This is a genomic window from Arthrobacter sp. NPDC080073, from assembly GCF_040686575.1.
Classification (GTDB): domain Bacteria; phylum Actinomycetota; class Actinomycetes; order Actinomycetales; family Micrococcaceae; genus Arthrobacter.
Genome location: NZ_JBFBKR010000007.1, coordinates 27,740 through 85,410, shown reverse-complemented (window position 1 = coordinate 85,410; position 57,671 = coordinate 27,740). Strand labels below are relative to the sequence as shown.

General features: G+C 62.4%; 49 protein-coding genes, 7 tRNA genes, 1 pseudogene and 1 riboswitch. Of the genes and pseudogenes, 21 read left to right on the top strand and 36 right to left on the bottom strand.

Annotation, left to right across the window (positions count from 1 at the left end):
• Positions 1-86: 86 nt before the first annotated feature.
• On the top strand, positions 87-1,490 hold the full coding sequence (locus AB0O52_RS10460) for an MFS transporter (RefSeq protein WP_364537186.1): 1,404 nt from the start codon (positions 87-89) through the stop codon (positions 1,488-1,490).
• A gap of 707 nt (positions 1,491-2,197) precedes the next feature.
• Positions 2,198-3,133 (top strand): LysR substrate-binding domain-containing protein, encoded by a 936-nt coding sequence (locus tag AB0O52_RS10455; RefSeq protein WP_364537183.1) that lies wholly within the window; start codon positions 2,198-2,200, stop codon positions 3,131-3,133.
• Here the strand turns inward: AB0O52_RS10455 and AB0O52_RS10450 are convergent, their stop codons facing one another.
• The 5 genes from AB0O52_RS10450 to AB0O52_RS10430 form a co-directional block, all read right to left on the bottom strand.
• Positions 3,134-3,262, bottom strand: coding sequence for a hypothetical protein (locus AB0O52_RS10450; protein WP_364537180.1), 129 nt, complete (start codon positions 3,260-3,262; stop codon positions 3,134-3,136).
• A 48-nt stretch (positions 3,263-3,310) separates the two neighbouring features.
• The gene (locus AB0O52_RS10445; protein ID WP_364537177.1) at positions 3,311-3,622 is read right to left on the bottom strand and encodes a CoA transferase; all 312 of its coding nucleotides are present in this window, start codon (positions 3,620-3,622) and stop codon (positions 3,311-3,313) included.
• 57 nt (positions 3,623-3,679) lie between these two features.
• The gene (locus AB0O52_RS10440) at positions 3,680-4,477 is read right to left on the bottom strand and encodes an SDR family oxidoreductase (RefSeq protein WP_364537174.1); all 798 of its coding nucleotides are present in this window, start codon (positions 4,475-4,477) and stop codon (positions 3,680-3,682) included.
• A gap of 151 nt (positions 4,478-4,628) precedes the next feature.
• Entirely contained in the window at positions 4,629-5,054 is a 426-nt protein-coding gene (locus AB0O52_RS10435) for a VOC family protein (RefSeq protein ID WP_364537171.1), read from the bottom strand.
• A 175-nt stretch (positions 5,055-5,229) separates the two neighbouring features.
• Positions 5,230-5,934, bottom strand: a complete 705-nt coding sequence (locus AB0O52_RS10430) for a transporter substrate-binding domain-containing protein (protein WP_364537168.1) — start codon at positions 5,932-5,934, stop codon at positions 5,230-5,232.
• A gap of 761 nt (positions 5,935-6,695) precedes the next feature.
• On the opposite strand from AB0O52_RS10430, the gene AB0O52_RS10425 reads away from it, so the two are divergent.
• The 3 genes from AB0O52_RS10425 to AB0O52_RS10415 all read left to right on the top strand — a co-directional run bounded on the left by AB0O52_RS10425 (position 6,696) and on the right by AB0O52_RS10415 (position 9,536).
• The gene (locus AB0O52_RS10425) at positions 6,696-7,625 is read left to right on the top strand and encodes a CoA ester lyase (protein WP_364537165.1); all 930 of its coding nucleotides are present in this window, start codon (positions 6,696-6,698) and stop codon (positions 7,623-7,625) included.
• Positions 7,626-7,647: 22 nt separating this feature from the next.
• Positions 7,648-8,829: a CoA transferase gene (locus AB0O52_RS10420; protein WP_364537162.1), complete on the top strand. Its 1,182-nt coding sequence runs from the start codon at positions 7,648-7,650 to the stop codon at positions 8,827-8,829.
• Between the two features lie 500 nt (positions 8,830-9,329).
• Positions 9,330-9,536 (top strand): hypothetical protein, encoded by a 207-nt coding sequence (locus tag AB0O52_RS10415; RefSeq protein WP_364537159.1) that lies wholly within the window; start codon positions 9,330-9,332, stop codon positions 9,534-9,536.
• 318 nt (positions 9,537-9,854) lie between these two features.
• On the opposite strand, the gene AB0O52_RS10410 is transcribed toward AB0O52_RS10415, so the two are convergent.
• The 3 genes and pseudogenes from AB0O52_RS10410 to AB0O52_RS10400 form a co-directional block, all read right to left on the bottom strand.
• Positions 9,855-10,619, bottom strand: coding sequence for a GntR family transcriptional regulator (locus AB0O52_RS10410; RefSeq protein WP_364537156.1), 765 nt, complete (start codon positions 10,617-10,619; stop codon positions 9,855-9,857).
• 266 nt (positions 10,620-10,885) lie between these two features.
• Positions 10,886-11,242: pseudogene (locus AB0O52_RS10405) on the bottom strand (aspartate 1-decarboxylase).
• A 536-nt stretch (positions 11,243-11,778) separates the two neighbouring features.
• Positions 11,779-12,954, bottom strand: a complete 1,176-nt coding sequence (locus tag AB0O52_RS10400) for an acyl-CoA dehydrogenase family protein (protein ID WP_364537153.1) — start codon at positions 12,952-12,954, stop codon at positions 11,779-11,781.
• Between the two features lie 221 nt (positions 12,955-13,175).
• On the opposite strand from AB0O52_RS10400, the gene AB0O52_RS10395 reads away from it, so the two are divergent.
• Positions 13,176-13,742 carry a MaoC family dehydratase gene (locus AB0O52_RS10395; RefSeq protein ID WP_364537150.1) on the top strand — a complete coding sequence of 189 codons (567 nt, stop codon included), beginning with the start codon at positions 13,176-13,178 and terminating at the stop codon, positions 13,740-13,742.
• Positions 13,739-14,617, top strand: a complete 879-nt coding sequence (locus tag AB0O52_RS10390) for a CoA ester lyase (protein ID WP_364537147.1) — start codon at positions 13,739-13,741, stop codon at positions 14,615-14,617. Before AB0O52_RS10395 ends, AB0O52_RS10390 begins: the two co-directional genes overlap by 4 nt.
• A gap of 308 nt (positions 14,618-14,925) precedes the next feature.
• Here the strand turns inward: AB0O52_RS10390 and AB0O52_RS10385 are convergent, their stop codons facing one another.
• The gene (locus AB0O52_RS10385) at positions 14,926-16,335 is read right to left on the bottom strand and encodes an aldehyde dehydrogenase family protein (RefSeq protein WP_364537144.1); all 1,410 of its coding nucleotides are present in this window, start codon (positions 16,333-16,335) and stop codon (positions 14,926-14,928) included.
• 602 nt (positions 16,336-16,937) lie between these two features.
• Here AB0O52_RS10385 and AB0O52_RS10380 point away from each other — a divergent pair.
• The 5 genes from AB0O52_RS10380 (at position 16,938) to AB0O52_RS10360 (ending at position 24,865) form a co-directional block, all read left to right on the top strand.
• A complete protein-coding gene (locus AB0O52_RS10380; protein ID WP_364537141.1) occupies positions 16,938-17,708 on the top strand; it encodes an SDR family oxidoreductase in 771 nt (256 codons plus the stop codon).
• Positions 17,709-17,762: 54 nt separating this feature from the next.
• Entirely contained in the window at positions 17,763-19,103 is a 1,341-nt protein-coding gene (locus AB0O52_RS10375) for an MFS transporter (protein ID WP_364537138.1), read from the top strand.
• Between the two features lie 456 nt (positions 19,104-19,559).
• Positions 19,560-22,802 carry a 2-oxoglutarate dehydrogenase E1 component gene (locus AB0O52_RS10370; protein WP_364537135.1) on the top strand — a complete coding sequence of 1,081 codons (3,243 nt, stop codon included), beginning with the start codon at positions 19,560-19,562 and terminating at the stop codon, positions 22,800-22,802.
• 304 nt (positions 22,803-23,106) lie between these two features.
• Positions 23,107-23,490: a nuclear transport factor 2 family protein gene (locus AB0O52_RS10365; protein WP_364537132.1), complete on the top strand. Its 384-nt coding sequence runs from the start codon at positions 23,107-23,109 to the stop codon at positions 23,488-23,490.
• A gap of 673 nt (positions 23,491-24,163) precedes the next feature.
• Complete coding sequence (locus tag AB0O52_RS10360) at positions 24,164-24,865, top strand: dienelactone hydrolase family protein (protein WP_364537129.1); 702 nt, start codon at positions 24,164-24,166, stop codon at positions 24,863-24,865.
• 1,470 nt (positions 24,866-26,335) lie between these two features.
• On the opposite strand, the gene AB0O52_RS10355 is transcribed toward AB0O52_RS10360, so the two are convergent.
• Positions 26,336-26,417: transfer RNA gene (locus tag AB0O52_RS10355), tRNA-Leu, on the bottom strand.
• Between the two features lie 196 nt (positions 26,418-26,613).
• Between AB0O52_RS10355 and AB0O52_RS10350 the strand changes: the two genes are divergently transcribed.
• Positions 26,614-27,219, top strand: coding sequence for a response regulator (locus AB0O52_RS10350; protein WP_028266834.1), 606 nt, complete (start codon positions 26,614-26,616; stop codon positions 27,217-27,219).
• Between the two features lie 160 nt (positions 27,220-27,379).
• Here the strand turns inward: AB0O52_RS10350 and pyk are convergent, their stop codons facing one another.
• The 11 genes from pyk to hisI all read right to left on the bottom strand — a co-directional run bounded on the left by pyk (position 27,380) and on the right by hisI (position 42,650).
• Complete coding sequence (gene pyk / locus AB0O52_RS10345) at positions 27,380-28,879, bottom strand: pyruvate kinase (RefSeq protein WP_364537125.1); 1,500 nt, start codon at positions 28,877-28,879, stop codon at positions 27,380-27,382.
• Positions 28,880-28,936: 57 nt separating this feature from the next.
• Positions 28,937-30,394: a glutamate synthase subunit beta gene (locus tag AB0O52_RS10340; RefSeq protein WP_364537122.1), complete on the bottom strand. Its 1,458-nt coding sequence runs from the start codon at positions 30,392-30,394 to the stop codon at positions 28,937-28,939.
• Positions 30,387-35,000, bottom strand: a complete 4,614-nt coding sequence (gltB, locus tag AB0O52_RS10335; RefSeq protein ID WP_364537119.1) for a glutamate synthase large subunit — start codon at positions 34,998-35,000, stop codon at positions 30,387-30,389. Before gltB ends, AB0O52_RS10340 begins: the two co-directional genes overlap by 8 nt.
• Before the next feature lie 261 nt (positions 35,001-35,261).
• Positions 35,262-36,479: a prolipoprotein diacylglyceryl transferase gene (gene lgt, locus AB0O52_RS10330; protein WP_364537116.1), complete on the bottom strand. Its 1,218-nt coding sequence runs from the start codon at positions 36,477-36,479 to the stop codon at positions 35,262-35,264.
• A 19-nt stretch (positions 36,480-36,498) separates the two neighbouring features.
• Positions 36,499-37,311, bottom strand: coding sequence for a tryptophan synthase subunit alpha (trpA, locus tag AB0O52_RS10325; RefSeq protein ID WP_364537113.1), 813 nt, complete (start codon positions 37,309-37,311; stop codon positions 36,499-36,501).
• Entirely contained in the window at positions 37,311-38,693 is a 1,383-nt protein-coding gene (gene trpB, locus AB0O52_RS10320; protein WP_364537110.1) for a tryptophan synthase subunit beta, read from the bottom strand. Before trpB ends, trpA begins: the two co-directional genes overlap by 1 nt.
• 107 nt (positions 38,694-38,800) lie before the next feature.
• The gene (gene trpC, locus AB0O52_RS10315) at positions 38,801-39,619 is read right to left on the bottom strand and encodes an indole-3-glycerol phosphate synthase TrpC (RefSeq protein ID WP_364537107.1); all 819 of its coding nucleotides are present in this window, start codon (positions 39,617-39,619) and stop codon (positions 38,801-38,803) included.
• 2 nt (positions 39,620-39,621) lie between these two features.
• The gene (locus AB0O52_RS10310; RefSeq protein WP_236817197.1) at positions 39,622-39,894 is read right to left on the bottom strand and encodes an HGxxPAAW family protein; all 273 of its coding nucleotides are present in this window, start codon (positions 39,892-39,894) and stop codon (positions 39,622-39,624) included.
• Positions 39,895-39,982: 88 nt separating this feature from the next.
• Positions 39,983-40,588 (bottom strand): Trp biosynthesis-associated membrane protein, encoded by a 606-nt coding sequence (locus AB0O52_RS10305; protein ID WP_364537103.1) that lies wholly within the window; start codon positions 40,586-40,588, stop codon positions 39,983-39,985.
• Complete coding sequence (locus AB0O52_RS10300; protein WP_364537100.1) at positions 40,585-42,165, bottom strand: anthranilate synthase component I; 1,581 nt, start codon at positions 42,163-42,165, stop codon at positions 40,585-40,587. Before AB0O52_RS10300 ends, AB0O52_RS10305 begins: the two co-directional genes overlap by 4 nt.
• A 56-nt stretch (positions 42,166-42,221) precedes the next feature.
• Positions 42,222-42,650, bottom strand: a complete 429-nt coding sequence (hisI, locus tag AB0O52_RS10295) for a phosphoribosyl-AMP cyclohydrolase (RefSeq protein ID WP_364537097.1) — start codon at positions 42,648-42,650, stop codon at positions 42,222-42,224.
• Positions 42,651-42,739: 89 nt separating this feature from the next.
• Between hisI and AB0O52_RS10290 the strand changes: the two genes are divergently transcribed.
• A complete protein-coding gene (locus AB0O52_RS10290) occupies positions 42,740-43,384 on the top strand; it encodes a TIGR03085 family metal-binding protein (protein WP_364537094.1) in 645 nt (214 codons plus the stop codon).
• A 17-nt stretch (positions 43,385-43,401) separates the two neighbouring features.
• Here AB0O52_RS10290 and hisF read toward each other — a convergent pair whose 3' ends face one another.
• The 14 genes from hisF to AB0O52_RS10220 form a co-directional block, all read right to left on the bottom strand.
• Positions 43,402-44,178, bottom strand: a complete 777-nt coding sequence (gene hisF, locus AB0O52_RS10285) for an imidazole glycerol phosphate synthase subunit HisF (protein WP_364537091.1) — start codon at positions 44,176-44,178, stop codon at positions 43,402-43,404.
• 33 nt (positions 44,179-44,211) lie between these two features.
• Positions 44,212-45,072: an ATP phosphoribosyltransferase gene (hisG, locus tag AB0O52_RS10280; protein WP_364537088.1), complete on the bottom strand. Its 861-nt coding sequence runs from the start codon at positions 45,070-45,072 to the stop codon at positions 44,212-44,214.
• 165 nt (positions 45,073-45,237) lie between these two features.
• The gene (locus AB0O52_RS10275) at positions 45,238-45,501 is read right to left on the bottom strand and encodes a phosphoribosyl-ATP diphosphatase (protein ID WP_078105460.1); all 264 of its coding nucleotides are present in this window, start codon (positions 45,499-45,501) and stop codon (positions 45,238-45,240) included.
• Positions 45,502-45,617: 116 nt separating this feature from the next.
• The gene (gene ribH, locus AB0O52_RS10270; protein WP_364537083.1) at positions 45,618-46,103 is read right to left on the bottom strand and encodes a 6,7-dimethyl-8-ribityllumazine synthase; all 486 of its coding nucleotides are present in this window, start codon (positions 46,101-46,103) and stop codon (positions 45,618-45,620) included.
• 37 nt (positions 46,104-46,140) lie between these two features.
• The gene (gene ribA, locus AB0O52_RS10265; RefSeq protein WP_364537080.1) at positions 46,141-46,842 is read right to left on the bottom strand and encodes a GTP cyclohydrolase II; all 702 of its coding nucleotides are present in this window, start codon (positions 46,840-46,842) and stop codon (positions 46,141-46,143) included.
• Positions 46,839-47,534: a 3,4-dihydroxy-2-butanone-4-phosphate synthase gene (gene ribB, locus AB0O52_RS10260; protein WP_364537077.1), complete on the bottom strand. Its 696-nt coding sequence runs from the start codon at positions 47,532-47,534 to the stop codon at positions 46,839-46,841. Before ribB ends, ribA begins: the two co-directional genes overlap by 4 nt.
• Positions 47,531-48,169 carry a riboflavin synthase gene (locus tag AB0O52_RS10255; RefSeq protein WP_364537074.1) on the bottom strand — a complete coding sequence of 213 codons (639 nt, stop codon included), beginning with the start codon at positions 48,167-48,169 and terminating at the stop codon, positions 47,531-47,533. Before AB0O52_RS10255 ends, ribB begins: the two co-directional genes overlap by 4 nt.
• Positions 48,169-49,320: a bifunctional diaminohydroxyphosphoribosylaminopyrimidine deaminase/5-amino-6-(5-phosphoribosylamino)uracil reductase RibD gene (gene ribD / locus AB0O52_RS10250; protein ID WP_364537071.1), complete on the bottom strand. Its 1,152-nt coding sequence runs from the start codon at positions 49,318-49,320 to the stop codon at positions 48,169-48,171. The genes AB0O52_RS10255 and ribD overlap by 1 nt, the downstream gene beginning before the upstream one ends.
• Positions 49,317-50,015, bottom strand: a complete 699-nt coding sequence (gene pnuC / locus AB0O52_RS10245; RefSeq protein WP_364537068.1) for a nicotinamide riboside transporter PnuC — start codon at positions 50,013-50,015, stop codon at positions 49,317-49,319. The genes ribD and pnuC overlap by 4 nt, the downstream gene beginning before the upstream one ends.
• A gap of 84 nt (positions 50,016-50,099) precedes the next feature.
• A riboswitch (FMN riboswitch) is annotated at positions 50,100-50,254 on the bottom strand.
• Positions 50,255-50,333: 79 nt separating this feature from the next.
• Entirely contained in the window at positions 50,334-50,996 is a 663-nt protein-coding gene (gene rpe / locus AB0O52_RS10240; RefSeq protein ID WP_364537441.1) for a ribulose-phosphate 3-epimerase, read from the bottom strand.
• Between the two features lie 90 nt (positions 50,997-51,086).
• Entirely contained in the window at positions 51,087-52,652 is a 1,566-nt protein-coding gene (locus AB0O52_RS10235; protein ID WP_364537065.1) for a transcription antitermination factor NusB, read from the bottom strand.
• Positions 52,649-53,569 carry a methionyl-tRNA formyltransferase gene (fmt, locus tag AB0O52_RS10230; protein WP_364537062.1) on the bottom strand — a complete coding sequence of 307 codons (921 nt, stop codon included), beginning with the start codon at positions 53,567-53,569 and terminating at the stop codon, positions 52,649-52,651. Before fmt ends, AB0O52_RS10235 begins: the two co-directional genes overlap by 4 nt.
• The gene (gene def / locus AB0O52_RS10225; RefSeq protein ID WP_364537059.1) at positions 53,566-54,132 is read right to left on the bottom strand and encodes a peptide deformylase; all 567 of its coding nucleotides are present in this window, start codon (positions 54,130-54,132) and stop codon (positions 53,566-53,568) included. Before def ends, fmt begins: the two co-directional genes overlap by 4 nt.
• 50 nt (positions 54,133-54,182) lie before the next feature.
• Positions 54,183-55,064 carry a cytochrome gene (locus tag AB0O52_RS10220; RefSeq protein ID WP_364537056.1) on the bottom strand — a complete coding sequence of 294 codons (882 nt, stop codon included), beginning with the start codon at positions 55,062-55,064 and terminating at the stop codon, positions 54,183-54,185.
• A 91-nt stretch (positions 55,065-55,155) separates the two neighbouring features.
• On the opposite strand from AB0O52_RS10220, the gene AB0O52_RS10215 reads away from it, so the two are divergent.
• Positions 55,156-55,386 (top strand): DUF2283 domain-containing protein, encoded by a 231-nt coding sequence (locus tag AB0O52_RS10215; RefSeq protein WP_364537053.1) that lies wholly within the window; start codon positions 55,156-55,158, stop codon positions 55,384-55,386.
• Positions 55,387-55,505: 119 nt separating this feature from the next.
• Positions 55,506-56,654, top strand: coding sequence for a GGDEF domain-containing protein (locus AB0O52_RS10210; protein ID WP_364537050.1), 1,149 nt, complete (start codon positions 55,506-55,508; stop codon positions 56,652-56,654).
• A gap of 93 nt (positions 56,655-56,747) precedes the next feature.
• Here AB0O52_RS10210 and AB0O52_RS10205 read toward each other — a convergent pair.
• A tRNA-Val gene (locus tag AB0O52_RS10205) sits at positions 56,748-56,822 on the bottom strand.
• Between the two features lie 260 nt (positions 56,823-57,082).
• Here AB0O52_RS10205 and AB0O52_RS10200 point away from each other — a divergent pair.
• From AB0O52_RS10200 to AB0O52_RS10180, 5 genes are all read left to right on the top strand, one after another.
• Positions 57,083-57,155: transfer RNA gene (locus AB0O52_RS10200), tRNA-Gly, on the top strand.
• Between the two features lie 55 nt (positions 57,156-57,210).
• Positions 57,211-57,281, top strand: a tRNA-Cys gene (locus AB0O52_RS10195).
• 41 nt (positions 57,282-57,322) lie between these two features.
• Positions 57,323-57,397: transfer RNA gene (locus tag AB0O52_RS10190), tRNA-Val, on the top strand.
• A 56-nt stretch (positions 57,398-57,453) separates the two neighbouring features.
• Positions 57,454-57,526: transfer RNA gene (locus AB0O52_RS10185), tRNA-Gly, on the top strand.
• Between the two features lie 48 nt (positions 57,527-57,574).
• A tRNA-Val gene (locus AB0O52_RS10180) sits at positions 57,575-57,649 on the top strand.
• The last annotated feature ends 22 nt before the right edge of the window (positions 57,650-57,671 follow it).

Genomic DNA, 57,671 nt, shown 5'->3' with positions numbered 1-57,671 from the left:
AAGGCTCGGCCGACGAACGGCTGACGAACGGAAGGCACTCCAAACCGTCATATGCATCCTCGGGAAGCTTGGATTTGGGGCGTCCGTTGACTAAACGACGCTCGGATCTGATGCCCACCTTGGTCTACGCGGCGCTCTCTACGGCAATCGTGAGCTCGCTGGGCATGTTGTTGGTGCCCTCCATTTCCCGCGAGATGGATGTATCGGTCAGCACGGCGCAATGGATGCTCACCGTCAACCTTCTGGTCGGCGCTGTCGCGACCCCCATCATGGGGAGGTTGAGCGACGGACCGCACAAGAAGCGGCTTCTAATGTCAGCTCTGTCCATCATCCTCATAGGATCAATCATCGCCGCGGTGTCCCCCAACTTCACAGTGTTCTTGGTCGGACGAGCGCTTCAGGGCCTGACCTACGGGGTCGTTCCGGTGACAATCGCCCTTGCGCGCCGTTACGTCCGCTCGGACAAGGTGCAGTTCTCTATCTCCAGCCTTTCGGTGACCGTCTCAACCGGGATCGGGATCGGTTATCCCCTGACGGGAATCATCGCAGGACTGTTCGATTTCCGGTTCGCCTTCTGGTTCGCCGCGTTGTTTGTTGTCACTGCCATCGCCGTCGTCTTTCGCGTCGTCCCGGCAGGTCCTGACAAACGGGCCCCACGGGTGCCTTTCGACTACACCGGTGCGGTCCTACTCGGCCTCGGTCTCGGCGCCCTGCTCCTGGGCATTGGGGAAGGGCCGAACTGGGGATGGGGCTCCCTATGGACCAACGGTGCCTTCATGTTCGCCGCAGCCGTCCTGACGGCCTGGGTCCGGACCGAACTGCGGACGCCGCATCCGCTGGTTAATCTTCAGGTCCTCCGGAACGGTCAAGTTCTGTTGGCCAACGGTACGGCCGTTGGGCTCGGCGCCGCCATGTACATTGGTCTCTCGATTTCCAGCCTCGTCGCCCAGGCCCCGACTTCTACCGGCTACGGCATCGCGATGCCGATATTCTGGGCCGGCTTCGTTATGTTCCCGTTGTCGGTGGGTAGCTTCGGCGCGAACCGTCTCGTGCGCCGCTTGGCGCGCCGGATCCGCCTGGCGACCCTGCTGCCGATCGGCGCGGGCATGATCACGGCGGCCGGCATCCTGCTCTGGTTTGCCCACGCCGAACTCTGGGAGATCCTGATCGGGATGCTGGTGTTCGGTCTGGGAACGGGGTCCAGCTACGCCGCCATGCCGGCGCTGATCGCCCGCAGTGTGGCAGCTAACGAATTGGGCAGTTCCGTTAGCTTCAACCAGGTACTTCGCACCGTGGGGAGCTCCTTCGGCACTGCAGCCTCAGGCGCTGTGCTCGCCGCGAACATGGCACCGGATCTTCACCCGACCGGTGCCGGGATTAATGCAACATTCGCGATCGGCGCAATCCTTTGCCTCACCGTGTTCATCTCTCTACTCACCCACCTCCTCATGACGCACATACGCCGGCAGTCTCAGGCCTTGCCACATTAGGGGCGGCCACACACAGCGGCCACGGTTGCTCGATCTGCACGCGGCACGAGAATCCATCGGCCAGGACAATACTGTTGTCCCCGTTGCCAATGCCGTACTCTTCCACGCCTCCGCTGCGTCTCCGCACGTTTATGGTCACGAGCTCGTCGTGGACGGCGGGTTGACGCTGTCTTAGGACGCAGCGGAACTCAACCTGTTCAAGCCTCAATCAGGACCTAACATTCCTCCCTTTCTCGCTTCCGATGACGGGTCTTCCAAAGCACACTTACACAGAGTCGCGGGTGGGCTTCGGGATTAGCGAGGAATGATCTCGCCTCGTAAGGAAATGGGGCGTGGTAGCCAAAGCTAAAGGCAGTCCCGGCCAACAGCAGGTAAGGGGGCTGGCATTGTGTTGCACGCTAGCACGGTCCGGCCAGAGGACCACGAAACTTCGTTCGTGAAATCGAATGCGTGACTCACGCGATCCATTTCCGACGAATGGTCTCCTCGCCTCCGCGCTGCGGAATCGGAACAACACGACATTCCGAATGCCCAAGACCGTCATCGCACGCACATCCTGAGCACCGTGCTAGCGTTGGGATGCGCACCTTCTAGGCAGTGAACCTGGTGAACGTGAATAAACCACGACTTCGCAGTTCGTCATCTGGAGAGTGCGGCTCCCTGGATCCATAGGTTCCGGTGATTCCAACCTAAGCCAAGGAGTTCCTATGGAGATGAAGCAGCTCATTGCCATGGTAACCGTGGCCGAAGTCGAGAGCGTCACGCGGGCTGCTCAGCTGTTGCACCTCGTGCAGCCAGCGGTGACGAGGCAGATCAAGACGCTTGAGGACGAGTTGGGCGTCATACTCTTCGACCGGACACGTCATGGCATGGTTCTGACCTCAGCTGGTGAAGTCTTCCTCTCTCATGCCCGGCGTGCCCTGCAAGAGTTGGAGCGTGCCCGATCTGAACTGACACCCATGCCGGGGGAGGTTACAGGCCGAGTTTCGGTAGGAGTGCTCGAGAGCCTGTTGGATCTGATCGTCCCGGCGCTTGTCGATTCGGTAGCAGAGAAATTCCCGGGAGTGGAGCTCCACCTGTTGTCAGGAGTCTCCCGCCATCTCAAAGAATGGTTGGACGATGGTATCGTCGACGTCGCCCTGCTCTACAACGTGGCAGATACAACCGCGATGCGAGTGAAGCCGCTGCTTAATGAGCTCCTATGGGCGGTGGCACCGCCCCAATCGGGCTTACTACCAGCAGAACAGGGCACCTGGCAGCGAGTACTCCGTGAACCACTCATCCTGCCAACCGTCGGACACACTTTACGCACGCTCATCGACAAGGCGCGGGCGGACATCCCTCTCGAGCCGAAAATCATTCTTGAGACCAATTCGTTGAACATTCAAAAGCAGATGGTGATGGCCGGTCGAGGCTGGACTATTCTGCCTGCTGCCGGAGTGGCCCGCGACATACAGCAAGGCAAGCTCACTGGCGCCCCTCTTTCAGAACCGAGCGTGTCACGCTCAGTGGTGATAAGTCTCCCTCGGACGGCTCGCGTACCTCGTGCCGTCGAAGTCGTTGCCGTTGAGCTACTGCAAGTATCCCGGCGACTCGTCTTGTCAGGCGAGTGGCCCTCCGCCACGCTCGTGGACTCCCCGTAACTAGAAGTAGGGCTGTGAGACCCGTTCAGCGGGCGCCTCCAGCATCGATACCTTGATGAAGTCGGCGAGGATCTGGAAAAGGATGTCGTCATCCTCGACGAGGCGGCGCAGGACCCTTAATACCGCCATCTGACTTGAGATCCAGCACGATGGATTCCTTGCTGCGGTTCAGCCATACTAAATAACTGGCAATACCATTGACCTTGTCGCATAGCCCCGAGCGAAGTCACCGGTGTCACGCTCGACCTTGATCACCCGGGCTCCCAGGTCGGCCAGCTGCCGAGTCGCAAACGGGGCAGCAACCGCCTGCTCAACGACTGTGAGTCCTTTCAGCGCCCGGGACGCCGCGTCTGCACCTGTCTGAGGACGAGGCCGCGAGGCTCCCGGCGGTGGTTCGGTCTTGCGGGTCCGCCGGCTTTGCCGCGGACCCGCAAGATAACCGGCATACGGCGGGCGCGTTGGGTCACCCGATCGAAAAGCGCGAGGCATCAAGCGACGGCGACGGCACTCCCTCTTGATAAACTCCAGGTCCCCAGGCGCCCTTTGTCAGTAGTGGATCACTCCGCGCTGGCCGCCGCCCACCGCTACCGATTCGCCCGTGACAGCAACGCTGCGTGGAGAGCAGAGGAAGGTGATGACGTCTGCCACCTCGGCTGATGTGACCATCCGGCCGATAGATGTCGCGTTATCAAGACGTTCCTTCACCACATCCACGTCCTCCCCAGTCGCCTCGGCCATACGCTGGAGCAGATCTTCAGTGCGCTCCGTCACTGTCATGCCTGGGTGAACTGCAGTCACGTTGATACCAGACTCACCCAGCTCATCTGCCAGATTCTTGGTCATGGCTGCAACAGAGACATTGCGGATCGAATTGAAAGGAGATCCCGTCGACCGCGCACCCAAACCGGCAACATTGACGATTCTCCCCCACCGGGATGCCGCCATATGGGGCACCACCGCTTGAGCGCAACGAAGATACCCGAGCACTTTGGTGTCTATCTCACGGAGCAAGTCTGCGCCATGCAGGTCCTTGATAGCGCTCGGCTTGGTTGCATCGGCGGCCTGTGCGGCCGCGTTCACGAGAATGTCAACGCTCCCAAACTCTTTCACCGTCCTGGCAACAAGGTCGCTGATGGCTGCCTCGTTAGTCGTATCTGCGCACACAGCCAAGGCGTGGCCGCCGTCTAAGCGAATCTGAGCGCATGCACGCTCCAACTCATCACCGCCGCGCGCCACCATGGCGACTTTAGCGCCCTCACGAGCCAGGGCAGAAGCTACCGACAGCCCGATCCCCTTGCTCGCACCTGTGACGATGGCGATTTTTCCGGCCAGTAACAAATCCATAAGTCTATCTCTCCACACGTAGTGAGTTATTGCATGGCAGGACCAACACCGAGTCTCAGAGAGTTCGGTAGTAGGGAGAAGATCAGCAGCATGTCCGGTGAGATGATGGCGATCCGAAATATTGATCCGTATCTGGCCTACTCGGCCATGGTCAGAATGCCTGGTTGATTTCGATGAGATTCATTGAGGGGTCGTACGTGTAGATCTGATGATAGTCCTGAACAGCCCAGCGCCCGGCTTCGACAAAGAAAACGCCTGCAGCAGAAAGCCGGGACTTCACTTCCTCTATATCGTCCACTGCGATCGCGATATGCCCATTGAGACGAGGATTGATGCCGAGTTCCATCACGCTCTTCGCATACTCGGGGGTGGAATCCGAGATGTGAATGCTCGACGGTTCCCCCGTCGCTGACATTTCAGCAGTCTGTGGGCCCACGAAACGAGTTCCGCCCCGCTGATTGTAGTCCTTGGCGAATTTTGGCTGAAAATCAACCAGATCGAACATGTCGTGATAAAAGGCGATGGTCTCCTCGAATTTGGGAGCGGAAATGTTGACATGATGAATCCGAGACCGCATTGGATGCAGCTCCCCTTTCGTTCTGAGCCCTAGCAAAAGGACCCTCTAAGTCCTTGGAATAGCGGACATTAGTGATCATAGCCCGTGATGGAAAGCCTGGGCCATTCATACTTTCTGATGGCACCATTACCCGTCGACATACTACGACGCCCGGTTCTTCATTAGAGGAAAGGGGTTACCTACCTGCATTTATTCGTTCCAGCTCCCTGCGGATCGGCAAAGTCGACCTAATATGCTCAAGCCAGTCCGCCAGTACCCCGATGACCTCATCCGCCGTGCCCTTCGGCAGCCCGACTGACTGTTGGATGCGCATGAATGGCGGCTCAAGAATGCGATTACCAGAGGATGAAGCGTAGGCTGTCAGAGGCTGGCGAACGCCGGCAACAACCTCCAGCTGCTGCTGTACATACGCGTCAGTTTCGGCCTCAGCACGCACTATTTGCGCTTCCTTTATCGTTCGTGTCAGGTACAGGTCGTACGCGGAACCACGCCGGACCGCGATCCTCACTCCGGCTCTGTCGACTTTTGTCGCATCCTGGAACGGAGCGAGCGGTCCCGTGGCGTACACGCCTTCGAGAACAACGTAAGGCGGAGTGAAAGCAATATGTTCGCGCCGCTTGGGCTCATCGGCGAGGAAGCACACGTCTGCCCTCCGCTCAGCCATCGCTCTGTACGCGTCACGAGCTGCTTCGACGCACAGAAACTCGACTTGGAGATCCATCCATCTCGCCATTTCGCGGGCGAGCACCACTGTGATGCCCCTCGGCAGTACTGCGTCACCTTGGGCCAGAACCGGGTTTCCGAGGTTGATAACGGCGCGGAGCACCCCAGTTGGCGCCAGAGCCTTAATAGACTCTGGATTAGGAATGTTGAAAGCCAAGGATTTTTCCTTTCGTTGACGGATGGAGGCACGCTGGGCACCGTCCGGCAGGAGCTTTCCCTGAGGCCAACGCTCAGCGGAGAAGCCCGGCTTAGGACTCGTTGTGGTCATCGAGCGTAGGCGCCCCACGTGAACGGAGGCGGAGTGTTCCGACGTTTGGGGCCGCCTTCGGACTTTATCCGACAACAGTCCGAGGTGACCGTCCGCACCGTGCCCTCATTTTGGCGACGCTCCACGAAATCACCGGTGTCCGAACGGTAACACAGGCTAAGGGCGCTGCTCGAGTCCCGAGGTCCCAGAATTCGTGAAGCTCCCAGATGGTGATGCGAGGGCAGCGTCGAGGTTCCCTTGTTCGTATCTCGCGGGCGACCTTCCCGGGCGGCCTGATAACCGCCCGCCCGTCGCCAGTGCGATACCGGAGTGTTTTCGACAACGCCACCTACTCGACTGTCTACACCGAGGTGGGCAAGCGAATTTACTTGAAACCCACCCGTTTCCGCCCGCACCCTGGCCCCAACCCACGCACACATGCCCGCACGCCGGAACGCCACGCAAAGGGGACGACCACGCCACCCCGCGCGGCCCCCGAGATGCAAGAAGATGATACTCATATCAAAAATGGGCATTTGCCGTCCGGTCGCATCACGGCGCAGGATGGATTCAACACGACCCGTGAGTCGATCACCGGAGTGAAAGTCGTGAGTCAGCTATTCGATGGGCGCTGGATGGCCAGCCCCCATCTCGATTTGCACGGGAGCCCAATGACGATCTCAACCGCGGCTGGTAAAAACCGTAGGCCTCAGCTTTTCAGGTCACTGCTGTTTATCCCAGCGACAAAGCCTCGGTGGATCAGCAGCGGCGTCAGCGCTGGCGCAGACGCCCTCATCCTCGACCTCGAAGATGCTGTTGCTGAAACAGATAAGCCAGCTGCGAGGGAGGCCTTGAAGGCAATCAAGGCGGAAGATCACGGACCAGTGCACCTGCTTGCGCGAATGAATGAGGTACAGTCCGGCCATCTCCTCGACGACATCGAAGCCATTGTTGCGTCCCGCTGCCATGGTGTGGTGGTTCCGAAGGTGGAGAGCGTAGACGACCTGAAAATACTGATAAACACCGTAAAACTGTTCGAACGGAACTCGCACCGAGCCCAGCCACTTGATATACACGTCATGCTGGAGAGTGCTGCCGGCATCCGGAAGGCCTTCGAACTCGGCAGCTGCGATGAGCGTGTCAAGAGCCTCATGACCGGCACAATTCCAGACGGCGACGTTGCACGATCGGTCGGCTACACGCCAACGAGGTCGGGGCTCGAGACCCTGTACCTTCTTTCATTTGTTCAGCTGGAAGCCCGAGCGGCCGGTTGCGCCACCTATGCCATGGTCTCTGCGTCAGTAGGACATGGTGAAGATGAGATGCAAGAGAAGCTCCAGCAAGCCAGAAGTATCGGGTACACCGGAGCAACTTTGATTCATCCGTCGCATGTACTGGCTGCAAACACTACTTTCGGCCCCAGCGACGAAGAGATAAAGAGGGCCGAACGAGTCCTCAGAGCTCTCGAACAGGCGCACTCAGAGGGCCGAGGCGCGATTGCACTCGACGGCCAAATGATCGATACCGCGCACGGCGTTTCAGCTCGAGCAACACTCGAAGTTGCCTCTGAGTATCGGCTAACGGTCACCCCTTTCAGCTAAGAAATTACGAGAAGAGAAGCAAATGGCAATGGCATTAGAAGGAATCCGCGTACTTGAATTCGGACACGTTATTGCAGGCCCCTTTGCAGCAAGCCTCCTGGGCGATCACGGTGCAGAGGTCATAAAGGTTGAGCGCCCAAACCAAGGCGACAGCCTCCGCAAGATGGGACCGCAAAATGCACGTGGACTCTGGTTCGAGGTGAGCGCACGAAACAAGAAGAGCGTGGAAGTCGACCTCGGCAGCCCCGAAGGAGCAGCCTTTGCTCGCGAGCTGGTCGAAAGCGCGGACGTGGTGATCGAAAACTTTCGTCCGGGAGTCATGGAACAGTGGGGACTCGGCTGGGACGACATCCACAGCATCAATTCCAGAGCGGTGATGCTCCGGATCTCGGGATTCGGCCAGAGCGGTCCATACAGTGAGCGTCCAGGATTCGGCAAAATCAGTGAAGCCTTCAGCGGGGCCACGAACCTGACCGGCTACACCGATGCCCCGCCCGTACACCCGGGTTACTCCCATGGAGATTTGGTTACGGGGGTCTTCGGTGCCTTTGGCGTGATGCTTGCCCTGCACGAGCGAAACACATCCGGACTGGGACAAATGATCGACCTGCCTCTTTACGAGGGCCTGTTCAGGATGATCGATTGGCAGGTGCCCTTCCTTGAGGTTCTTGGGATAGATTCCACCCGCGCCGGGGCGTCCTTTCCGTTTGCCGGCGGCTTCATTACGGAGATTTTGCCTACCATCGACGGTAAATTCGTGGTGGTTTCCGCGGCCACTGGAAAGCACGTCGGCAACGTTATGGAGTTTCTGCGGGAGGGGGGGCACCTCGAGGTTGAAGACAAAGGTGATGTTCCGGTGTCGGTGATCAAAGAGGCGTTAGGCGCCTGGCTTGGAACACAGAACTCCGATGAAGCAGTGGACCGCCTGAAATCTGTTGGAGTGATTGCAGAAAAGGTGAGCAAGCCCAGCGACATCGTCAAAGATCCGCATATCGCTGCCCGGCAAAATCTCGTCGCTGTCGAGAGCGCAGAATACGGAAAATTTGCCGTACCAAGCCCAGTACCCCGGCTCTCACGGACTCCAGGCCAAGTACGTTCTCTAGGCCCAAAGCTCGGCGCAGACAACAAGCTGCTCAACGCTCCCCCCGTCAACGCCGACGTCAGCCCGGATCTTTCACCCGTAGGGGTCGTCGAGGCTGGCTGAAGTTCCTGCCGGAGGCAGCAGAGGTTTCGGGCATGCCGGACAGAACGAAGATGAGTGTTGATCCCGGCGGGTTGTCCGTCTGGGGGATGATTCGGGTTGCATTGATGACGCCAGGGTCTGGGCGGAAGGCAGCCGTCCCGCAAATATTCCATAGCTTTGCTTGCCAAATTCAACAGTATTACTTCTCAAGGGAGAGAAACCTACGACCGGAACCATAGAGAAGAGCAGTCTCAGGTCGCCACCCCTTCCGACGAAGCAAGGCGACAGAGCTGTACCAAAAAGTTCTTTGGTTGCCGAGTCGATTGGAACGTTTGTCGGGTACTTCGATTTGGTGACGCTCGGGGCGTTGGCTTCGGCTATGGCCGGAGTTTTTTCCCAGCTCTAATGGAGCAGCTGGCATTCTTCAGCCTTTCGCGGTCTTCGCGCTGGCGTTCCTAGCACGGCCTTTGTCTGGGCTGTTGTGGGTCCTATCGGTGATCGGATTATGTCGCACACGAACCTTGGCGGCGATCATCATCGCCATGACCGTGGCCACGGTCCTGACCGGGCTCCTTCCGAGCGTTGCGGTAGCCGGCATCTGGGCGCCCGTCATGCCCGCCCTACTTCTGTTAGTTCCCGGAATCTCAGCGGGCGGCGAATTTCCGGACGCCGCACTCTTCATCGGCGAGTACGCGCAAAACAAGCGCAGAGCCTTCCAGACCCCCTGATCCAGATGGGGTGCTACGTTCTTCCTACACTCGGCCTCGTCCTCACTGCGATCGTGCACGGAATGAGGACAGGAACTTAGGTGTCCCCCAGTCCTGGAGTCCTTGCCGAACCGATTCCGGTACACGGGCTTCGCACTTTCGATGGGGTTGATCGTATCCCTGATCCCCGCCATCTCGAAGTGACCGCGGCGGCCCCGCAGCCGAACTGAAATGAAGAGTACGGCCACATGGCTGAACTTTGCCCATTCCGGGTTACCGTGACTTCTTTCAGCGCTAGGAGACGTCACTGCCTGACCCTCAATTTCGGGCAGCCGGAGTTCAGGCCGAAGCCAGCCCTCCGCCGTCGTCCGACTGCCGGGGCCCGGTATACATCGGCTCGTTGTCCGTTTCGGCGGCGACGCGGGCGTCGAAGTGGGCGGCCAGCAGTTCCCCAGAATGGACTATGTGGTGCTGCATCGCGACCCGCGTCGCCTCCGGGTCTTTCGCCTTCATGCCTTGGAGTAGTTCGGCGTGGTCGTCCATGGTGGCCCGCGGCCAGCCCGGGATGGAGGAATAGAACTGCCTCGGGACGTAGCGGGTAACCAGGCCAAGCAGCCAGATGATCTTCCGAGAATCGGCGAGTAAGTTGATCTCGCGGTGAAAGGCGTGGTTCTTCTCTTCGAGCCGATCGTGGTCGTTACGGGCGGCGGCCGCAATCAGCTCGTGGTGCAGCGCCTCGAGCTCGGCCACGTCCCGCTCTGTCGCCTTGGCAGCTGCGCGGGCTGCAAGCTCCCCGCCGATTAGGGCCTGGACCAGAAAAAGGTCCCGGATGTCCTGCCCAGTGAGCGGGCCTACGACAAACCCGCGCCGCGGCACCAGTTCCAGAAAGCCCTCCACACGCAGGGCCTGCAGCGCCTCGCGTGCCGGCGTGGTCGAAATGCCCAGGTCCTCGCCGATGGTCTCGGGACGGACCAATGCCCCGGGTCTCAGTTCGCCGGACATGATGAGGCCTCGGATGTGGGCGGTCGCCTTCTCGCTGAGTTGCGGGCTTGCGTTGCTGCGTGGACTGCGGCTGGTCATGGTCTGCGCACTCTTTCTGATCATTTTCCCCACCTAACATACGGCATGAGGCACGCCGGACCCGCTGTCAATGAATGCGATGGCTTATGCGCAACCCGAGAGCCCTCAGACCGCATGCGCGTCCTTCCCTCGACCTGACCGGGTGCGAACAGGCTGCGCAACGGCTTCACACCGGGTTTCACGTAATGCGCGGCGCGTTCTGCCATCTGCGGCGGCGGGAAACTCGTGCCCAAGAGGATTCTCTAATGCGCAGCAGAGGAGGTGGGGAGTACCAGCCCTTACACTCCAGCTTAGAGTGTGGCGCCGCTCAAGGCGGACGGCGGGCGCACCCTTCCCAGCGTTGAGCCCTAGGGCGATCGTTGCCCTGGCCGACATGGAGCACCCGTGATTCGCCGGCCGTCGCGCATCCGATTGTTAGTTCGGTGCACGTAATCAGACTAGCAATGTCGTTTCCGTGCACCAGGTGCGCCGCCGCGTCGAGGCCCAAGCCCCGGTCGCCAGTGACAGTGCACCCAAGCGTGCCCCGTTGGTCATGGTCTCGATGCTCGCGAGCTGGTCCAGGTCGACGGTGACGGAACCTACGTAGTCCGGGTGCAGGACGTGACAGGAGTCCACTGAATTTTAGACTGGAACATTGTCAGACCCATATAAAGCTCCGCTAGCCGGCCGTGTGTCGCGGCCAGTCCCACTCCATCCTGCATGACACAGCACTTGCAGAACCATCTAGAATCTGAGCCTCAAAATCCGATCTCGCCCGAAATATCTAGCGGGATGCACGAGGAGGAAGGAAATGCGTGAAAACCTGGTATCCGTCATGACGGGAAATGATCTGCCTAGGAGAGTTGCCGTCCGCTGAAATCCAGAGAAGTGAATTGTCCGGCATAACGGCCTCCACTGTTCCTTCGCGGACCAGTTTCCCGCCTTTCCAAATCTCAACACGCTGACCAAGAGTACGTTGCCAATTTGGTTGCAGCTGAAGGTCCATCGTGCTCCTAAATGAATGTAGCCAAATTCGGACAGCTATACCTGGTCGTTCAGAGAGAAAGCGCCGCCACGTTCAAGCTGTAAGGGACGCCTGCCACGAAGGCAACTATGGTTCCCCTTCCCGGTGCGGTGAGGCGGCGTCGACCACTGTGCGCCTCACATAAGACGTGCTGGAGGGCTGTGCACTCCGTATGAGCCCTTAATAGGAGCGCGGGAGGCCCAGGACCTTGGTGGCCACGAAGCTCTTGATCATGTTGTTGTTGACCGGAGCCACCTGGAACATACGGGTCTCGCGGAACTTGCGTTCGACGTCGTATTCGTCCACAAAGCCGTAGCCTCCGTGGGTGTCCAGACAGGCGTTCGCGGCGGCCCAACTGGCCTCGGAAGCTAGATGCTTGGCCATGTTGGCCTCGGCGCCGCAGGGTTCGCCGGCGTCAAAGAGCCGAGCGGCCTCGTAACGCATCATGTCCGCGGCCCGAACCTTCATGTAGGCATCGGTGATTGGGAACTGCACGCCCTGGTTGCTGCCGATCTTCCGACCGAACACCTCACGGTTGTTGGCGTACTCGACGCCCCGCTTCGTGAACCAATAGCCGTCGCCGATCGCTTCGGAGGCCAGGAGGATGCGTTCGGCGTTCCAGCCGTCGATGACGTAGCGGAAGCCCTTGCCCACCTCCCCGATCACGGCTGACTCTGGGACACGCATACCACGATAGAAGATTTGGTTGGTGGCGTAGTTGAACATGGTCCGAACCTTGACCACCTCGAGGGTATCAGGCTGTTCCGCCCGGACCTGGCGCATATCCACCAGGAACAGTGTCAGGCCGTGGGTTTTGTCGGAGCCCTTGCCCTCCGGTTTCTGGGAGGTCCTGGCAAGGACAAAGAGAAGGTCCGATTCGTCGATGCGGCTTGTCCAGCTCTTGTGCCCGGTGATGACGAAATCATCGCCGTCGCGCACCGCAGCGGTCTCGATGCTTGTGGTGTCCGAGCCCGCCTTGTCCTCGGTGATGGAGAAAGCCTGCAGCCGCAGCGAGCCGGCGGCGATCTGCGGCAGATACATCTGCTTCTGCGCCGCGTTGCCGTGCCGCAGCAGGGCACCCATGGTGTACATCTGCGCGTGGCAGGCCGCCGAGTGGCCGCCGGACTTGTTGATTTCCTCCATGATCACGCTGGCCTCGGTCAAACCCAGGCCCAAGCCGCCGTACTCGGCCGGGATTAGCGCGGAGAGCAGGCCGGCCTGAGTCAATGTATCCACGAACTCTTGCGGGTAGCGGCGGTTACGGTCCGTCTCGCGCCAGTACTCGTCGGGGAAGCCTTCGCAAAGAAGGCGGGTCTTCGCGCGCAGCTGGTCCAGCCCGGCAGTCAGGGTGTGCATCGGTGCTCCTTCGAAACATTGCTGGCGACCTCCGTCACCTCTGGGGAACGACGATACGCAATATATTGAACTATGACAAGAGACGCCGCGTTAGTTCGAGAAAACTGAAATTCCTTGACTTCTGGAGTCCTAACGAACCAAACTGACGTGGGGGCATGAATATATTGGGATTCATCGGCTGGCATTCGGCCGATGAGTGCAGCGAATCGAGGAGACCACCGATGACCGAAGAAGCAACCCAGAGGCCAGCAGGGGAAAGCCGCGTGGTACCGGGCTGGACGGGCCGTTTGTTCGAGGACTTCTCGCCCGGGGACATCTACTACCACCCGTTCGGCAAGACGGTGACAGAGGTGGACAACCAGTCCTTTACGCTGATGACGCAGAACGTGGCCAAGACGCACGTGGACCGAAATTTCGCCAAGGCCACCGAGTTTGGCCTGCCACTGGTCAACTCCACCTTCACGCTCGCACTGGTAACCGGCCAGTCAACGATCGATCTATCCATGAACGTCTTCGCAAACATGGGTTGGGACGAGGTCCGCATGCCCAATCCCGTTTTTGAAGGGGACACCATATATTCACGCTCTAAGGTCCTCGCCACCCGCGAATCCAAATCCCGCCCCAACCTCGGTTTGGTCACGGTAGCCACAGAAGGCTACAACCAGGACAGTAAGATCGTCATCAGCTACCGCCGCACCTTCATGGTGTACAGGCACGGTCATCTGCCTGGCGTCGAGTCCGCCCGGCCTGAGGAATCCAGCCTTCCGCTGATCGGGGACGCCCGGTGACGGCCGCGGCCGGAAGCAACACAACCGCCGTCGACACGAACGCGGTGACGAGAGCGGTCAGCGCCCTGTTCGTCCCCGGCGACCGTCCGGAGCGGTTCGAGAAGGCAATCGCCGCAGGTCCCGGCGTCGTGATCATCGATCTCGAAGACGCCGTCGCCCAGGATGCAAAGGCTAGCGCGCTAGCCTCGGTGCTGAAGGCAATTGCCCCCGATGTCGGCACCGGGCATGTGCGCGCCTTGGTGCGCGTGAACCCGAAAGGTTCGGATCAGTATGACGCTGAGATTACGGCACTGCTGGCGGCCGCCGAGGCGCCCGGAACTGGATTACTGGGCGTCGTAGTGCCGAAGTCGGAAGACGCCGTCGCCCTGCGGCAACTGCGCGCAGACATGCCGGGGCACTTGGCGCTGGTTCCGCTGATCGAGTCGGCCGCCGGCGTAGTGAATTCAGTGGAGCTGGCGAGCGTGTCTGGCGTGACCCGGCTGGCCTTCGGTGCCATCGACTTCGCGTTGGACATCAACGCTGACAGCGGAGACCGCTTCTTGGACCATGCCCGAGCACAGCTGGTCCTGGCATCCCGCGCGGCAGGCATTGCCGCCCCGCTGGACTCCCCATCCACCGAGATCACTGACATCAACAGGGTTGCCGATTCCGCCAGGCTCGCCCGTAACTTCGGCTTCGGCGGGAAATTGTGCATCCATCCGGCTCAACTAGCCACCGTGCACGGGGCGTTTGCACCCACGGAGGCCGAAATTAGGTGGGCACGCTCCGTGGTCGACGCCGAAGGGGCTGCCGCGCAGGTGGATGGACAGATGATCGATCGCCCAGTCACTGAGCGGGCCAAACGTATCCTGCAGCGGGCAGGGAATGAGCAATGACAGCTAAATCGCGCAACGGAGCGGTTTACAGTCGCCGACAAGGAAGCCCCTGGCCCTAGGGTTTAGTCGAAAGAGATTGTCACTGATGGTCCTGAGCGCAGTCACCGTACATTTGACGCATTCATGTTTTGCCCGGGCCAAATCCCATGCTCAATGCCGAAGGATCGATAGGCACAAACTGCCGCTGATCCAGGCCACGCAAGAGGATACGCCTTTAGGCTGCTAGGGCGGTCGTACTCTTCCGTCCGTGTCCTGCTGGCGCAGTTCCGCCGTTGTCCGACGGAGGCGGACGACGGCGGAACTGCGTACTAGTCGTTGTAGGGCAAGAGGCGGTCTGTCGAGAGATCCCAAACCACAGACTTCTGGCGCGTGTACATTGCCACCGAATCAAAACCGTTCTCCTTGCCGAATCCGCTCTGCTTCATGCCTCCGAACGGCACCGTAGGGTGAAACGAGCGGTAGGTGTTGATCCAAACCGTGCCTGCGACAAGATTCTTAGAAAGGTACTGGATCGCTCCAGCGTCATTACTCCACACCTGAGCACTTAGGCCGAACGGAGTGTTATTCGCACGCGCAAGCGCTTCGTCAAGGCTGCCATACGACAACACACTTGCGACGGGCCCGAAAAATTCCTCAGTCGCAGCCGGGTTATCATCAAAAACCTCCCCCAGCACAGTCGGCTGATAGAAGGCGCCGTCTCTGAGTTCGCCGTCTTCGGCCGGCGCACCGCCCGTCAAAAGGCTCGCTCCATTCTCGATCGATCGTCGCACAAGGTCGTCGACTCTGCTCCGATGCTGCCGGTTGATGAGTGTGCCCATTTGGGAAGACTCCCGGTCCGGAAGCCCGACCCGTACGGTTTTCGCCAGAGCCGCGAGTTCTTCAAGAACATGGCCATAGATTGACTCATGCACGAGGATACGAGAACCAGCCACGCAACTCTGACCACTCTTCGCAAAGTTCGAGTGAAGCACTGACGGGATTGCCGTTTCCAAGTCGGCATCCGGCAACAGGATGGCCGGACTCTTTCCTCCCAGTTCTAGAACCGTTGGCACGATGTTGGTGGCCGACTGAGTGAGTACTGCACGACCAGAAACGGGGCCACCGGTAAAGGCGACCATACCGATGTTTGCGTGCTGACTTAGTAGCGGTCCCACGATTGCGCCGCGCCCGGTGACAACATTGATGACCCCGCGAGGGAACCCCGCCTCGAGCGCGAGCTCCACCAGCCTGAAGTTAAGCAAGGGAGCGACTTCCGGCGCCTTGATGACGATGCAGTTGCCCGCAGCCAACGCAGGCCCCGCCTTCATTGCGACAAAGTTGGCGTTTCCGTTATAGGGGCTGATGCCTGCCACCACCCCGAACGGCTCGCGCAATTCATACGAGAGACGTTCTGGCAGCTGAGCAAACGAACGACCCTCGATCTTGTCTGCAATGCCTGCGTAGTACCTAAGAGTCCGTTCACATGATTCCAGCTCAGCACGCACTTCTTGACGGAGATGCCCTACGTCAGCGACTTCAATGTCGACGAGCTCCTCGCGACGTTCCGCGATGCGGTCTGCCCATGCCGATAACAGCTTCCCACGGACATCGGGACGGGTGTGACGCCAGGACGACTCGTAGGCCTGCTGGGCACCTTGGACGATCCAGTCGAGCTCCTCAGCCGTAACCTCGTGGAGCTCGCCAATCTGCCGTCCGGTCGAGGGATTCTCGATCGGCATGACGTATCCGCCCCGCGGGGTAACCACCCCCTCAGTCGAGATGTACCCAACGTTCGTCCGAATACCCATCATGTTCGCTGTCATGCGTGTTACCCAATTCTCTTGCAAGCTCGCCGGCCGAGCACTTTCGCCGGGCCCTTTAACGTTTACTCTTCGCGACCGAACAGTCTGCGGCTAATCACCCGGGATGCCGCAGCACAGTCCCTCGTGATTGGCTCACGTGGAAAATTGCGCTGGTGTGGTGCTGTCAATATAGGCGTCATAAAACTCCGGCCACGCCAGATGTCCGCACGGCAGCAAACGCCAGCACCGGACCACACAGTTCTCGCAGTTACACAACCGTCGCGCATTCTGCATAAATTCCGGGAACGGGGCTCCAATTGCCTCAGGTAAACGTCTTAGTAGTCATACTGGCGAGCAGTGCGATCATTTGACCAATGTTATTCAGTGATAAGGCCATCACAAGCGGGCATTTGCCATTTCCCCACATGACCTTCCACGATGGGGTGTCCACTGTGACGCGGCCCACTCCTGCAGTGGGCATAAACGAATGACCGACTGTAGTTGATGGGCAGAAACTTTCTGGCCAAGAAAGGATGTCGATGTCGATGTCAGCAAACCGGTTCGAAAGCAAGATCGTCTTTGTGACAGGGGCCGGCAAGGGAATTGGCCGCGCAACGGCAATCGCATTCGCCCGGGAGGGAGCCCGCCTCGCACTCGCGGATTTCGACGACAAAGCAAACAGTGAGACGGCCGAATGTATCCGCAGTGAAGGTGGGGATGCCATCACACTACACGTCGATGTGACATCGGAAGACAACGTGCGCTCGGCCATCGACGAGACGATGGGGGCATTCGGAAGGCTCGATGTCGCCTTTAACAACGTCGGGCGGATCCAGAAGCCCACCCCGTTGGCCGAGTCGACTGTCGACGAATGGCGGTTAATCATGGAGACCAACGCCCTCGGCGTGTTCCTCGGCATGAAATACCAAATTCCGGCGCTCCTGAAGAGCGGCGGTGGTGCCATCGTAAACACCGCATCGGGTGCGGGGCTGCGCGGACGGAGGGGCCTCGCCCTCTATACGGCAGCGAAGCACGCGGTTGCGGGGCTAACGAGGGCAGCGAGTCTCGACTACGCGCGTCAGGGCATCCGCGTGAACGCAGTAGCCCCTGGTCCAGTTGATACGGAGCTCGCACACGTGGTCACCGGTGGTAGCCGGGACGGGATCGCGGCCATGGAGGTCACGCAGCCGATTGGGCGCCTCGGCCGGCCTGAGGAGATTGCTTCCGCCGTCCTCTGGCTCGCTTCGCCGGAGGCCAGCTTCACCCTGGGAACCGTGGTGCCTGTTGACGGTGGACGCACTGCCGAGTAGCAGGCATGTGGATAACTACCAACCAAATACAACCACTTCAGCAAAGGAGCTAATGTGGCTAGCACAAATTCAATGACCAAAATATCCAAATCGGCCGGCGGCACTCAACTTGAGAAGTCTCGCGCACGTCGCGCTGCCGCATCGGCCCTGATAGGTGGCGCTCTCGAATATTACGACTTCTTCCTTTACTCTCTAGCTGCAGCAATCGTCTTCCCCACAATGATGTTCCCGAGCGGCACCAGCGCCGCCACTGGAGTGTTGCTTTCTCTCGGCACACTCGGTGTTGGTTACGTGGCGCGCCCGGCCGGCGCGGTAATATTTGCGCATTTTGGCGACAAGTTCGGCCGCAAGCGCATCCTGGTCATGACAATCGTGCTGATGGGGCTGTCCACATTTACCATTGGTTTCCTTCCTTCGTATGAGCAGGTTGGACTTCTGGCGCCGGTCCTTCTAGTGGTCATGAGACTTTTTCAGGGATTGTCAGCAGGAGCAGAAACGACTGGAGCCAGTACGCTCACGCTGGAATCCGCCCCACACGGCAGGAGAGCGTTCTACACGTCGTTTACCCAGTCAGGAAATTCGATCGGTTTCGTACTCGCGAACGTCGCATTCCTACCAATTGCGGCCCTCCCTCATGATCTCCTGTTCTCCTGGGGTTGGCGTATCCCCTTCTTCGCCAGTGCCATTGTTGTGGCCGTCGCCCTAATTATGCGAACGAAGCTCGAGGAGACCGTTATCTTCATCAATGAGGTGGTCGAGGAGCATCAGGAAGTCAAGATTCCCCTCTTCACCGCTCTCCGTCGCTACCCGTGGGGCATTGTCAAGGTCCTCGTGCTTACGACGAGCGCATCGATCGGCACGATGCTTTTTACGTTCGGACTGGCCTTTGCGACTCGACCTGAGTTCGGGATCGTGATTTCTTATACCACCATGATCTGGGCCTGCATCGCAGGATATGGACTGAATGCCGTCTTCCAACCCTTTTGGGGGATTCTCTCCGATCGTATCGGCCGCCGCCCGGTGATCATATTCGGGGCTATTACCTCTGCAGTAATGACATTCGCCTATTTCGCCGCCATCGTCGCACACAACATTCCAATGATATTCGTATCAATTATTGGCGCTTTCTCTATCTTCTACGCGGCCGTGAACGCCGTTAGTCAAACGTTCTCCGGTGAACTGTTCGACGTGCGTGTTCGATACTCTGCGTCAGCAGTGGGCTTCAACGCAGGCATTGTGGTGGTCGGCTTTGTGCCAGCCGTTGCCACGGCGTTCGTCACGAGGGACAACTGGATGGCTGCGCCAATCATCGTCGCGATCACGTGCATAGCAACCGCCTTCGTGGTCTTCTTCTCGAAGGAAACGCACAAAGTGCGACTTGAAGATCTTGGATAAATTGGTGCCTCACTGAACCAAAACGCGATTCGCCGAATTTGAAGATACGAGCTACGAAGGAAGCCTGTGATCCAGGAGGGGCGGCGAAGATCGAAGATTCGCTGCCCCTTCCCGCTTGTTCGGCAGGAGCAGTTGCGCATCATCGGTTGTCCCGGCGCTTGCACGGGTCCGGCAGCCTCATTGGGGAAAGCGTTTGTGTCACATGTGGTGTGTACGGTCAGGCACGGCACATAATGTGCGCTGCCCTTACCGCATCCGGCAGCCGGTACAGAAGAGACCGCAGCCGCCCCAATTTACGGGATAGCAGCACGATATGGACGTATCACAAATGGGTATTGGTGAGGCTGATCCATAACAGAGAGTATTGAATATATCGTCTTCGATGCCTAGCTAGCGCCTTATTCACGGCACACTCCCGAGGCACTGACACCAAGAGCACTGCGCGAAAGATAAGAGATGCTTCAAAACACCAGTACTTCCGGTTCCACCCCGAGACAATCCGGATCCACACCGGAAGGCGACTCCCGCAGAGTCCTGCGAGGCAGGGGCGCTGCGATGGCCCGCAATATGCAGGCAAGCCTCAGCGTCCCTACCGCGTCAACCATGAGGACGTTCGAGGTCTCGGCGCTCATGGAGTGGCGCGAAAGGCTCCGCGGCCAGGGGTTCAACGTTCCTATTGCGGCCGTGCTCGCGACCGCAATGGCCCGGGCTGCTCAGCATCAGGTTGCCGCGGTGCGTCGGCGCATTGAGAATGACGGTTCCGATCTCGTGCTTGTGGAAGAGGGCGCCGTCAATCTCGGAGTTGCGGTCGACGTCAAAACCTCGGACGGGCACTCCATCATGGTGCCGGTCATCCAAGACGCAGCCAGTCTCACCTTTCCGGAACTGGTTGAGCTTCTTGGCAAGCTTTCCGGCGAGTGCAGGGCCGGCACTATCGCCGTCGCGAAGCTGCGGGGGGCGTCCCTCATCCTTACCAGCACTGGCCGCTTTGGTTCCACAACAGGTGTCCCCCTGCTTCCTGCCGGTCCAGGCATCATCGTTGCTGCCGGAGCCATCGGTGTCCCTGCCGGGCTCGAAAAACTGGCCGCCACCCACCCCGTGGACCCCGTGCTGACTTTGTCTTCAACCTATGACCACCGTGCCATTCAGGGAGCGGACTCCGGCAGCTTCCTCGGGGCTGTAGAAAGACTCCTCCGGTCGCAGGAGTTCCTTACGCAGCTGGAGCACGAGATACTTCAAAACGAGCCGGATCCGTTGCTTGAACTCCCAGCATCTTCACCGTCCAACGGCGCCGTGCGGCTGGCAGAGTTCAACGGCGCGGCTAGTACGGCGGTCGCCCGGCTCGAGCCCGTTCGCGCTCGCGACGAAGGCTCTTGGCTGCCCGACGGCGTCGAAGTCGAGTTCGCGCACCTGTCCGATCCGGAAACCCGCACCTGGCTTGGTGACCTGATCAGGCATGGAACTCCACAGCCCGCCGCCGACCGACGAGTTCAGGCACTCAGGCTAGCAACCGAGATCGACGTCTTCGAAACATACCTGCAGACCCAGTTCCTCGGGCAGAAGACACTGTCCGTTCAAGGCCTCGAATCCACGGTGCTTGCGTTGGCTGAAATGGCCGGACAGGCCGCAGGGAAGGGCTACACAGAAACTGTGCTGGGCATGGCCCACCGTGGCCGACTAAGCATTATGGCCCACATACTCAACTGGCCTGTGGAGCGGATCCTGGCCGAGTTCCTTCCCACCGCCCACTCAACACCTCAAGCGCGTTCCGGCGATGTCCGGCAGCATCTGGGTGGTAGCGGCACGTTTACCGACATTGACGGATCATCCCTCGGCGTCATGCTGGAACACAACCCCAGCCACCTCGAATTCGTGTCCCCAGTGGCCCTCGGAGCCGCGAAGGCCAAGCAGGATCACCTCATTGCGCAGGGCATGTCGCCTCAGGAGGCACGCCGTAAAGTGCTCCCCGTCCTGCTCCACGGAGACGCCGCCTTCACGGGCCAGGGAGTTGTCTACGAAACTTTCAACCTGCAGCGGCTCGAACCGTACAACGTGGGCGGAACGATCCATATCGTGCAGGACAACAGGCTGGGCTTCACGGCTACTCCCTTCCAGCTCCGGTCAACGTCCTGGCCATCCGACGTCATCCGAGGCTTCGACGTCCCCGTCATTCATACCGACGCTGACGACGTCGACGCTAACCTCGTGGCGGCCAAGATCGCCTTCGAATACCGCGAGCGGTTTGGAACGGACATCGTGATCCACGTCCAGGGTTACCGGCGCTTTGGCCACAACGAAACCGACGAGCCGCGCTACACCCAGCCCGTCTACTACAGCGACATTGACGAGCACCCTCCCGTGCACGAGATCTACGCGTCCACTCTGGCGGCGGCAGGGCTAGTGACGGACACCTACATTGCCGACACTCGGGCCACAGCCAGAACCCACCTTGTGGCGGCGCTGGACAAAGCCCGGGTCTTTGATCTCAACTCAGTGGTCAATCAGAAATTCGAGTCCCGGCCCGACGTCCACGACAAGCTACGATCCCTCTCCCCGTCCTGGGTCTCCGAGGTCCTCGACCTTTCTGAACAGTCCCGCAACGACGTAGCCATCCACCCGAAGCTAATTAAACAGTTCGACAAGAAGCGCTCTATGCGTGACCAGAACTTCTTGATTGACTGGGGCCAGGCAGAGCTGCTTGCCCTTAAGCTCATCAATGAGGCCGGAATCCCCCTCCGGCTTACGGGCGAGGATGTGGAGCGTGGAACGTTCAGCCACAGGCACATCGTGGTTCACGATACCCAAACTGGAGACAAGGCGGAGCGGTTGACGTTTGGCGGCGCGCCCTTCCTAGTGGCTAATACCCCCTTGACCGAGGTGGCCACGGTGGGCTTCGAGTACGGCTACGGCCGGACGAACACAAGTTCCATGCAGGTGTGGGAGGCACAGTTCGGTGACTTCGTGAACGTAGCCCAGGTCATCTTCGACCAGTTCATCATGGCCGGACGCGACAAGTGGGGCCGCGAGAGCCGCTTCGTGGCGCTGCTGCCCCACGGCTGGGAGGGTGCCGGGCCAGAGCACTCCTCGGCCCGCCTAGAGCGATTCCTCCAGTTGGCTGCGCGCGACAATGCCCGCATCCTCGTTCCCACCACTGCAGCCCAGTACTTCAACGCACTGGTCCACGCCGCAGCAATAGACGAACCGCGCCCGCACATTATCTTCACACCCAAGTCATTGCTGAGGGCCGAGTCTGCGAAGTCGGCAGTTGAGGACCTCACCGCAGGGGCCTACCACCCCGTCCTGGCAACAGGGGCGCGTAGTGACGAGACCCGCCGCCTCCTTCTGTCATCCGGCAAGGTCGGCGTGGAGGCCAAAGAACGTCTGGGTGATGGCGTTCGGCTGCTCCGCATCGAACAGCTGTACCCGTTCCCCCACGAAGAGATCATGAGGGAAGTGGCGGCCGCCGGTGAGCTGGAAGAGATCGTCTGGGTTCAGGAAGAGCCCGAGAACATGGGTCCATGGAGCTTCGTCCTGCCCAGGCTCCTCAAGATGGGCCTAGGCCGGTTCCGCCTCGGTTACGTGGGCAGGCCAGAGGCAGCATCCCCCGCCGAAGGCTACTCATCCGAGCACAAAGCAGCCCAGGAACGCTTGTTGGCGGCGGCGACCCAGGCTGGCGCCGTCGACTTCCGCATCGGGTAGTCATTCGAACCTCCTCCCAATCGGCCGAGGGGGATAGGCGAGCCAGAGACGCAGGTCAGGCGGTAAGAGTCCCGGCAACGCCTGACTCAGTAAAGGAACCAGACATGCGCGCATTTCCACTCTTGAAGACGACGATGGCCTCATCGGCAGGACTGGGCCAGCTTCAAAGTCAGCCATGGGGCGCCCCCTTCGACATCGCTATTCTCGCCGGACCGGGAAACGGCGTTTCGCCATTCCCTAAGGCAGGGGGTGAGCTCCCTGCCGGGCGCCACCGTTGCTTCCCCTCTCCATTAAAGGACAAGCCATGGCTGCATTAGCCACAAATCCAGAAGCCCTCATTGAGAGTCTCGAAGACCAACGCTACAGCGCGGTTCTCTCCGGAGATCTGGCAACCTTCGAAGAATTGTGTCACCCCGGGCTCGTGTACTCCCATTCCAGCGGCGACAGAGATTCCTTGCGGGCCTATACCGATAAGCTCCGGACGGGTGCTCTGAGGTACCACCGGATAGACCACAAGAGCGAAAAAGTCACAATCATCGGCAATACAGCGCTGGTCATGCTCCGGATGAGCGCGGACCTGACCATTAATGGCGCACCCATGACGCTGAAGTGTACTGCGCTTGCGGTATGGGTAAATGAAGCGGACTCTTGGAAGTTTATCGCCTACCAATCAACCCCCCAGCCCTAATACGCCAGACGAAGTCGTCGATTCCCGCGATTGCAGGAAAATGCCGACGGATTCTGATGGCACACCTGAGCTACCGTTTATTCGATTGCTGGGGGACTAAGAGGGCCTCCCAGAAAACGGGTCCGGGCTGTTTGAAGCGTCGAAGGGCCGACTAGGGCTTGCACTCGAACCGCGCCGCGCCTGCCGCCAACCGGCCCGGTCCACATGCAGTCTGCCTGCCTCACCTGACTCACACGCAGGCAAAAAGATCATCCAATAGAGAAGGAAGGCTGTCATGCGCGGAGTGATTATGTACGCCTCCGGAGACGGCGGCCACGTCGGCTACGATGGTGTCCCGGTGCGTGCACAACTGGATCCGATGGACCTGTTCGCTGCCGGAGTCCAACTCGCATGAGGCATCGCTGCCGTCCGCTGGTTCCTTCTCGAACTAATCCAACTCCTCTTGGACCGCATAATAAATGCCGGCAAGGTCTTGGATCTCACCTCTCGCTCGAGGACTCCGCCGCGGGCTACAAAAGCCATGGACGAGCGAGAAGCCATTAGTTTCCTACTCACCACATGACACCGTCATGCCAGCAACCGTCCTCAATCATGCCGTGCCGAGACCATCCAGCACAACAACCGGCAAGCAGGTCCCGCCGCCGGTTTAATCAAAGGAGTGGATCCGGGCACTATGCAGGTTGATTTGAGCGCTCAGAGCGCGGCGGCCGGCGGTTCCCGCACACTACAGTGCTACCTAGCCAAGCCTGCCGGGACCGGACCATTCCCCGGACTCGTTCTCATCCATGAAGGCTTCGGGCTCGACTACATAATGCGCCGCCACGCGCACCGGCTCGCGGTGGCGGGATACCTGACGCTTGCCGTCGGTGTCGAGAGTGACGATAGTGCGAGCGGCTGCCTCGTGTCGACCATGCGTTCGTTGGCGTCCGGGACGGGCCGGGCCTTCGCGGACATCGTTACGGCACGGTCCTGGCTCCGCCGTGACGACAGATGCACCGGGAACGTGGGGGTCATAGGATTTTGCCTGGGTGGGGGGTTCGCCTTGCTCGGGACCACCGACGGCCTCGATGCTGCCTCCGCGAACTATGGCGACTTGCCGGACGAACTGGAGGACGCTTGCCCCGTATTGGCCAATTATGGTCATGATGACCAGACACTACCCGGGGCCGCGGCGAAGTTGGAGACGGTCCCGATCATGCTCGACCTCGAGAATGAAATCAGGGAAGCCGCTCGTCCCGCGTTCATCAACGACGTAGCGGTAGTGCCTCGATCGCCGATCCCCCTTACGCGGATCCTGGGCATCAAACCGAATCCGGCCGCCGCGCCCAAAACGTGGCAGCGCATCGAGGACCATTTCGCGGAGCGCCTTCGCTAGTGTCCCGAAGTAGAATGCGCCGGCTCATCTTCTGAAAATCGCCACCTCCTGTCGTGAGTTTTCATCCCAGAACGTCGGGTTGGACTCGTTTCCTGCACAAGAACGCCCCCAACCCCGCGTTTCCGCAGGCCTTCGCTGTGGAGCTATGGAGTTTCGAAACTCCTGACCTCTTCTTCATGGGACAGCGTATTTCACTGTCCGCCACCGGCTTATGGCTCGATCAGTTCCGGTTGAGGCCGAACTTACGTGTCATCAGGGTCCTTGTAATGGGACTTGGCCGAATCTACCTCCGACGAAGGTGTGCTCGGCCCGAACCCGTGCAGAGGCCTGAAGACGAAGTGCGGGCATGGTCTTTCCCAGTCCTTATGGCCTCGCCAACTGCGCTGTCGTATGCAAGCTGGCGCAGGGCGAGGTTCCTGCCGTGACCGTCTCGTGCATAGGCTGTCCACCGGCCGAGGACTCGCTCAGCGCAGTCGGCCTTTCAGATGTACTGCTTGCCGTTAGTGGAGTCGGTGATCAGGTAAATCCCCTGAACTTCCGACAGGGCGACCTGCCAGTCTGAATAACACGAATCCCCCACCATCTCGCACAACTTGTGATACCTGAGCAACACATTGTCGAAGCCGGGGAAAGGAACCATGCCCCGGTCGGCGTCTCCAAGGCAGGCAGTTTCGCCGCCGTTTCGCCTTACCAGTATCAGGCCTGGGTATTGACGCCCACTCAACTACCAGCCGGCCCAACCAGAGGAGACAGGAAGCTACTCGGGCGCAAGTCGAAATGGATTTCAGCGTCTGTACGCTGGACCTCATCATAATTCTCGAGGACTCGGATTAACCGCGAACGGCGCCCGCCGTCGGCAGCCAGTATCACCCACTCTGGGGTGGGGTTTTGGGGTTCCTCGTTCCGGTTCTGTCTAGTTGGTCGTGGGTGACCAACACCCGTTCATGGTTCGGGGAGCCGGGTACAACGTGATGAAACCGGCTTTGGCGCGGAAGTCTCCTGGAGAGCTACTTCGAGTCCTAAGCAAGAGTCTGTGCCTGTGGGTTTGTCCTGCCAAAGCGGGAATCGGCGAAAAGGCGGCTTCGTTGCTCGCGGCGCATTGCACGCTCGATGAGTTGTTCGCGGCTGCGATGGCTTCAGCCATCGGTCTGTGCGCGCGAGGTCTAAACTCGCAGCCTCCGCCGCGCCTTCAAGCTGGGCGATCAGGTCCACCTTCACGGGCCGGAGGTTCTGACCCTGGAGAGGGTCCTCGAATACACTCGGATCCAGTGGCCTGGACAGTTCGCCAAGAAGCTGCCGTAGTAACAGGCGGGAGGCCCACCAGCCAGGGCCCTGAACCCGTCACCCACACACCTGAATAGGCCACAGCAGCGGCCAGGCCAAAGCCCGCGAACTTAGCGTCAGAGGGACGCCACCACAAGCTTTGTACACACGTTAAAGCAAAAACCCCTCTGACGAGGGGGAATGCTGTGCCCGAGGTGGGACTCGAACCCACACACCTTTCGATACCGCATTTTGAGTGCGGCGCGTCTGCCAATTCCGCCACTCGGGCGCGGAAACACCGAAACAAGACTAACCGACGTCGAGCTCTTCACAGAACTCAACGCTCCCTGTTGCAGTGCGCGAAACTACTCTACATGCAGATAGGCTAATTTCCAGAACCGGCTCGGCCGGGCAATAAATCATACGCAGGGACCGGGTGCAACTAAGATGGTTGAGAACCCGCCGTACGTCTTGAAGGAGATCCCGTGTCAGAACAGACGGAGTCCAAGCCCGCATCCCAGCCGGCACGCCGAGTAGTTGTCGCAGAGGATGAGACCCTCATCCGCCTGGACATCATCGAGATCTTGAAGGGCGAAGGTTACGACGTTGTCGGTGAGGCCGACAACGGTGAGAAGGCAGTCCAGCTGGCCGAGGAACTGAAGCCGGATCTGGTTCTCATGGACGTCAAGATGCCTGTCATGGACGGCATCTCTGCTGCGGAGAAGATCGTCAAGGCGAGGATCGCCCCCGTGGTCCTCCTCACGGCGTTCAGCCAGAAGGAGCTCGTGGAGCGCGCCCGCGACGCCGGCGCCATGGCGTACGTCGTCAAGCCTTTCACTCCGGCCGACCTGATCCCCGCAATCGAGATCGCCTTGTCCCGCCACGAGGAGATCAAGGCGCTCGAAAACGAAGTGTCCGACCTTCAGGAGCAGTTCGCCACGCGCAAGCTTGTAGAGCGCGCCAAGAGCCTCCTGACCACCAAGATGGGTCTCACGGAGCCGGAAGCATTCCGGTGGATCCAGAAGACCTCCATGGACCGCCGCCTCAGCATGCGCGAGGTCGCCGAAACCATCATCAACCAGGTCAACTAGCACTCCCCCGCGAAGGGCGCCGCTTCCGCTGGAAGCGGCGCCCTTCGTCGTCACCTGCAGCGATACGCCCCGGCCCCGCGCCCACGAACCACCCACGCCCGCAAAACAAGACAAAGGAGGCCCCGCCAAACGGCGGAGCCTCCTAACAGCGCTAAAAGAATCAGGCCTTCGACTTGGCCTTCTTCTTTTCCGGCCACGGTCCGACCTTTTCCTTGCGGGCTGCGGCCTCTTCCACGCGGGAGGTGTCCGCGAGGTCGCCCACCTTGTGGACCTTGAGCGAGTTCGTGGAACCAGCCTGTCCGGGAGGCGAACCGGCCGCGATGACCACGAGGTCGCCGTTCTCCACGATCTTCATCTCGAGGAGGCTGCGGTCCACCTGGGCCGTCATGGCGTCAGTGTGGCCCACCATGGGGACCAGGACGGGCTGGATGCCCCAGGTCAGCGCCAACTGGTTCCAGACGTGCTCCACCGGGGTGAAGGCGAAAACCGGCTTGACGGGACGCAGGCGGGACAGCCGGCGGGCCGAGTCCCCGGACTGGGTGAAAGTACAGATGTACTTCGCGTCCAGCTGGTCGGCGATTTCGACGGCGGCACGCGTGATGGCGCCACCGCGGGTCTTGGGCTTGGTACCGAGCGGAGGAACGCGCTCAAGACCGTGTTCTTCGGTGGACTCGATGATGCGGGCCATGGTCTTGACCGTTTCGATCGGGTACTTGCCCACGCTGGTCTCGCCCGAAAGCATGACTGCGTCGGCGCCGTCGAGCACTGCGTTGGCGCAGTCCGAAGCCTCGGCACGGGTCGGGCGCGGGTTGTCGATCATCGATTCGAGCACCTGGGTGGCCACGATGACCGGCTTGGCCCAACGCCGGGCCAGTTCAATGGCGCGCTTCTGCACGATCGGCACTTCCTCGAGCGGGAGTTCCACGCCAAGGTCGCCACGGGCAACCATGATGGCGTCGAAGGCGTCGATGATTTCGTGGAGCTGGTCCACTGCCTGCGGCTTCTCGATCTTGGCGATGACCGGCACACGCCGGCCTTCTTCGTCCATGATTTCGTGCACGCGCTTGATGTCGGAGGCATCACGGACGAAGGACAGTGCCACCAGGTCGACACCGCGCTTCAAGGCCCAGCGGAGATCATCCTCGTCCTTTTCGCTCAAGGCGGGGACGTTGACGGCAACGCCGGGCAGGTTGATGCCCTTGTTGTTGGACACCCAGCCGCCGACGGTCACCGTGGCGACCACCTTGACGTCGTCAACCTCGATGGCGCGAAGGGCAACCTTGCCGTCGTCGATCAGCAGTGCATCGCCGATGTTGACGTCTTCGGTCAGGCTCTTGAGCGTGGTGGAGCAGATGTCCTTGGTACCCGGGACGTCCTCGGTGGTGATGGTGAAAGTGTCACCGACGGCGAGTTCGTGGGGACCGTCGACAAATCGACCCAGGCGGATCTTCGGGCCCTGCAGGTCAGCCATGATGGCAACCGGCTTGTGAAGCTGGGCGGCGGCTTTGCGGACGTTCTCGTACGTGGTGTCGTGTACCGAGTAGTCGCCATGGCTCATGTTCATGCGGGCGACGTCGACGCCGGCTTCCAGCACCGCGAGGGTGTTGTCAAAGCTGGAAATTGCCGGTCCGAACGTTGCCACGATTTTTGCGCGTCTCATATACCTACCCTAGTAGTGTGCTGCAGTTGGAGTTGGGAAAGCTTCGTGCGCCGGTCCCTAGAGGACCGCTATGGCCCGGTCGGTGGGAGCCACGGGCGCGGGGAGAATGGTGCTGCCCATGAGGTACTTGTCGACCGCGGCAGCGCAGGCGCGGCCTTCGGCGATAGCCCAGACAATCAAGGACTGCCCGCGGCCTGCATCGCCTGCCACGAACACGCCCTCGGTGTTGGTCATGTAGTACCCGTCTCGGGCCACGTTGCCGCGGCCGTCGAATTCTGCGCTGACCTGTTCGGTGATACCGGCAGGTTCCGCGCCCGTGAAGCCGAGCGACAGGAACACCAGGTCGGCTGGAATGATGCGTTCCGTGCCGGCCTTCGGCAGGCGCTTGCCGTCCACGAATTCGGTCTCGGCCACCTTGACACCTGTGAGCTTGCCGTTTTCGCCGACAAATTCAACGGTCGAGGCGAGGTAGGTCCGTTCGCCGCCCTCTTCGTGTGCGCTGGCAACTTCGAAGAGCGTGGGGAACGTCGGCCACGGCTGGTGCGATGCGCGCTCAAGCGGCGGCTGCTTGCCGATGGCGAGGGTGGTGACGGACGCCGCGCCCTGGCGGTGTGCCGTGCCGAGGCAGTCGGCGCCGGTGTCGCCGCCACCGAGGATGATCACGTGCTTGCCCTTGGCATCGATCTGGTCCTCCACGGTTTCACCGGCAACCACACGATTTGCGGGGACCAGGTAATCCATGGCGAAGTGGATGCCTTCAAGGCCGCGGCCCGGGATGGGAAGGTCGCGCGGAACCGTGGCACCGGTGGCGATCACCACCGAGTCGTAACGGCGGCGCAACTGCTCCCACGTCACGTCGGTTCCGACCGCCACACCCGTGCGGAAGCGGGTGCCCTCGGCCTTCATCTGCTCGACGCGGCGGTCGACCTGTTCCTTTTCCATCTTGAAATCGGGGATGCCATAGCGCAGCAGTCCCCCGATCTTGTCGTCGCGCTCGTAGACGGCCACCGTGTGTCCGACGCGCGTCAGCTGCTGTGCGACGGCAAGCCCTGCGGGGCCGGAGCCGACGACGGCGACCGTCTTGCCGGAGAGACGCGCCGGCGGAAGGGGTTGTACCCAGCCGTTTTCGAAGGCGTCGTCGATGATCGAAACTTCAACCTGCTTGATGGTCACAGCGGGCTGGTTGATGCCCAGGACACAGGATGCTTCACACGGCGCAGGACACAGCCGGCCGGTGAACTCCGGGAAGTTGTTCGTGGCGTGCAGCCGCTCGATCGCTTCCTCGCCCTTGCCGCGCCACGTGAGGTCGTTCCACTCGGGGATGAGGTTCCCCAAGGGGCAGCCCTGGTGGCAGAACGGAATGCCGCAGTCCATGCAGCGGCCCGCCTGGCTCTTGAGCACGCCCCTGTCCTGGGCTTCGTAAACTTCTTTCCAGTCCATGATGCGGACGGGAACAGGACGGCGTGGCTGCGTCTCGCGCTGCCGGACTTTCAGAAATCCGCGTGGATCAGCCACCGGTTACCTCCAGGATTCGAGACCATACTTCTTCGCCATCGGGATCAAGGCCCTCTTCGATAGCGTCGAGACGGGTTTGCAGGACCGCGGCGTAGTCGCGCGGCAGGACTTTGGTGATGCGGGCGGCCGTGTCGTCGAAGTTTTCGAGCAAGCGGCCCGCAAGGACGGACTCGGTTTCTTCCAGGTGCTTGACCAGGAGTCCGTGGACGATCGTGCGGTCCTCGTCGTCAAGCTCAAGCAGCTGCAGCTCCCCTGAGTCCAAGGCCTGCTTGTTGACCCGGGCGGGCTGGAGGTCCAGTACATAAGCGGTACCACCGGACATGCCGGCACCGAAGTTGCGGCCCGTACGGCCGATGATCAGCGTCTGGCCGCCGGTCATGTACTCGCAGCCATGGTCACCGATGCCCTCAACGACGGCGGTGGCCCCCGAGTTGCGTACCAGGAAGCGTTCGCCCACCTGGCCACGCAGGAACAATTCGCCGCTCGTCGCGCCGTAGCCGATCACGTTGCCGGCGATGACGTTGCGTTCGGCCTGGAAAACGTTGGTGCGGTCCGGGCGGACGATGATGCGTCCACCGGAGAGCCCCTTGCCGACGTAGTCGTTGGAGTCGCCGAACATGCGCAGCGTGATGCCTGCAGGAAGGAAGGCCCCGAGCGACTGACCTGCGGTGCCCTTCAGCGTGATGTCGATGGTGTCGGTCGCGAGCACGTCGACGCCGAAGGTCTTGGTTACGACGTGCCCCAGCATGGTGCCGACGGAACGGTCCGTGTTGATGACGTCGACGGCGATCTTCACCGGTGTGCGGTCGCTCAAAGCCTCGGCGGCCATGCCGATGAGGCGCTGGTCGAAGTGCTTGTCGAGCTCGTGGTTCTGGCCGGTGAGGTTCCGCAGGGGAACGTCGTCGTCGAACTCGAGGCCGTGCAGGATGGGGTCGAGGTCGAGCCCCTCGGCCTTCCAGTGGTCGATCGCGTCCCGGGTATCCAGGACCTCGGCGTGCCCGATGGCCTCTTCGAGGCTGCGGAAACCGAGTTCGGCAAGCAGTTCGCGGACTTCCTCGGCAAGGAATTCGAAGAAGTTGACCACAAACTCGGGCTTGCCGTTGAAACGCGAGCGGAGCTCCGGGTTCTGGGTTGCGACGCCGACCGGGCAGGTATCGAGGTGGCAGACGCGCATCATGATGCAGCCGGACACCACCAGGGGCGCGGTCGCGAATCCGTACTCCTCGGCACCCAGCAACGCAGCGATGATGACGTCCCGGCCGGTCTTGAGCTGGCCGTCCACCTGGACCACGACGCGGTCGCGGAGCCCGTTGAGCATGAGCGTCTGCTGGGTCTCGGCGAGGCCGAGCTCCCACGGGACACCCGCATGCTTGAGCGAGTTCAGCGGCGAGGCGCCGGTTCCGCCGTCGTGCCCTGAGACGAGCACGACGTCGGCTTTGGCCTTGGTGACGCCGGACGCCACCGTGCCGATCCCGACTTCGGAAACCAGCTTCACGTGAACGCGCGCCGAGGGATTGGCCCGCTTGGCGTCGTAGATGAGCTGCGCGAGATCCTCGATCGAGTAGATGTCGTGGTGCGGGGGCGGGGAAATGAGCCCGACGCCGGGGGTTGAGTGGCGGGTCCGGGCTACCCAGGGGTAGACCTTCTGCGCCATCAACTGGCCGCCTTCACCGGGCTTGGCGCCCTGGGCCATCTTGATCTGGATGTCCTCGGCGTTGGTCAGGTACAGGCTGGTCACGCCGAAACGGCCCGAGGCAATCTGCTTGATCGCGGAGCGGCGCTCCGGGTCCAACAGACGGTCCACGTCTTCGCCGCCCTCACCGGTATTGGACTTGCCGCCCAGCCGGTTCATCGCGATTGCGAGCGTTTCGTGGGCTTCCTTGGAGATGGAGCCGTAGCTCATCGCGCCGGTGGAGAAGCGCTTCACGATGCTGGAAACCGGCTCGACCTCTTCAAGCGGCACCGCGGGGCGAAGGCTGTCCTTGAACTTCAAAAGCCCGCGCAGGGTCATGAGGTTCTCGGACTGGTCGTCGATGCCCTTGGTGTATGACTTGAAGATGTCGTAGCGGCGTTCGCGGGTCGCGTGCTGCAGGCGGAAGACGGTTTCCGGGTTGAACAGGTGCGGTTCCCCGTCGCGGCGCCACTGGTATTCGCCGCCGCCGAGCAGCGGACGGTGCGGCAGTTCGATGCCGCCTTCCGGGTAGGCCATCTGGTGGCGCGCCGAAACTTCGGCGGCGATGACGTCCAGGCCGACGCCGCCCAACTGGGAGTGGGTGCCGGAGAAGAATTCGTCCACGAGGTCCTGGGACAGGCCGAGGGCTTCGAAAGTCTGGGCGCCGGTGTACGAGGCCACCGTGGAAATGCCCATCTTGGACATGATCTTCAGGACGCCCTTGCCGAGGCCCTTGATGAGGTTGTAGACGCCGTCTTCGGGAGTCACGCCAACGACTTCGCCCGTGCTGATGAGCTGCTCCACGGATTCCATCGCCAGGTACGGGTTCACGGCGGAAGCGCCGAAGCCCACAAGCACTGCCACGTGGTGCGTTTCGCGGACGTCGCCGGCCTCGACCACCAGGGCGGTCTTGGTGCGGTTGGCGCTGCGGAGCAAGTGGTGGTGTACCGCGCTGACGAGCAGCAGGGACGGGATCGGGGCCCACTGCGCGTTGGAGTCGCGGTCGGACAGCACGATGTACTGCACGCCGCGGTTGATCGCGCCGGAAACCTGCTCGCAGATTTCAGTCAGGCGGCTCCGGAGTGCTGCTTCACCGCCCTCCGGACGGTACAGTCCGCGGACCTTCATGGCGACCTTGTCGCCGTCGGCGTTCTCGATGTTGGCGATCTTGGCGAGCTGGTCGTTGTTGATCACCGGGAACGGCAGGGAGATCTGCGGCTGGCGGACCTGCCCGACGTCGAGAAGGTTGCCGTTGGGGCCGATGGCGCACTTCAGCGAGGTAACGAGCTCTTCGCGGATCGCGTCCAGGGGCGGGTTGGTGACCTGGGCGAAAGACTGCACGAAGTAGTCGAACAGCAGACGCGGGCGCTTGGACAGCACGGCAACCGGGGTGTCGGAGCCCATGGCGCCGAGCGGTTCGGCCCCGGTGCGGGCCATCGGCCCCAGGAGGATCTTCAATTCCTCGGTGGTGTAGCCGAACGTCCGCTGGCGGATGTTCACGGACGCAGCCGTGTGCAGCACGTGCTCGCGCTCGGGAAGCTCGTTGAGGTCGATCAGGTTGTCCTTGACCCATTCAGCCCAAGGGTTGGCTGCCGCCACCTCGGCCTTGACCTCGGCGTCGTCGATGATGCGACCGGCTTCGGTGTCCACCAGGAACATCTTGCCCGGCGAAACACGGCCCTTCTTGACCACCTTGGCCGGCTCGACCTCGATCACGCCGACTTCGGAAGCGAAGACGATCAGGCCATCTTCGGTGATCCAGTAACGGCCGGGGCGCAGGCCGTTGCGGTCAAGGGTTGCACCGACGAGGTTGCCGTCGGTGAAGGACACAGCGGCGGGACCGTCCCACGGCTCCATGAGCAGCGAGTGGTACTCGTAGAAGGCGCGGCGGGCCGGATCCATCGTGGCGTGGTTTTCCCACGCCTCGGGGATCATCATCATGATCGAGTGCGTGATGGGCCGCCCGGAAAGCCAGAGCAGCTCGGCAACCTCATCGAAGGACGCGGAGTCGGAGGCACCCGGCGTGCAGATGGGGTACAACTCCTCCGGGGAATCGCCCAGCAGCGGGTTCGCGAGCTGGGACTGGCGCGCCCGCATCCAGTTCCGGTTGCCTTTGACGGTGTTGATTTCACCGTTGTGGGCGATGGTACGGAAGGGCTGGGCAAGCGGCCATGACGGGAACGTGTTCGTGGAGAAGCGCGAGTGCACGATGGCCAGCTTGGTCTTGAAGCGCTTGTCCGAGAGATCCGGGTAGAACGGCTCCAGCTGGGCGGTGGTCAACATGCCCTTGTACACGATGGTGCGCGAGGACAGCGACGGGAAGTACACGCCGAACTTGTTCTGGGCACGCTTGCGCACACGCCATGCCCGGGAATCCAGTTCATTCCGGTCCAGCACTTCGCCAGTGGCGGAAGCAAGGAACGGCTGTGCGAAGTAAGGCATGCAGGCACGGGCCATGGCGCCGACCAGGTCCCCGACTACCGGCACTTCACGCCAGCCAAGGACTGTCAGGCCTTCATCTACCGCAAGGGCCTCGATGCCGGCCTTCGCGGTCTCGGCTTCGCGGGTTTCGGCCGGCAGGAAGGCAGTACCCACCACGTACTGGCCGGGTGCGGGGAGCTCGAACTCAGTGACGGCCCGGAAGAATTCGTCCGGAACCTGCATGAGGAGCCCGGCGCCGTCGCCCGTGCCTTCGTCGGCGCCCACGGCGCCGCGGTGTTCAAGGTTGCGCAGGGCAGTCAGGGCCGCTTCCACGATGTCATAGCCGGGTTCACCACGCAGCGTGGCGATAATGGCCAGGCCGCAAGCGTCCTTCTCCTGGTCAGGGTTGTAGAGTCCCTGGGCTTCCGGGAGCGCAGCGAAACGCTTGAAGGGCGAGATGGCACCCTGCGGTTCGACTGATTCGGACCAGCTTGGGTTATGAAGATGGGTCATTGAAGACGTCCTTCCTCGAGATCGTGCGAATGGAAGGGACAACGTTGGCCCCACCTTGCCTGCCGTGTGACGGGCATAACAAAGCGCTAGTTACATGAAATTGTAGGTCAGCGGGCAAGACGCAACGAACAGTTACGCATGTCCCTGACCCAAGCTTGACCGCGGAGCCTCTGTGTGCTGCCGGGCGACTGCCAAGGTGCCACGACGCTGTGGCCGGGGGCCTCTGGGCGGTAGCCCGGTTCCCCTGTGCCGTAGCGCTGGCTACTTGGTGCTGCCAGCTTCCGGCCCGGATCCGGGGGCGCTGCTGGCGGTGGTTTCGGTGGACGCGGAGCCTGAATCCGACGTGACGCCGGCATGTGACTCCTCGGCCGTTTCCGTAGGCTCAGCAGTATGGCCCAGATCGCTTTGGTTATTCCGGAGATTACCATGCGCACCGGTATCTGAGACAGATCCGTCCGTATCATGGGCCTTCGTATCAGTCACAATTGTGCTGTTAGCCTCAGCATCAGCCGTCTCATCGCCCCGGGCGCTTGGGTCAACCGTGGCGGCCTCCGCATCTCCGGCGGTCACCGCGGCCGGTTCCCTGCCGGGAAGGTACGCGGTGTCCGGCTCCGGCCTGCCGCGCAGGCTCAGGACGATGAAAATGATGAGCGCTGCGAGGAAGACGAAGATGCTGGTCCATACGTTCAGACGCGTGGTGATGCCGAAGAGGTTGATCTGTTCGGCATCGTCGATCCGCAACGCTTCGATCCAGACGCGGCCAAGCGTGTAGTAAATGGCGTACAGCCAGAAGAGCCTGCCGCGCCGGAAATGGAAGCGCCGGTCCAGGACCAGGAGGACCACGACGCCGACGATGTTCCAGAGGGATTCGTAAAGGAACGTCGGGTGGAACAGGGTGTCACTCGGCATTCCGGCCGGAAAGTTGGGGCTGTTCGGGTCGATCTGGAGGCCCCATGGCAAGGTGGTGGGTCCGCCGAAGAGTTCCTGGTTGAACCAGTTCCCCCAACGCCCGATCGCTTGCGCCAGCAGGAGCCCGGGGGCTGCGGCGTCGAGGAAGGCGGTCAGCTTGACGCCGGAACGGCGGCAGCCAAGCCAGGCACCGACAACTCCGAGAAGCACGGCACCCCAGATTCCGAGACCGCCCCGCCAGATCTGCGGGATCAGGGAGAGGTCGCCGGTGCCGTTGAAGCCCGGGCCGAAGTACGCGTCCGGCGAGGAGATGACGTGGTAGAGGCGGCCGCCCACAATGCCGAAGGGGATCGCCCAGATGGCGATGTCCCACAGGCTGCCTTCGGGAGTGCCGCGACGCTTCCAGCGCACGGCGGTGAGCCACAGGCCCAGGATGATGCCGAGAAGAATGCACAGGGCATACGCGTGGATACGGAGAGTCCCCCACGGCAGCGGAACATCAAATCCGGACCATGAGGGGCTCGGAATGCTCAGGGGAGCCATTGCCGCGACGTGGAGGAGACTCTGCATTGTCTACGCTTTTCCTTTTCTAGGCCTGCGCTGTTGCACGGCCAAGGCCGGCGCTGAGGTTCTTGGTGAGTTCCGCGACGGCGTCAACGCCGCCGTCCCGGATGGCCGCAACCAACGCGGTACCGACGATCACGCCGTCGGCGTATGCCGCAATCTCGCGGACGTGGTCTGCGTTGGAGACTCCGAGCCCGACGCAGACCCGTTCGGCACCGGCCGCATGCGTGTCGGCCACGACCTTCTCCGCGGCGCTGCTGACAGACTGTCGGGCCCCAGTGACACCCATGATGGAGACGGCGTAAACGAAGCCGCGGCTCGCCTCAACCGTCATGGCCAGGCGTTCCGGGGTGGACGACGGTGCCACGAGGAAGACCCGGTCGAGTCCGTATTTGTCCGATGCCGCGAACCATTCGGCAGCCTCGTCCGGAATGAGGTCAGGCGTGATGAGTCCGGCTCCCCCGGCCTCGGCCAGCCTGCGTGAGAACTCGTCAACGCCCATGCGCATCACGGGGTTCCAGTAGGTCATGACCAGCACGGCGGCGTCGGTGGCTGCCGTGATGCCCGCTACTACATCGAAGACGCTCGCGACGCGGAACCCGTTGGCGATGGCCTCCGTGGTCGCGGCCTGGATGACAGCGCCGTCCATGACGGGGTCCGAATACGGGACGCCGATTTCAATAAGGTCCGCGCCGTTGCGCGCCATGGCAATGCCGGCGTCGATGCTTGTCTGAACATCCGGGTAGCCCGCCGGCAGGTATCCGATCAGCGCGGCCCGGCCTTGTGCCTTCGCACGGTCGATCGCGGCCGCGGACTTGCTGGTTATCTGCTCGGTCATCAGTTTTGGTCCTCGCTTGCTTCTTCAGTGCTGATCTCAAGGTTGCTGCGCTCGGACGGGCCCTTGGGTTTGCGCGTGGAGAGGGTGGTGCCCTTGACGTTGCCGTTTTCGTCCAGCATGTCGAACCATTCGGCGGCCGTTTCAACGTCCTTGTCACCGCGCCCGGACAGGTTCACGATGATGATCGTGTCGGCCGGGTTTTCCTTGCCTTCGGTGAGGAGTTTGCCCACTTTGATGGCACCGGCGAGGGCGTGCGAGGACTCGATGGCGGGGATGATGCCTTCCGTCCGGCAAAGCAGGCGGAACGCGTCCATGGCTTCGGTGTCCGTGATGGGCTCGTACGTGACGCGGCCGATGTCCGCGAGGTAGGAGTGCTCCGGACCGACGCTCGGGTAGTCGAGGCCTGCGGAAATCGAGTGGGACTCGATGGTCTGGCCGTCTTCGTCCTGCATGAGGTAGGACCGGGCACCGTGCAGCACGCCGGGGCGTCCCAGGGTGATGGCGGCCGCGTGGCGTCCTGTTTCGACCCCGTCGCCGCCGGCTTCGAAACCGTAGATCTTCACGGAGGCGTCGTCCAGGAAGCTGTGGAAGATGCCGATGGCATTGGAACCGCCGCCGATGCAGGCACAGACGGCATCCGGAAGCCTGCCGGTCTGCTCCAGGATCTGGGCGCGGGCTTCCTCCCCAATGACCTCGTGGAAGAAACGCACCATCGCCGGGAACGGGTGCGCACCCGCCGCGGTGCCCAGCAGGTAGTGGGTGGTGTCCACATTGGAAACCCAGTCGCGGAGGGCGTCGTTGATGGCGTCCTTGAGCGTTTGCGATCCGTTGGTAACGGGAACCACGGTGGCGCCCAGGAGCTGCATGCGGGCCACGTTCAGTGCCTGGCGGCGGCAATCCTCGGCGCCCATGTAGACAACGCATTCCAGTCCGAGCAACGCTGCAGCGGTGGCGCTGGCAACGCCGTGCTGGCCGGCGCCGGTCTCGGCGATGACACGGGTCTTGCCCATGCGCTTCGCGAGCAAAGCCTGGCCGAGGACGTTGTTGATCTTGTGGGATCCGGTGTGGTTCAGGTCTTCGCGCTTAAGGAAGATGCGCGCGCCGCCGGCGTGCTGGGAGAAACGCTTGGCCTCCGTGAGGAGCGACGGACGGCCCGAGTATTTCTTGTTGAGGTCCTTCAGCTGGGCAAGGAACTCAGGATCGGCCTTGGCCTTCTCGAACGTGTCCTCGACTTCATCCAGGGCGGCGATGAGGGACTCGGGCATCCAACGTCCGCCGTAGGAGCCGAAGTACGGCCCGGCGGCATTGCGGAGCGAGGCTCCACCTTGTAGGAATGCGTCGGCCACGTTCTCTTGCGAGTTGGCTGTTGATGCGTCCACCATCAGTCTCACCGTCCTGTTCAGTAGGTAGTTGGGTCTTTCAGGGCCGCAGGACAGCTACCAGCCGCGTTGTCTGCTGCTGTCCGGGTCCACGCCGCGAATCAGGCCTGTCAGGTCCTGACGGCAATGGCGGCAGCTCCGGCCGCCTTGAATTCGCTGATCCGCTCGCGCGGGGTGGAGTCGCTCACAAGGGCTTCGCCCACAAGGATTGCGTGGGCACCGTTCCCCGCATAGTGCGCGACGTCGTCGGCGTTCCGCACGCCGGACTCGGCCACGACAACCGCTCCCGTTGGAATGTTTCCGGCGAGCGAGGCAAACAGGGAACGGTCGACGTCGAGCGTCTTGAGGTTGCGGACGTTCACCCCGATGATCCGCGCCTGGGCTGCGGCCGCACGCTCGATTTCCTCGGGAGTGTGGGTTTCCACGAGGACGTTCATGCCGAGCTCGTGGCTCAATGCGCTGAATTCACGCAACTGTGCATCCGAAAGCGCGGCGACGATCAGCAGGATGAGGTCCGCGCCATGGGCACGGGCTTCCCAGATCTGGTACTCGTCGACCGTGAAGTCCTTGCGCAGCAACGGAATGTCGACGGCGGCCCGCACCGCGTCCAGGTCCGCGAGGGACCCGTTGAAGCGCCGCTGTTCGGTGAGGACGCTGATCACGGAGGCGCCGCCGTCGGCGTATTGCACCGCCAGCGCGGCAGGGTCGACGATGCTCGCGAGATCTCCCTTGGAGGGGCTGCGGCGCTTGATTTCCGCGATGACCTTCAGTTCGTCGCGGGTGGCCGACGGACCGCCCAAGGCGGTCCAGGCGTCCAACGGAGGCACAGCGGCCGCGGCCCGCTCTTTCAGCTGGTCAAGGCCGACAAGGCGGCGGCGAGCCTCCATGTCCTCCCTGACACCGACGATGATGTCATCAAGAACGGTCACAGTCAGTGGCCGGCGTTCTTCAGCTTGCTGCCGTCGACGCCGTAGCCGGCCTTGCGCATGGCCCAGCCGGCAATCAGGCCGGCCACCATCACGACGATGCCGGCGATGAAGATGGGGGTGCTGGCGATAACAAAGGCGATGGAGGACACCAGTGCCCCTACCAGCATGACAATCACGCAGGTCCACGCGGCCGGGCTGTTGCCGTGGCCGATGGCGTCGCTGTGGCTGGCAGCGGTCACAGGGGCCTTGCTCGCGGACACTGTGGTTTTGCTCATGTGAAATCTCCTCAGGATGAATACTGCTTACATTCTGCCATTTATTGACCGCGCCCGGGACATCGTCCGGTGTCCGGACAGCCGCGTCCTACGTGGGGTCTTCTCCGCGCGAGAGGCTGTCCCAGCTATCGATCTCGTCGACGGGTCCGGAACCGGCGAGGGCTGCCCGGCTGGCGACGTCGTACTTGGTGCGCGCCTTCCAGTGCCGGCCGGCGACCGGCAGCAGGCCGCCACACAAAGCCAGCAGAGCCGCAGCGACGACGGCGAGTACCGGGAACACCGTGGATGATGCGGCCGCCTGGCCACCCGAGATGCCGGTGGTCGCCGCAATGGTTCCTTGCGCCGCACCAAGGGGGTCCGCCAGGACCGTCGCCGCGGCAATGATGATGCCTGCCGAGGCAAGCACGATGATCGTTGCAATGATCCAGCGCGAAACCTTGCCTGCGATGGACGATGCCAGTCCCCCGGCCAGGGCGACGAGCGCGAGTGCGGTCACCGCTGTTGCGGCTTTGCTCCCCTGGACGTGGAGGTCGGCATTGGCCGCGGCAGAGGGATCGAGCCGGACGTTGATCCAGGTCTGGGTGGTGGTCCCGAAAACGGCGAGGGCGAGAATTGCCATGGCGAGCACGACGTTGCCCTTCCGTGCCCACACGGGAGGCTTGGTAGTGGCCGGCTGAGGGCGGGCAGTGCTCACGGGGCGGGGTTCCAGTCCACGACCGTATCCCCGGAAACCGCGTCCCGGGAAATGTTGTGGAGCGATCCGGCGGTGTGCACGGCACGCAAGGGAGCGGCCGCCTTGTTCACAGTCTCGAGCGCTTCGGAAGGCTTGTGGGAATCTGCCACGATGCCGCCGCCGGCCTGGACGTACGCCCGGCCCTCCCGCAGCAGTGCCGAGCGGATGGCGATCGCCATGTCCATATCCCCTGCGAAGTCCAGGTAACCCACCACGCCGCCGTAGATGCCGCGTCGGTGCGGTTCAAGTTCGTCCAGGAGACGCAGCGCGCGCGGCTTGGGGGCACCGGACAGCGTGCCGGCGGGGAAGGTCGCCTTGAGCACGTCGTACGCCTTCGCTCCTGGCGCCAGCTCTCCGACCACCGTGGACACGAGGTGCATGATGTGGCTGAAGCGTTCGACCTCCATGAACTGCGTGACGTCCACGGTTCCTGCCACGCAGACCTTGGACAGGTCGTTCCGGGACAAGTCGACGAGCATGAGGTGTTCGGCGCGTTCCTTCTGGTCCGCAAGCAACTCGGCGGCCAGGGCCTTGTCGGCCTCGACGGTCTTGCCGCGGGGCCGCGATCCGGCAATCGGGTGCGTGATGACCTCGTTGCCGGTGACCGTCACCAAGGCCTCCGGAGAGGAGCCGACGATCGTGTACTCGCGGCCCTCGGGATCTTCGAGGCTGAAGAGGTACATGTACGGGCTCGGGTTGGTGTTGCGCAGCACGCGGTAAACATCCAGAGGGTCCGCGGCACACTCCATTTCAAAGCGCCGCGAAATGACCACCTGGAAGACCTCGCCGTCCACGATCGCTTCCTTGCCGCGATCGATCGCGTTGAGGTATTCCTGCTCATTCCAGCGTTCCTGGATGCTGGATCCGAAGTCGAGGGCTTCGGACTGCAACACGGACACAGGCTGCTTCACCGGCGTGCTGATCTGGTCCAGCAGTCGCTTCACCCGCGCGACGGCGTCATGCCAGGCTTCGTCGACCCGTTCGGAGCTGTTGTCGAAATTGATGGCGTTGGCGATCAACAGGACGGTGCCGTCCATGTTGTCGTGGACCGCCATGTCCGTCACGAGGTTCAGGGCCAGCTCCGGCAGGTGGAGGTCATCCTCCGGGGGGCTCGTCAGCTTCTCCCAGTGCCGGACGGTTTCCCATCCGAGGAAGCCGACAAGGCCGGAGGTGAACGGCGGAAGGTCCGGGAAGCGGTCGGTTTGCAGGGCCGCAATGGTGTCGCGGACGGCGTCGACGGGGCTGCCGTCGACCGGCACGCCGACGGGAGGCTCGCCGATCCAGTGGGCCTGGCCGTCCTTGCTGGTCAGGGTGGCACGAGAGCGGGAACCGATGAAGGAATAGCGTGACCATGCTCCGCCGACGGCTGCCGACTCCAGGAGGAAGGTGCCCGGCTGGCCCTGGGCCAGTTTGCGGTAGAGCCCGATGGGCGTCTCCGCGTCGGCCAGTACCCTGAGCCGGACCGGGATGACCCGGCTGTGTGCGGCGAGTTCGCGGAACTCCTCCAGGCCCGGGCTGATGATTCCAAGGTCCTGCATGGTTTGTGTTCTCCGCCTCTTCTTGTGTGCTTGCCTCAGTGGATGGTGTGTAGTGGCTAGTCCCGCTCGCCGGTCACGGCGGCGAGGCTCCGGTCATCGAAGCACGTGCGCGTACCGGTGTGGCAGGCCGCGCCCACTTGGTCGACGCGGACCAGGAGGGCATCGCCGTCGCAATCCAAGGCCACCGATTTCACGAACTGGACGTGCCCGGAAGTGTCACCCTTGCGCCAGTATTCCTGGCGGGAACGGGAGAAGAATGTCACGCGCCCGGTGGTCAGGGTCCGGTGCAGAGCCTCATCGTCCATCCAGCCGAGCATCAGCACTTCGTCGGTGTCGAACTGCTGGATGATCGCTGCCACGAGGCCGGCGGAATCGCGCTTCAGCGCGGCGGCCAGCTCTTGCGGGAGCGGACTTGCGGGCACGACGGCGGGCTCCGCGGCAAAGGCGGCAGCGGGCGTGGCTGGGGGTGTTGACTGCTCAGACATCAGATCAAGTCTAGTGCCTTATGGGGGGCCGAAATTCAGCGGCGGTTCCACTGCGCAACAGAGCGCGTCTCGTGCTAGTTTCACAAGTGATGCATTTCGTCGATCCCTCCCGCGAAGTACTGGCCGAAACACTCCTGGCGGCCGGACCTGACTCCCCCACGCTCTGCGAAGGGTGGCTGACAAGGGACCTCGCGGCGCACTTGTACTTGCGGGAACGAAAAGCGGCCGTCGGCATCGGCTTGGTCATCAAGAGCCTCGCCCGGGCCTCGGACAAAGCCACGGCCAAACTGGCCTCCAAGCTCAAAACCACGGAAGATTACGCCGAGCTGGTGAATACCTTCCGCGCAGGACCGCCCGCCTTGTCTCCCCTCAAGATCAAGGCCCTCGACGAGTCCTCCAACCTCATCGAATATTTCGTGCACACCGAAGACATCCGCCGGGCCGGAGACCGTTGGGCTCCACGGGCCCTGGACGAGGAATACTCGGACGCCCTGTGGGACGAATTGATCAAACGCGCTGCCATTCTTTACCGCGGCGTGGATCTCGGGATCGTGTTGGTCCGCCCCTCCGGTCCCCGCCATGTGGCCAAACGGGCTCCCGTATCCGTCGCCATCGTGGGTGAACCCGGTGAACTCCTGATGCATGCCCACGGCCGCACGCATCACGCGCTGGTCACCTTCGAAGGCCAGCCGGACGCCGTCGCCCTTCTTCAGTCAGCCGAAGTCGGCCTCTGACCCGCCGTTAAGCCCAACTAGCGGACCAGGAAGCCTGCTTCGCGAATCGCTGCCTTGACCTGGGCCATCATGTCATCGGGACCGAAGTGGAACACCGAGGCTGCCAGAACGGCGTCGGCACCTGCTTCCACTGCGGGCGGGAAATGCGCCGGTTCTCCAGCGCCCCCGGAGGCGATGATCGGGATGCGGACGGCCGCACGGACCAGGCGGATGAGTTCGAGGTCGAAGCCGTCCTTGGTGCCGTCGGCGTCAATCGAATTCAGGAGGATCTCCCCCACACCGCGGTCCGCGGCTTCCTTGGCCCACGCGATGGCGTCGATTCCGGTTCCCTGGCGTCCGCCGTGGGTGGTCACCTCGAAGCCGGAAGCCGTGGGCTCGGAGCCGGGCCTCGTCCGTCGCGCGTCCACCGACAGGACCAGTACCTGGGATCCGAAGTGGCGCGTGATCTCGTCGATGACGTCCGGGCGTGCGACGGCGGCCGTGTTGATGGAGGCCTTGTCCGCGCCGAAACGCAGGAGCTTGTCCACTTCGGCCACGCCGCGGACGCCACCGCCGACCGTAAGCGGGATGAAGACTTCCTCGGCGGTGCGTCGAACGACGTCGAACGTGGTTTCCCGGTTGCCGGAAGACGCCGTGACATCGAGGAAAGTGAGCTCGTCCGCCCCGGCGTTGTCATAGCGGTGCGCCAGCTCTACGGGGTCTCCGGCGTCGCGAAGACCCTCGAAATTGATGCCCTTCACCACGCGGCCGGCGTCGACATCTAGGCAAGGGATGACCCGTACTGCTACAGCCATTGCTACTCCTGGAATTGTCTCTCTTGGATGGCGTCAGATGCGGCAGGCGTGGATGCTGCTCACCAGGATGGCGCGGGCGCCGAGGTCGTACAGTTCATCCATGATCCGGTTGGTTTCCTTTTTGGGAACCATGGAGCGGACGGCAACCCAATCGGAGTCGCGCAGCGGCGACACGGTGGGCGATTCCAGACCCGGGGTGAGGGTGGCGGCTTCTTCTACAAGATCCTTGCGGATGTCGTAGTCCATGAGGACGTACTGACGGGCGACGAGCACGCCCTGCAGGCGCCGGATCAGGACTTCGATCTCCTTCGCGGTGCCGTTTGCGGCACCACCCTCGCCCGTGCGGCGGATCAGGACGGCCTCGGACTTGAGGATGGGCTCGCCGAAGATCTCCATTCCGGCGGCTTTGAGCGTATTTCCGGTTTCGACGACGTCGGCGATCGCGTCAGCGACGCCGAGGCGCACGGAAGACTCGACGGCGCCGTCGAGGCGGACGACCTTGGCCTTGACGCCCCGCTCGGCGAGGTAATCGCGCAGGAGTCCGTCGTAGCTCGTCGCGAGTCGCTTGCCTTCAAGCTGCTCGACCGTGGAGAAGTCACCGACGGGACCGGCGAAACGGAATGTGGACGCCGCGAAGCCAAGCGGAAGCAGCTCTTCTGCTTCGACCTGCGCGTCCAGCAGGAGGTCGCGGCCGGTGATGCCGACGTCGAGGGTTCCTTGGCCGACATACACCGCGATGTCGCGGGGGCGGAGGAAGAAGAATTCAATGTCGTTGTCGGGATCGACCATGACCAGCTCGCGGGTATCGCGGCGCTGGCGGTATCCCGCCTCGGACAGCATCGCGGAGGCGGCTTCGGACAAGGATCCCTTGTTGGGGACGGCTACTCGCAGCATGGGGGACTTTCTTGGGGAGTGGAAGGGGATGTCTCAGGCATTGTGCTCACTGCACTGTTCTCAGAGGCACTGTTCTCAGAGGGCTGTCTCAGAGAGGGCGCAGTGGGCGCGGGGGCCACGCTGGGCTCCAGCAGGACCTTTCGGGTCCGCGGGGAGCTGACGTGGCTAGAGATGCTTGTAAACGTCTTCCAGGCCCAGACCCTTGGCGAGCATCAGGACCTGCAGGTGGTAGAGCAACTGGGAGATTTCCTCGGCCGCGGCTTCATCGGATTCATACTCTGCAGCCATCCAGACTTCGGCGGCTTCCTCCACGACCTTCTTGCCGATGCCGTGGATTCCGGAGTCCAATTCGGCGACGGTACGGGAGCCCGCCGGACGGGTCGCTGCCTTTTCGCTCAGTTCTGCGAACAGCGTCTCGAAATTCTTCACGCCCTACAGCCTACTTGCTCGGGACCGGTGACCGCCTGTCGGGTCATTGCATGACGGCAGGGATGTGAGCGAACGCACAATGTGCGCCGGCACGCCCACATCCCTTCCGTCGATTGCTAGGCGTACTGCTTGAGGGTCAGTGCCGTGGCGAGCGCGGCGGTGACGGCTTCGTGTCCTTTGTCCTCGGACGAGCCTTCAAGTCCTGCGCGGTCCAGGCCCTGCTGCTCGGTGTCGCACGTGAGCACGCCGAAACCCACCGGCACGCCGGTGCGAACGCTGACTTCAGTGAGTCCCGACGTCGCCGCCTGGCACACGTAGTCAAAGTGCGGCGTACCTCCGCGGATGACGACGCCGAGGGCAACGACGGCGTCGAAATGCGGTGCGAGCCGTGCCGCCGCGACGGGAAGCTCAAAGGACCCCGGGACGCGCAGCACAGTGGGCTCGGCAATGCCGGCTTCCTTTGCAGCACGCAGCGCTCCGTCGAGGAGCCCGTCCATGATCTGGGTGTGCCAGCTGGCAGCCACGATGGCGAGTTTCAGCTGGTGGGTTTCCTCCGGGTTGAGGGCAGTGAGGTCGATGGTGGGGGCGCCGTGTCCGCTCATGGGTGTGTGGTAATCCGTTCAGTCTTGTTAGAAAAGTTCAGTCTTGTTCGAGGTCGAAAGTGCCGGTAGCTGCATGGGTACCGGCCGGTTCTGTGTCACCGAGGGTCAGTCGGTGGTCCATGCGGTCCTTCTTGGTCTGAAGGTACCGAAGGTTTTCTTCACGGGACGGGACCTCCGTGGGCACCATCTCGACCACCTTCACGCCGGCTGCGGCAAGCCGGTTCTGCTTGTCCGGGTTGTTGCTCAGGAGGCGGATTTCGTGAAGGCCCATTTCGGCAAGGATCTGGGCAGCCGCTTTGTAGCAGCGGGCGTCCACCGGCAGCCCGAGCTGCTCGTTGGCCTCAACCGTGTCGAACCCTGCCTCTTGAAGGGCGTAGGCCTTCATTTTGTTTGCCAGGCCGATGCCTCGGCCTTCTTGTCCACGCAGGTAGAGCAGGGTGCCGCCCTCTTCGCGGATCAGCTCGAGGGCGTAGGCCAGCTGTTCGCCGCAGTCACAGCGGTACGAGCCGAAAACGTCGCCCGTGAGGCACTCCGAATGGAGGCGCACCAGCGGGGCCTTGCCTTCGCGCGGCGTTTTCGGGGAACTCACCGCGAGGTGCTCCGCACCCGTCGCAAGGTCGGTCCACGCTTGTGCCACGAACCCACCGAAGGCGGTGGGTAGCTGGACAATCGGGCCGCCGCTCACGGGATGCGGTGCGCGCGCGTGCGTGCCGCCGTCGTGCGTTGTCGCTGTGGTCATCGCTGCTCCTCGTTTCCTGCCGGTATTGCAACCTGGTGTTCAGCCTCCGACGCTACAACATAAGCCACGAGGTCCTCGATCGAAATCAGAGGACATCCGTGCTCGGCAGCGAACTCCCGGAGGCTGTCCAGGCGCATCATTTCACCATCGTCATGTACCAACTCGGCGATCACTCCCACCGGGGCGAGCCCTGCAAGCCGGCAGAGATCAACTGCCGCCTCCGTGTGTCCCGGACGTTCACGCACTCCCCCCTTAACGGCCCGGAGCGGAAAAATATGCCCGGGCCGGGTGATCGATGACGGCGTGCTGCGTGGATCAGCCAGAATCCGTGCAGTCAGGGCCCTGTCCGTTGCGGAAATACCGGTGCTTACGCCGAAGGCAGCATCGCAGGACACCGTGTACGCCGTGCCCTTGGCGTCTTCATTGACCAGGACCATCGGCGGGAGCGCCAGGGCATCAGCCCGCGAACCCTCGAGGGGTACGCAAATGACTCCCGAGCTGTAGCGGATGGTCCAGCCCATGAGGGCAGGAGTCGCGTGTTCGGCGGCGAAGATGATATCGCCTTCGTTTTCGCGGTCTTCATTGTCCACGACAATGACGGGCCGGCCGGCTGCCATGGCCTGAATAGCCTTCTCGACGGGGTCCAGCCCCTGGCGTACCACGGTGGTACTGCCGTTGTGTGCGGCGCTCACTGGGCAGCCCCGCCGGTAGTTGCCGGGGAGCGGAAGGACAGCAGGCGCTCGGTGTATTTCGCGAGAACGTCCACCTCAAGGTTGACGCGGCCGCCTGTGGCCTTGGCCCCGAGCCCGGTTTCGTCCAGCGTGGTGGGAATGAGTCCCACTTCAAACCAGGGGTTCTCTTCTTCGGCCGGGCTGACGGCAGTGACGGTGAGTGAAACGCCGTCGACGGCGATCGAGCCCTTTTCGGCGATGTACCGTGCCAGCGGGGCCGGCACGGCGAAGCGGAGGCGGTCCCAGTTGCCCAGCGACTCGCGCTCCAGAAGCTGGCCGACGCCGTCGACGTGGCCCTGCACGACGTGGCCGTCCAAGCGGCCGCCGGCTTGTACGCAACGCTCGAGGTTCACAGTGTCGCCCGCAGTCAGTTCGCCGATGGTGGTCCGTACGAGGGTTTCACCCATGACGTCGACGCTGAACTCCCGGCCGTCTATGTCCGTTGCGGTGAGGCACACGCCGTTGACGGCGATGGAGCCGCCCAAGCCAAGACCTTCAGTGGTGCTGGGGGCCATGAGGCGCAGCGTGGCGCTGGCCTCGCCGTCGTGCTCGACGGACAGGACCGTGCCTTGTTCAGCAACGATTCCGGTAAACATCAGTGTCCTCCTGTGGTGGTGTCCGAGGCGTCCTTGCCCGGAAATGGTTCATGGTGTTCGGTGTGGGACTTCGTCCACGCCGGTTTGTTTCCGTCCGATGGTCCGGACCTCAAATGCAGCCGCAGGTCGCGGCCGAGTGCGTGGACCGCGCCGCCACCGGCGTCGTCCCAGTTCCAGTACTGGGCGTCAGCGAGGGTGGAGATGCCCAGATCCGTCAGGGCAGGTGTACCCGAGCCCAACAGGGTGGGCGCGAGATAGACGATCAATTCATCCACAAGACCCGCGGCAAGGAAGGCGCTCAGGATGCGGGAGCCGCCTTCCACCATGACGTGCCGGACGCCTTCAGCGAACAGCAACTCCAAAGCTTCTGAAGGATCGCGCGTTGGCAACTGGATGAACTTGCCGTCAGTCCCCCGCACCGCGGCATCCGCAGGGACCTCCCGCAGCCCCATGACAGCCCGGAGCGGCTGGTTTGGCGATTCCGCGCCGTCCGCTTCCCGCGCTGTCAGCCGCGGGTTGTCGACCAGGACGGTTTCGGTGCCCACGAGGATGGCGTCGATCAAGCGGCGCAGTCCGTGGTTGTCGGCCAGCGATTCCGGGCTGGAGATCCATTGGCTGGTCCCGTCGGTGGCCGCGATCCTGCTGTCCAGGGTCTGGGCAATGTGAAGCGTGACGAACGGGCGCCTCGCTTCCACCGCATTGAACCACTCGCGGTTCAGCTCCCAGGACTCGGCGGCGGCCAGCCCGGACTGCACGTCCACTCCGGCAGCGCGCAGCGTGCCGGCACCTCCGGCGGCGGGATCGTGGGGATCGTCCACGGCGTAGACCACGCGGGATATCCCGGCGTCAATGATGGCCCGCGCACAAGGTCCCGTGCGCCCTATGTGGTTGCAAGGCTCCAAGGTGACCACCATGGTTGTCCCGGCGAGGTCCAGGCCCTTTGCCTGCGCCTTGGCGATCGCATCGGCCTCGGCGTGGGGCGTGCCGGCGCCGCGGTGGTAGCCCGTGACGAGCTGTTCGCCATGGGGCCCGAGCACAACCGCTCCCACGAGGGGATTGGCGCCACGGTGTCCCCGGAGGGCGACGTGCAACGCGGTTTCCATGGCCGCTGACTCAGCTTCAGGGAAGTTCAGCTTCAAGGCCTCGCTCATGAGAGGGCTCCTGCGGTTTCCGGCTCGGGCGTTGGCTTGGGCGGCCGGTTTACACGTCGGTCTGCGCGCCACCAGACAAAGAATCCGGCAAGTGTGAAGAACCCGTAAAAGAGGTACATGAAAGCGCTGGCAAAGTAGCCTGCGCTGAAAAGCAGCGGAACTCCCACAATGTCCACGGCAACCCAGATCAGCCAGAATTCGGTCCAGCCGCGCGCCATCCCATATGTCGCCAGAAGGGAGCCCATGAAGGTCCAGGCGTCTGCCCACACGGGAGGGTAGGAACCCATGGCGTCGAAGACGGGAGTCAGGCCGGCTGTTCCCGCAATCATGGCTGCCGCCATTGCCATCCGCACTTTGGGGCTTGCCCATCCGGGCACAATGGCGTGCCCGTGGGTGCCTGGTTGGCGGCCCTGGCGCCAGCGGTACCAGCCGTAGGCTGCGACGCTGATGAACATGATCTGGCGTCCGGCCTGGCCCCACAGGGTTGCCGGCGAGGCGGCACCGAAGACGTTGCCAAGAAAGACCGTCAGCAGGAGCAGGTTGCCTGCGATCCCGATGGGCCATGCCCAGACTTTGCGGCGCATGCCGCCCAAGGCGCTGGCGAGCCCGAAAATATTGCCTAGCACTTCGCGAAGAACAAGAACAGATCCGCCTACGGGAATCTGTGCTTCGAAGAGCCATCGCAGAAAGTCCATGCCGTTCCTTCCCTCGAATGCCGCGATGGCTCCGGGGGTGTACGACAGCGCGATGCCGGGCGCACGGAACGCCGAGACATGACTGTACGTGCTTCTCCCATCCAGACTTTAACTGTCGGTACTGGAATTCCACCAGTTCAACCGTCCGCCGTCGAGATTCCCGTGCAGGAAACGCGATGGCTCGCGGGTCGCGGACTATAACCGCCGGTTCGGAATTACACCGACCCCGGAGCACGTATGTGTGTTGCTATTCTGACACAACTGGAGGCATGGCCGGTGTATTCCCGTAGCAATATGAATGCAATTGCGTCATTGTTGTCACATAGCCGCGAGGCCGGCGGCGCGGAGCCGCTCAATAGCGGCAGCGGGGTCCTCATGGCCGTAGACCGCGGAGCCGGCAACGAACACATTCGCGCCGGCTTCGGCTGCCCGGACAATGGTCTCTTCCGTGACGCCGCCATCAACCTGGATTGCGACGCCGATACCGGAGCCGTCGATCGCCGCACGCGCCCGCCGGATCTTCGGCAGCGTGACGTCCAGGAAGGACTGCCCGCCGAAGCCCGGTTCCACGGTCATGATGAGGAGCATGTCCAATTCACTGAGCATGTCCAGGTATGGTTCCACCGGCGTGGCCGGGCGAAGGGCCATGCCCGCCTTCGCACCCCGGGCACGGAGCTCGCGGGCGAGCTTGATGGGGGCCATCGCCGCTTCCGCATGGAAGGTCACGGAAGCCACGCCGGCGTCGGCGTAGGCCGGCGCCCAGCGGTCGGCGTCGGCGATCATCAGATGGGCGTCCAGCGGAACCGGACTGACGGCCTGGATCCGCTCCACGACCGGCAGGCCGAGCGTCAGGTTCGGAACAAAGTGGTTGTCCATCACATCGACGTGGACGGCGTCGGCGTTGCTGATTCTCTTCAGCTCGGCTTCCAGGTTCACGAAGTCCGCGGACAGGATGCTCGGGTTGATACAGCACTCAGTCAAGGCAATTCCCTCAGTATTGGTGACGGTGTGGTGGTGGCAATTCTCCAGCTTAGGCACGCGGGACTTTAAGCCGGGGAAAGGCGCTGAAGGTTACGGATTCTTCCGGATAAGCGCCAGGAACATCGCATCAGTCTGATGCACATGCGGCCACAATTGGGCGGTCAACCCGTGCCCCGCGCCGAGGTTGCCGGTCAGGCTGACCGAGTCCAGGGCCGCGCCGGCGTCGATCTGCTCCAAATCGTCCCGCTTGCGCAGGACATCGCTGACGACGGCGGTGGTTTCGGCCGGGTGCGGGGAGCACGTCACGTACGCCACCACTCCGCCCGGTTTGACAGCGTCGATGGCCGAGTTGAGCAATTCACGCTGCAACGGACCGAGATCGGCAAGGTCCTTGGGCGTCCGGCGCCAGCGCGATTCGGGGCGGCGGCGCAGCGCGCCAAGGCCGCTGCAGGGGACGTCGACCAGCACGCGGTCGAAAGTTTCCGGTTGTTCCTTGCCGACGTCGCGTCCATCGCCTATCCGAACGGTCCAGGCGTCCGCCGGAACCGCCGAGAGCGCCTGGCTGACCAGCTTTGCCCGGTGTTCTGCGGGTTCATTGGCCAAGAGGCTCGCGCCTTCCTTGTGGGCGAGGGCAGCCAGCAACGCCGCCTTGCCACCGGGACCGGCGCAAAGGTCCAGCCACTTCTCGCCGTCCCTGGCGGCCTGTCCGAGGTCCACGGCCGCGACGGCGCGGGCCACCAACTGGGATCCGACGTCCTGGACGCGCGTGGTGCCTTCGCGGATGGAGGACAGGCGCCCGAGATCGCCGCCGCTGGACAGCGCCGAATCGATGACGAGCTCGCCGGGAGTGGCCCCGTTCTCCAAGGCTTCTTCGAGGTTGCCGATGCCGGGCAGCGCCACCAGGTTCACCACCGGGGCGGCGTTGTCGGCTTCAAGCAGTTCGGTGATTTCGCTCGCGGGGCGGCCATGCATGACGAGCGACTGCCGCAGCGCCCTGACAATCCATTCCGGGTGCGCATGGCGTACGGAGGCGATCCGGGTCTCGTCGGTCTCGTTTTCCAGCAAGTGGTCGAGCCACTCCGACAGCGTCCTAGCAGTGACTTTCCGGAGCACCGCGTTGATGAGCGACGACGGGCCGGCTCCGATGACCGCGCGGGCCAGCCCGACAGTCTGGTCCAGTGCGGCGTGGGCAGGAACACGCATCGCGAGCAATTGGTGGGCACCAAGTCGCAAGGCATCAAGGACTGCCGGATCGAGTTGGGTGAGCGGCCGGTCGACACACTCGGCCAGGACGGCGTCGTACATCCCCTGGCCGCGCAGGGCCCCGTAGCTCAGCTCGGTGGCGAATCCGGCGTCGCGCTTGTCGAGGTGGTGGTGGCGGATCCGTGAGGGCAGCACGAGGTTCGCGTACGCGTCTTCCGAAGCGACTGCGCGCAGGACTTCAAACGCCACCAATCGGGCCGGATCCGCGCGCCGGGTGCGCTGGGACGGTGCGTTGGCGGAGAAACCGCGTTGCGGGCCCCTGTTGCGTTCACGGCCTTGGGCGTTGCGGTTGCTTTCGCCGCGGGGACCGCGGTTGCCGTGGCCCCCGCCATCCCTTTTCCCACCGTTGTTGGGGCCACCGTTGTTGGGGCCGCGCCGGCCGGACTCATTCATTCGAATTCCACGCTTTCTGGTGTTGCCAAACCACGGGCCCAATCGGCCGACGGCATCATCTTCTTGCCCGCAGGCTGGATCCGCCCGAGCTGCACCGCATGGGATCCGGTCCCGACCAGGACGTTCTTGCCATCAACCCGGACCTGGCCGGGTGCAAGGTCCCGGATGTCCGGGCGCAGACCGACGGGTTCCAGCTTGACGCGCTGCCCGTCGAGCATGGTCCACGCTCCCGGTTCGGGCGTGACGCCGCGGGACCTGCGGTTAATGGCGAGGGCCGGTTGCGTCCAGTCGAGCCGGCCGTCGTCGAGCGTCAGTTTGGGCGCGAGCGTGACATCGCCTTGCTGCGGCAAGGGGGCCGCCTTGCCGGACTCGACGGCGGATAGTGTCTGGGCGAGCAGGATCGCGCCGCTGCGCGAAAGCCGCTCCAGCAAGTCGCCGGCCGTGTCCTCGGGACGTACGGTTTCCGTCAAAGTCCCGAAGACCGGTCCCGTGTCGAGTCCTTCTTCCAGGAGGAAGGTAGCCGCGCCGGTGATGTCGTCGCCGGCGATGACTGAACGTTGGACCGGTGCGGCGCCGCGCCAGGCAGGAAGGAGGGAGAAGTGGAGGTTGATCCAGCCCTGGCGCGGGACTCCGAGTGCGGCTTTGGGGACGAGGCCTCCGTAGGCGACAATCGCTGCGACGTCCGGCTCATAGGAAGCGATCCGCTCGGTGGTCCCGGCATCCACTTTCGAGGCGTGGATGATGTCGATGCCCAGTTCGGCGGCACGTGCTGCCACGGGCGAGGGCGTCAGGATCCGTTTGCGGCCGGTCGGGGCATCCGGCCTCGTCAGCACCGCCACGATCTCGAAACCCGCCTCGATGAGCGCGTCCAGGGATGGGACGGCTACAGCCGGGGTGCCGGCGAAAAGCACCCTCATTCGGCAGCCCCGAAGCTGCCGAAGCTGGAGCCGACAGTGTTGGCCCGCTTGGCGGTGGTCCGTTCTGTCACGGTGTGGTAGTTCGCCGCGCGGATGGCCCGGAGTGCGGCTTTCCGGTCCTCACCCTCCAGGCGGTCGGTGAACAGGATCCCGTCCAGGTGGTCCGTCTCGTGCTGGAAGCAGCGGGCGAGCATGCCTTCCGCTTCAACGGACACGGGGTTGCCGTTCAGGTCCACCCCGGTGGCGCGGGTGGTCTTGCGGCGGCGCACCGGGAACGCGAGTCCGGGAATGGAGAGGCAGCCTTCCACCTCGTCGGGCTGGAAGTCCTCGCTGTTTTCCAGTACGGGGTTGATGATGTGCCCTTCCACACCGCCGATCCGGTAGGTGAAGACCCGTTGGCTGACGCCGACCTGGGGTGCGGCGAGCCCTGCACCGTCCACGTCTTCCATGGTCTCGGTCATGTCCGAGACGAGTTTGGCGAGCTCAGGCCCGAATTCCGTGACTGGATCAGCAACCGTGCGGAGCACGGGGTCGCCGATGATACGGATACTCAAAATGGCCATGTGCTGTCTTTCCTCACGATCGGCAAAGTTTCGGTCCCCGCAAAAGGGGCCTAGGCCAGTTTAGTTGAGCCTGCGGGCGCCGCTGCGGCAGGGTACGACGGCGGAGCTACAGGGAGCAGCGCCGTTCCGGCTGCGGCCACATCCGCGGACATCTCCCACACTCGCTTCAAGGCGCAGAATTTCCACCAGTGGTGCTTGAGAACGTCCGGGTTGGCCAGCTGGGGGCGCACTTCGGTCTCGCCGATAGCCACCGCAAGCAGGACAGGGTTTTCACCGTACTTCCACGGCTCCCACTCCCCTGCCACTGGATCCACAAGGCTTTCCTCGGCCTTCATGCCCGCAACCAGCTGCATCACCACCTTGTCGTCGAGGGGTTTCACCGTTCCATCCCGGGTGGTGCCTTTGGTCTTGTAGTCGATCAGGCAGATCCTGCCGTTGATTTTGGCGACGAGGTCAAGGGTTCCGGCATAGCCAACGCTGGCGTTCCACACGGTGATCTCGGGCGCAACGGGCTCCACCCGGTACAGCTCCCACCATTCATCGAAGCGGGCCGCGAAGGCTTCCTCGCCATGTGAAGCGAGCTCTTCGCGCGTTTCCTTCACACGGTGCGGCCGTCCAAGGGCGCGCAGGGCCACTTGCTCGCAGTAGTTGTGCACGCGGTCGCCGCGGCGTGCAGCGTCGTCCCGGTACACCTCCGCAGCCTTGGCCGCCTTGTTGACGGCCTGCCTCATCTTGGCGGGGCTGGAGAGATGTTGCGGGAGCTCGGGATCCTTCGCCAGGCTGCTGGCACCCATGTAGCCGAACCAGCCGTCCAGGGAGTGGGCCTGCTGGCCGATCACTGTGGTGATGGAAGGGACCGAGAAGGTCTCGGCCGTGGACCGGGCATACATCCGGCCGTATTCGGTGGCGTGGGCAAGCAGTGGATCTGTCATAGGAAAACTCTTTCACACACCGCTGACAAGAAGATCCGGAGCCTAGGCAGGTGCCGACGAAAGAACACAGGTTCAGGGGGATGATTTGAATATGCGGATTTCTTACGACCCTGAAGCGCGGGCGGCCTATGTTTCATTGCTCGGAGCGATCGAAGATGGCTCATCGGTACGCCAGCTTGGCCCCATTGACCTTCCGGGCGGGGACGGCCAGATTGTGGTTGATTTGGACAGGGACGGACACATCCTTGGTTTCGAAATCCTCAACGCCGATCTCGCCCTCAGCCCGGAGGTAAACGCCAAAGCATCAAATCCGGGTGAGTGATCTGAAATACAAAAGCAAGCGCCGCTCCGCCCCGCAACCAGGGCCTCCACGCATGGCGCACAAGTTTCCTTGACTCCCGGTGCCATAATTGGTCACGTCCGCGGATACGGGAGCGAAAAGTGGTCCTCGATATAACAACACTGCGAGTGGCCCTTGGCGTGGTCGCCCTGACGCTGCTCCTTCTTTTTTATGCATCCTTCAGGCGCACGCGGTCCTCCTACAACGGGTGGTGGTGCATCGCCCTCTTGTTCTTCCTTGCTGGAAACCTGGCCTTCCTTCTCAACGGGACACCACACCAAGTCTGGGCGAATCCTTCGGGAAACGTCCTTTTGGTGGGCGGGGCACTGAGTGTCTGGACCGGAGCCCGCTCTCTCCGGATGTTGCCGCCGCCAAAATGGCAGTTTGCTACGGCGTGTGGAATCACAGCACTCTCGTCCCTATTGGAGAACCCCGGTTACAACACCTGGTCCGGGGGCCTGGTCTATCTGGGATTCATGACCCTGGGCATCGCGTTGGCGTCCCGCGACCTGTGGCTGTTGGACTCCAGCTACTCCCACGTGCACAAGTCGATGGCCTTGGCCGCGGGATTCCTGGCCGCCTACTATTTCTGCCGCCTGGCCGTGTACCTCGTAGACGGTCCAAGCGGACCGAATTTCCGCATGTATTTCGGCCCGTCAATGGCCAGCCTCGTGACGCTGGTACTCCTCGTTGCGGTCTCTTTCAGCATGACTGCCCTCAGCAACGATCAGCTGATCAACCGGCTCAGCGAACGCGCCGCCCGCGACAACCTGACCGGGCTTCTCAATCGTGGCACTTTCATGGATCTGGCCACTAAGGAACTTGAGCGCCTGCACACCACGGGCTCTGTCGCGTCCTTGATCCTGGCCGACCTGGACCACTTCAAAGCGATCAATGACGAGTACGGTCACGCCGCCGGTGACGCCGCCCTGCAAGCATTCGCGGCTGCGTGCTCCGAGTCCGTACGATCCACCGACCTCGTCGGACGGTATGGGGGCGAAGAATTCATCTTGCTCTTGCCTGGAGCGGCCCAGGAGCGGGCCGAGAGCATCGCGGCCGAGATCAATCGCTCTTTGGCCGCCAGCAAAAGCCTCGACGACGTCCACATCCCTACGGTGAGCTACGGAGTCACCTCAACCCAGTTCGGCGCAGTCGACCTCACGGCGATGATTGCAGCCGCCGACGCGGCCCTCTACGAAGCCAAGTCACTCGGAAGGAACCGGGTGGTCAGGGCAGCGCCCCGCACATGATCGGTCCTCGATGGGCGACGATGCAGGAACCCGCCGGCAATGACAAGAGGTCCTGCGCGAAACATGAACAATGTTTCGCACAGGACCTCTTCTTGGTGGGCGATACTGGGTTCGAACCAGTGACCTCTTCGGTGTGAACGAAGCGCGCTACCACTGCGCCAATCGCCCGTGCACAAGAAGACTAACCGACCCCGGCCGGAATTCAAAAATCCGGAAAGCGTCGGGCCGGCCGAGCAGGCAACACTCGAGAAAAGACCCACGAATCACACCCGTGTAACTCGGAAAATCCGCGCCAATTCAAGGAACAAGCACCCATTGCTTACGATTCCGGCCGATCGATTTGGAGTTTCCCGGAACCTCCTATAGAGTTTTTACTCGTCGGAAAGCGACGGAATGCCCCCTGCGGGCAGGCCGCTGCAGAGGACAATGCGGACGTAGCTCAGCTGGTAGAGCACCACCTTGCCAAGGTGGATGTCGCGAGTTCGAATCTCGTCGTCCGCTCGCAGGACACTGTCACGGCATTGACTTCTTGGAACCCCAGGAATCGTGCTTACACGGTGGGTTGGCCGAGAGGCGAGGCAGCGGCCTGCAAAGCCGTATACACGGGTTCGAATCCCGTACCCACCTCGGTGAAAACCTTGGTTTCCGGTCCAGGCCGGATTGCATTTGGGCGATTGGCGCAGCGGTAGCGCGCTTCCCTGACACGGAAGAGGTCACTGGTTCGATCCCAGTATCGCCCACCAAGGCAAGGCAACTTGCTTGTTGATGAACATCCGGCCCCGGCCGGAGGCCATCATGTGCGGACGTAGCTCAGCTGGTAGAGCACCACCTTGCCAAGGTGGATGTCGCGAGTTCGAATCTCGTCGTCCGCTCTCGTATTTTAAGGTCCCGGCAACGGGCCGGCCGGCTTATGCCGATCCGGGCGATTGGCGCAGCGGTAGCGCGCTTCCCTGACACGGAAGAGGTCACTGGTTCGATCCCAGTATCGCCCACCAAGGCAAGGCAACTTGCTTGTTG

Bases quoted from the DNA above. Each gene is read 5' to 3' on its own strand.
- def (WP_364537059.1), bottom strand. From the start codon at position 54,132: ATGGCCATTTTGAGTATCCGTATCATCGGCGACCCCGTGCTCCGCACG.
- AB0O52_RS10360 (WP_364537129.1), top strand. From the start codon at position 24,164: ATGCAGGTTGATTTGAGCGCTCAGAGCGCGGCGGCCGGCGGTTCCCGC.
- AB0O52_RS10300 (WP_364537100.1), bottom strand. From the start codon at position 42,165: ATGCAGGACCTTGGAATCATCAGCCCGGGCCTGGAGGAGTTCCGCGAA.
- AB0O52_RS10365 (WP_364537132.1), top strand. From the start codon at position 23,107: ATGGCTGCATTAGCCACAAATCCAGAAGCCCTCATTGAGAGTCTCGAA.
- AB0O52_RS10410 (WP_364537156.1), bottom strand. From the start codon at position 10,619: ATGATCAGAAAGAGTGCGCAGACCATGACCAGCCGCAGTCCACGCAGC.
- trpA (WP_364537113.1), bottom strand. From the start codon at position 37,311: ATGACCGAGCAGATAACCAGCAAGTCCGCGGCCGCGATCGACCGTGCG.
- hisI (WP_364537097.1), bottom strand. From the start codon at position 42,650: ATGTCTGAGCAGTCAACACCCCCAGCCACGCCCGCTGCCGCCTTTGCC.
- AB0O52_RS10385 (WP_364537144.1), bottom strand. From the start codon at position 16,335: ATGCCGATCGAGAATCCCTCGACCGGACGGCAGATTGGCGAGCTCCAC.
- AB0O52_RS10220 (WP_364537056.1), bottom strand. From the start codon at position 55,064: ATGACAGATCCACTGCTTGCCCACGCCACCGAATACGGCCGGATGTAT.
- pyk (WP_364537125.1), bottom strand. From the start codon at position 28,879: ATGAGACGCGCAAAAATCGTGGCAACGTTCGGACCGGCAATTTCCAGC.
- AB0O52_RS10400 (WP_364537153.1), bottom strand. From the start codon at position 12,954: ATGCACACCCTGACTGCCGGGCTGGACCAGCTGCGCGCGAAGACCCGC.
- AB0O52_RS10290 (WP_364537094.1), top strand. From the start codon at position 42,740: ATGCATTTCGTCGATCCCTCCCGCGAAGTACTGGCCGAAACACTCCTG.
- ribA (WP_364537080.1), bottom strand. From the start codon at position 46,842: ATGACCACAGCGACAACGCACGACGGCGGCACGCACGCGCGCGCACCG.
- pnuC (WP_364537068.1), bottom strand. From the start codon at position 50,015: ATGGACTTTCTGCGATGGCTCTTCGAAGCACAGATTCCCGTAGGCGGA.
- AB0O52_RS10235 (WP_364537065.1), bottom strand. From the start codon at position 52,652: ATGAATGAGTCCGGCCGGCGCGGCCCCAACAACGGTGGCCCCAACAAC.
- AB0O52_RS10370 (WP_364537135.1), top strand. From the start codon at position 19,560: ATGCTTCAAAACACCAGTACTTCCGGTTCCACCCCGAGACAATCCGGA.
- AB0O52_RS10445 (WP_364537177.1), bottom strand. From the start codon at position 3,622: ATGCCTCGCGCTTTTCGATCGGGTGACCCAACGCGCCCGCCGTATGCC.
- AB0O52_RS10455 (WP_364537183.1), top strand. From the start codon at position 2,198: ATGGAGATGAAGCAGCTCATTGCCATGGTAACCGTGGCCGAAGTCGAG.
- AB0O52_RS10425 (WP_364537165.1), top strand. From the start codon at position 6,696: ATGACGATCTCAACCGCGGCTGGTAAAAACCGTAGGCCTCAGCTTTTC.
- ribH (WP_364537083.1), bottom strand. From the start codon at position 46,103: ATGAGCGGACACGGCGCCCCCACCATCGACCTCACTGCCCTCAACCCG.
- lgt (WP_364537116.1), bottom strand. From the start codon at position 36,479: ATGCAGAGTCTCCTCCACGTCGCGGCAATGGCTCCCCTGAGCATTCCG.
- AB0O52_RS10435 (WP_364537171.1), bottom strand. From the start codon at position 5,054: ATGCGGTCTCGGATTCATCATGTCAACATTTCCGCTCCCAAATTCGAG.
- AB0O52_RS10440 (WP_364537174.1), bottom strand. From the start codon at position 4,477: ATGGATTTGTTACTGGCCGGAAAAATCGCCATCGTCACAGGTGCGAGC.
- trpB (WP_364537110.1), bottom strand. From the start codon at position 38,693: ATGGTGGACGCATCAACAGCCAACTCGCAAGAGAACGTGGCCGACGCA.
- AB0O52_RS10450 (WP_364537180.1), bottom strand. From the start codon at position 3,262: ATGGCGGTATTAAGGGTCCTGCGCCGCCTCGTCGAGGATGACGACATC.
- AB0O52_RS10395 (WP_364537150.1), top strand. From the start codon at position 13,176: ATGACCGAAGAAGCAACCCAGAGGCCAGCAGGGGAAAGCCGCGTGGTA.
- hisG (WP_364537088.1), bottom strand. From the start codon at position 45,072: ATGCTGCGAGTAGCCGTCCCCAACAAGGGATCCTTGTCCGAAGCCGCC.
- hisF (WP_364537091.1), bottom strand. From the start codon at position 44,178: ATGGCTGTAGCAGTACGGGTCATCCCTTGCCTAGATGTCGACGCCGGC.
- fmt (WP_364537062.1), bottom strand. From the start codon at position 53,569: ATGAGGGTGCTTTTCGCCGGCACCCCGGCTGTAGCCGTCCCATCCCTG.
- AB0O52_RS10380 (WP_364537141.1), top strand. From the start codon at position 16,938: ATGTCGATGTCAGCAAACCGGTTCGAAAGCAAGATCGTCTTTGTGACA.
- AB0O52_RS10310 (WP_236817197.1), bottom strand. From the start codon at position 39,894: ATGAGCAAAACCACAGTGTCCGCGAGCAAGGCCCCTGTGACCGCTGCC.
- ribD (WP_364537071.1), bottom strand. From the start codon at position 49,320: ATGAGCGAGGCCTTGAAGCTGAACTTCCCTGAAGCTGAGTCAGCGGCC.
- gltB (WP_364537119.1), bottom strand. From the start codon at position 35,000: ATGACCCATCTTCATAACCCAAGCTGGTCCGAATCAGTCGAACCGCAG.
- AB0O52_RS10255 (WP_364537074.1), bottom strand. From the start codon at position 48,169: ATGTTTACCGGAATCGTTGCTGAACAAGGCACGGTCCTGTCCGTCGAG.
- AB0O52_RS10420 (WP_364537162.1), top strand. From the start codon at position 7,648: ATGGCAATGGCATTAGAAGGAATCCGCGTACTTGAATTCGGACACGTT.
- AB0O52_RS10215 (WP_364537053.1), top strand. From the start codon at position 55,156: ATGCGGATTTCTTACGACCCTGAAGCGCGGGCGGCCTATGTTTCATTG.